Annotated in this window: 51 protein-coding genes (1 of these 51 only partly in view); 23 read left to right on the forward strand and 28 right to left on the reverse strand. The window is 64.3% G+C overall.

The genetic code is table 11. The features are described from left to right. From cyoE to KUW00_RS12255, 6 genes are all read right to left on the reverse strand, one after another. On the reverse strand, positions 1 to 67 hold the start of the coding sequence (gene cyoE, locus KUW00_RS12230; protein ID WP_231498497.1) for a heme o synthase. 833 nt of this gene lie to the left of the window's left edge; 67 of the gene's 900 nt are visible here — the first part of the coding sequence; it begins with the start codon at positions 65 to 67; its stop codon lies beyond the left edge, outside the window. 14 nt (positions 68 to 81) lie between these two features. After that, positions 82 to 408 carry a cytochrome o ubiquinol oxidase subunit IV gene (gene cyoD, locus KUW00_RS12235; protein ID WP_045991965.1) on the reverse strand — a complete coding sequence of 109 codons (327 nt, stop codon included), beginning with the start codon at positions 406 to 408 and terminating at the stop codon, positions 82 to 84. Position 409: 1 nt separating this feature from the next. Then, on the reverse strand, positions 410 to 1039 hold the full coding sequence (locus KUW00_RS12240) for a cytochrome o ubiquinol oxidase subunit III (protein WP_045991924.1): 630 nt from the start codon (positions 1037 to 1039) through the stop codon (positions 410 to 412). A 2-nt stretch (positions 1040 to 1041) separates the two neighbouring features. After that, a complete protein-coding gene (gene cyoB / locus KUW00_RS12245; RefSeq protein ID WP_045991923.1) occupies positions 1042 to 3024 on the reverse strand; it encodes a cytochrome o ubiquinol oxidase subunit I in 1983 nt (660 codons plus the stop codon). A 3-nt stretch (positions 3025 to 3027) separates the two neighbouring features. Beyond that, the gene (gene cyoA, locus KUW00_RS12250) at positions 3028 to 4005 is read right to left on the reverse strand and encodes a ubiquinol oxidase subunit II (protein ID WP_045991922.1); all 978 of its coding nucleotides are present in this window, start codon (positions 4003 to 4005) and stop codon (positions 3028 to 3030) included. A gap of 872 nt (positions 4006 to 4877) precedes the next feature. After that, positions 4878 to 5642, reverse strand: a complete 765-nt coding sequence (locus tag KUW00_RS12255) for a DeoR/GlpR family DNA-binding transcription regulator (protein WP_045991921.1) — start codon at positions 5640 to 5642, stop codon at positions 4878 to 4880. Positions 5643 to 6034: 392 nt separating this feature from the next. Here KUW00_RS12255 and KUW00_RS12260 point away from each other — a divergent pair, with 392 nt between their 5' ends. The 6 genes from KUW00_RS12260 to cdd all read left to right on the forward strand — a co-directional run bounded on the left by KUW00_RS12260 (position 6035) and on the right by cdd (position 11946). Then, entirely contained in the window at positions 6035 to 7300 is a 1266-nt protein-coding gene (locus KUW00_RS12260) for a NupC/NupG family nucleoside CNT transporter (RefSeq protein WP_045991920.1), read from the forward strand. A gap of 80 nt (positions 7301 to 7380) precedes the next feature. After that, on the forward strand, positions 7381 to 8169 hold the full coding sequence (gene deoC, locus KUW00_RS12265) for a deoxyribose-phosphate aldolase (protein ID WP_108131547.1): 789 nt from the start codon (positions 7381 to 7383) through the stop codon (positions 8167 to 8169). Then, entirely contained in the window at positions 8169 to 9509 is a 1341-nt protein-coding gene (deoA, locus tag KUW00_RS12270; RefSeq protein WP_108449686.1) for a thymidine phosphorylase, read from the forward strand. Before deoC ends, deoA begins: the two co-directional genes overlap by 1 nt. Then, on the forward strand, positions 9506 to 10762 hold the full coding sequence (locus KUW00_RS12275; protein WP_222569198.1) for a phosphopentomutase: 1257 nt from the start codon (positions 9506 to 9508) through the stop codon (positions 10760 to 10762). The genes deoA and KUW00_RS12275 overlap by 4 nt, the downstream gene beginning before the upstream one ends. Further along, on the forward strand, positions 10763 to 11509 hold the full coding sequence (gene deoD / locus KUW00_RS12280; RefSeq protein WP_045991916.1) for a purine-nucleoside phosphorylase: 747 nt from the start codon (positions 10763 to 10765) through the stop codon (positions 11507 to 11509). After that, the gene (gene cdd / locus KUW00_RS12285) at positions 11506 to 11946 is read left to right on the forward strand and encodes a cytidine deaminase (protein WP_222569199.1); all 441 of its coding nucleotides are present in this window, start codon (positions 11506 to 11508) and stop codon (positions 11944 to 11946) included. The genes deoD and cdd overlap by 4 nt, the downstream gene beginning before the upstream one ends. Before the next feature lie 110 nt (positions 11947 to 12056). Here the strand turns inward: cdd and KUW00_RS12290 are convergent, their stop codons facing one another. Then, on the reverse strand, positions 12057 to 12530 hold the full coding sequence (locus KUW00_RS12290; RefSeq protein WP_222569200.1) for an RES family NAD+ phosphorylase: 474 nt from the start codon (positions 12528 to 12530) through the stop codon (positions 12057 to 12059). Beyond that, complete coding sequence (locus tag KUW00_RS12295) at positions 12530 to 12976, reverse strand: antitoxin Xre/MbcA/ParS toxin-binding domain-containing protein (protein ID WP_045991913.1); 447 nt, start codon at positions 12974 to 12976, stop codon at positions 12530 to 12532. Before KUW00_RS12295 ends, KUW00_RS12290 begins: the two co-directional genes overlap by 1 nt. Before the next feature lie 392 nt (positions 12977 to 13368). On the opposite strand from KUW00_RS12295, the gene KUW00_RS12300 reads away from it, so the two are divergent. After that, on the forward strand, positions 13369 to 13773 hold the full coding sequence (locus KUW00_RS12300) for a VOC family protein (RefSeq protein ID WP_222569201.1): 405 nt from the start codon (positions 13369 to 13371) through the stop codon (positions 13771 to 13773). A 226-nt stretch (positions 13774 to 13999) separates the two neighbouring features. On the opposite strand, the gene KUW00_RS12305 is transcribed toward KUW00_RS12300, so the two are convergent. Both KUW00_RS12305 and KUW00_RS12310 read right to left on the reverse strand, forming a co-directional pair. After that, entirely contained in the window at positions 14000 to 14275 is a 276-nt protein-coding gene (locus KUW00_RS12305; RefSeq protein WP_052704282.1) for a glutaredoxin family protein, read from the reverse strand. Positions 14276 to 14534: 259 nt separating this feature from the next. Then, a complete protein-coding gene (locus KUW00_RS12310; RefSeq protein WP_213230335.1) occupies positions 14535 to 16880 on the reverse strand; it encodes a mechanosensitive ion channel family protein in 2346 nt (781 codons plus the stop codon). Positions 16881 to 16985: 105 nt separating this feature from the next. On the opposite strand from KUW00_RS12310, the gene KUW00_RS12315 reads away from it, so the two are divergent. Together KUW00_RS12315 and KUW00_RS12320 are read left to right on the forward strand one after the other, a co-directional pair. Further along, positions 16986 to 17981 (forward strand): amidoligase family protein, encoded by a 996-nt coding sequence (locus tag KUW00_RS12315; protein WP_108131539.1) that lies wholly within the window; start codon positions 16986 to 16988, stop codon positions 17979 to 17981. Then, positions 17974 to 18702, forward strand: a complete 729-nt coding sequence (locus KUW00_RS12320) for a gamma-glutamyl-gamma-aminobutyrate hydrolase family protein (RefSeq protein WP_045991909.1) — start codon at positions 17974 to 17976, stop codon at positions 18700 to 18702. The genes KUW00_RS12315 and KUW00_RS12320 overlap by 8 nt, the downstream gene beginning before the upstream one ends. 112 nt (positions 18703 to 18814) lie before the next feature. On the opposite strand, the gene KUW00_RS12325 is transcribed toward KUW00_RS12320, so the two are convergent. After that, positions 18815 to 19243 (reverse strand): OsmC family protein, encoded by a 429-nt coding sequence (locus tag KUW00_RS12325; RefSeq protein WP_045991908.1) that lies wholly within the window; start codon positions 19241 to 19243, stop codon positions 18815 to 18817. 249 nt (positions 19244 to 19492) lie between these two features. Here KUW00_RS12325 and KUW00_RS12330 point away from each other — a divergent pair, with 249 nt between their 5' ends. After that, positions 19493 to 20368, forward strand: a complete 876-nt coding sequence (locus KUW00_RS12330; RefSeq protein WP_108449693.1) for an aldo/keto reductase — start codon at positions 19493 to 19495, stop codon at positions 20366 to 20368. 40 nt (positions 20369 to 20408) lie between these two features. Here the strand turns inward: KUW00_RS12330 and KUW00_RS12335 are convergent, their stop codons facing one another. Both KUW00_RS12335 and nfi read right to left on the reverse strand, forming a co-directional pair. Continuing rightward, a complete protein-coding gene (locus KUW00_RS12335; protein WP_124802480.1) occupies positions 20409 to 20969 on the reverse strand; it encodes a DUF1415 domain-containing protein in 561 nt (186 codons plus the stop codon). A 33-nt stretch (positions 20970 to 21002) separates the two neighbouring features. After that, the gene (gene nfi / locus KUW00_RS12340) at positions 21003 to 21683 is read right to left on the reverse strand and encodes a deoxyribonuclease V (protein WP_045991905.1); all 681 of its coding nucleotides are present in this window, start codon (positions 21681 to 21683) and stop codon (positions 21003 to 21005) included. A 124-nt stretch (positions 21684 to 21807) separates the two neighbouring features. On the opposite strand from nfi, the gene KUW00_RS12345 reads away from it, so the two are divergent. The 4 genes from KUW00_RS12345 (at position 21808) to KUW00_RS12360 (ending at position 28713) form a co-directional block, all read left to right on the forward strand. Further along, positions 21808 to 23133, forward strand: a complete 1326-nt coding sequence (locus KUW00_RS12345; RefSeq protein WP_124802482.1) for an exonuclease SbcCD subunit D C-terminal domain-containing protein — start codon at positions 21808 to 21810, stop codon at positions 23131 to 23133. Then, positions 23130 to 26576: an AAA family ATPase gene (locus KUW00_RS12350; protein ID WP_222569202.1), complete on the forward strand. Its 3447-nt coding sequence runs from the start codon at positions 23130 to 23132 to the stop codon at positions 26574 to 26576. Before KUW00_RS12345 ends, KUW00_RS12350 begins: the two co-directional genes overlap by 4 nt. Before the next feature lie 155 nt (positions 26577 to 26731). Continuing rightward, positions 26732 to 27898 (forward strand): acetylornithine deacetylase, encoded by a 1167-nt coding sequence (gene argE, locus KUW00_RS12355; RefSeq protein ID WP_124802486.1) that lies wholly within the window; start codon positions 26732 to 26734, stop codon positions 27896 to 27898. A gap of 47 nt (positions 27899 to 27945) precedes the next feature. Beyond that, entirely contained in the window at positions 27946 to 28713 is a 768-nt protein-coding gene (locus KUW00_RS12360; RefSeq protein ID WP_124802488.1) for a glutamine amidotransferase, read from the forward strand. On the opposite strand, the gene KUW00_RS12365 is transcribed toward KUW00_RS12360, so the two are convergent. The 4 genes from KUW00_RS12365 to KUW00_RS12380 form a co-directional block, all read right to left on the reverse strand. Next, a complete protein-coding gene (locus KUW00_RS12365; RefSeq protein ID WP_124802490.1) occupies positions 28710 to 31208 on the reverse strand; it encodes a fimbria/pilus outer membrane usher protein in 2499 nt (832 codons plus the stop codon). The two genes, KUW00_RS12360 and KUW00_RS12365, sit on opposite strands and share 4 nt — an antisense overlap. 62 nt (positions 31209 to 31270) lie before the next feature. Further along, a complete protein-coding gene (locus KUW00_RS12370; RefSeq protein ID WP_124802492.1) occupies positions 31271 to 31996 on the reverse strand; it encodes a molecular chaperone in 726 nt (241 codons plus the stop codon). Positions 31997 to 32084: 88 nt separating this feature from the next. Further along, positions 32085 to 32582, reverse strand: a complete 498-nt coding sequence (locus tag KUW00_RS12375; protein ID WP_045991962.1) for a fimbrial protein — start codon at positions 32580 to 32582, stop codon at positions 32085 to 32087. A gap of 402 nt (positions 32583 to 32984) precedes the next feature. Beyond that, positions 32985 to 34721, reverse strand: a complete 1737-nt coding sequence (locus tag KUW00_RS12380) for a DEAD/DEAH box helicase (RefSeq protein ID WP_045991899.1) — start codon at positions 34719 to 34721, stop codon at positions 32985 to 32987. 433 nt (positions 34722 to 35154) lie between these two features. On the opposite strand from KUW00_RS12380, the gene KUW00_RS12385 reads away from it, so the two are divergent. Beyond that, entirely contained in the window at positions 35155 to 35607 is a 453-nt protein-coding gene (locus KUW00_RS12385; protein ID WP_045991898.1) for a YaiI/YqxD family protein, read from the forward strand. Positions 35608 to 35689: 82 nt separating this feature from the next. On the opposite strand, the gene KUW00_RS12390 is transcribed toward KUW00_RS12385, so the two are convergent. Then, complete coding sequence (locus KUW00_RS12390; protein WP_045991897.1) at positions 35690 to 36691, reverse strand: glutathione S-transferase family protein; 1002 nt, start codon at positions 36689 to 36691, stop codon at positions 35690 to 35692. Positions 36692 to 36815: 124 nt separating this feature from the next. Continuing rightward, positions 36816 to 37706: a LysR family transcriptional regulator gene (locus KUW00_RS12395; RefSeq protein WP_045991896.1), complete on the reverse strand. Its 891-nt coding sequence runs from the start codon at positions 37704 to 37706 to the stop codon at positions 36816 to 36818. Positions 37707 to 38146: 440 nt separating this feature from the next. Here KUW00_RS12395 and KUW00_RS12400 point away from each other — a divergent pair, with 440 nt between their 5' ends. Beyond that, positions 38147 to 39916: a peptidoglycan DD-metalloendopeptidase family protein gene (locus KUW00_RS12400; RefSeq protein ID WP_108449703.1), complete on the forward strand. Its 1770-nt coding sequence runs from the start codon at positions 38147 to 38149 to the stop codon at positions 39914 to 39916. A gap of 230 nt (positions 39917 to 40146) precedes the next feature. Here KUW00_RS12400 and KUW00_RS12405 read toward each other — a convergent pair whose 3' ends face one another. The 3 genes from KUW00_RS12405 to KUW00_RS12415 form a co-directional block, all read right to left on the reverse strand. Continuing rightward, entirely contained in the window at positions 40147 to 40809 is a 663-nt protein-coding gene (locus KUW00_RS12405) for an MOSC domain-containing protein (protein WP_162816517.1), read from the reverse strand. Between the two features lie 139 nt (positions 40810 to 40948). Then, positions 40949 to 41395 carry a VOC family protein gene (locus KUW00_RS12410; RefSeq protein WP_124802494.1) on the reverse strand — a complete coding sequence of 149 codons (447 nt, stop codon included), beginning with the start codon at positions 41393 to 41395 and terminating at the stop codon, positions 40949 to 40951. A 71-nt stretch (positions 41396 to 41466) separates the two neighbouring features. Then, positions 41467 to 42189: a GntR family transcriptional regulator gene (locus tag KUW00_RS12415; protein ID WP_108449706.1), complete on the reverse strand. Its 723-nt coding sequence runs from the start codon at positions 42187 to 42189 to the stop codon at positions 41467 to 41469. Between the two features lie 466 nt (positions 42190 to 42655). On the opposite strand from KUW00_RS12415, the gene KUW00_RS12420 reads away from it, so the two are divergent. From KUW00_RS12420 to KUW00_RS12445, 6 genes are all read left to right on the forward strand, one after another. After that, a complete protein-coding gene (locus tag KUW00_RS12420) occupies positions 42656 to 43948 on the forward strand; it encodes an NAD(P)/FAD-dependent oxidoreductase (RefSeq protein ID WP_108449707.1) in 1293 nt (430 codons plus the stop codon). A 178-nt stretch (positions 43949 to 44126) separates the two neighbouring features. Next, positions 44127 to 45503, forward strand: coding sequence for a Na+/H+ antiporter NhaC family protein (locus KUW00_RS12425; protein WP_045991891.1), 1377 nt, complete (start codon positions 44127 to 44129; stop codon positions 45501 to 45503). Next, positions 45503 to 46972: an NAD(P)/FAD-dependent oxidoreductase gene (locus tag KUW00_RS12430; RefSeq protein ID WP_222569203.1), complete on the forward strand. Its 1470-nt coding sequence runs from the start codon at positions 45503 to 45505 to the stop codon at positions 46970 to 46972. The genes KUW00_RS12425 and KUW00_RS12430 overlap by 1 nt, the downstream gene beginning before the upstream one ends. A gap of 69 nt (positions 46973 to 47041) precedes the next feature. Beyond that, positions 47042 to 48073: a histone deacetylase family protein gene (locus KUW00_RS12435; protein WP_108131523.1), complete on the forward strand. Its 1032-nt coding sequence runs from the start codon at positions 47042 to 47044 to the stop codon at positions 48071 to 48073. A gap of 294 nt (positions 48074 to 48367) precedes the next feature. Beyond that, positions 48368 to 49732, forward strand: a complete 1365-nt coding sequence (locus KUW00_RS12440; protein ID WP_045991889.1) for an APC family permease — start codon at positions 48368 to 48370, stop codon at positions 49730 to 49732. A gap of 248 nt (positions 49733 to 49980) precedes the next feature. Beyond that, positions 49981 to 51243, forward strand: a complete 1263-nt coding sequence (locus tag KUW00_RS12445; RefSeq protein ID WP_124802500.1) for a 3-carboxymuconate cyclase — start codon at positions 49981 to 49983, stop codon at positions 51241 to 51243. A 143-nt stretch (positions 51244 to 51386) separates the two neighbouring features. On the opposite strand, the gene rpiB is transcribed toward KUW00_RS12445, so the two are convergent. From rpiB to KUW00_RS12470, 5 genes are all read right to left on the reverse strand, one after another. After that, entirely contained in the window at positions 51387 to 51848 is a 462-nt protein-coding gene (gene rpiB, locus KUW00_RS12450; RefSeq protein ID WP_124802502.1) for a ribose 5-phosphate isomerase B, read from the reverse strand. A gap of 27 nt (positions 51849 to 51875) precedes the next feature. Beyond that, a complete protein-coding gene (locus KUW00_RS12455) occupies positions 51876 to 53150 on the reverse strand; it encodes a TRAP transporter large permease (protein WP_124802504.1) in 1275 nt (424 codons plus the stop codon). Next, on the reverse strand, positions 53150 to 53629 hold the full coding sequence (locus KUW00_RS12460; RefSeq protein WP_315901134.1) for a TRAP transporter small permease: 480 nt from the start codon (positions 53627 to 53629) through the stop codon (positions 53150 to 53152). Before KUW00_RS12460 ends, KUW00_RS12455 begins: the two co-directional genes overlap by 1 nt. A 68-nt stretch (positions 53630 to 53697) precedes the next feature. Continuing rightward, a complete protein-coding gene (locus KUW00_RS12465) occupies positions 53698 to 54699 on the reverse strand; it encodes a TRAP transporter substrate-binding protein (protein WP_124802508.1) in 1002 nt (333 codons plus the stop codon). Between the two features lie 110 nt (positions 54700 to 54809). Further along, entirely contained in the window at positions 54810 to 55568 is a 759-nt protein-coding gene (locus KUW00_RS12470; RefSeq protein ID WP_124802510.1) for a FadR/GntR family transcriptional regulator, read from the reverse strand. Between the two features lie 106 nt (positions 55569 to 55674). On the opposite strand from KUW00_RS12470, the gene KUW00_RS12475 reads away from it, so the two are divergent. Further along, positions 55675 to 55875 carry a hypothetical protein gene (locus KUW00_RS12475; RefSeq protein WP_124802512.1) on the forward strand — a complete coding sequence of 67 codons (201 nt, stop codon included), beginning with the start codon at positions 55675 to 55677 and terminating at the stop codon, positions 55873 to 55875. A 309-nt stretch (positions 55876 to 56184) separates the two neighbouring features. On the opposite strand, the gene KUW00_RS12480 is transcribed toward KUW00_RS12475, so the two are convergent. After that, entirely contained in the window at positions 56185 to 56802 is a 618-nt protein-coding gene (locus tag KUW00_RS12480; RefSeq protein WP_185696363.1) for a hypothetical protein, read from the reverse strand. Positions 56803 to 57013: the final 211 nt, after the last annotated feature.

The raw sequence follows: 57013 nt of genomic DNA on the forward strand, positions 1-57013 counted from the left end.
TCACGTTGCCGCCGATGATGCCCGGCTTGGTGATGGTGAGGTAGTCCCTGAGAGTGTCCCTGAACATCATGCGAGTCGGCGTCAGCCGATCATCATGTTGCGATGCAGGTGGTACATGATCCATAGGGAACCTCCGATGACCAGAACCAGGATCGCCACGGTGAAGACGAAGGACATGAAGTTCCAGCCTTCATCGGCCTTGGTGTTCATGTGCATGAACAGCACGAGCTGCACCAGCACCTGAGCCACCGCGGTACCGACGATCACGATCAACGTCGCGAAGGTGTCGAAGGCGCCGGTCATCACCGCCCCGAAGGGAATGACGGTCAGCACGATGGACAGGATCAGGCCGATCACATAGGACTTGACGCTGCCATGGCTGTGATGGTCGTTGGCGTGTCCGCTCATATCACAGGGCTCCCATCAGGTAGACGAAGGAGAAGACGCAGATCCAGACGATGTCCAGGAAGTGCCAGAACAGGCTCAGACACATGATGCGCGGACGCACCATATCGTCGAGACCACGCTGCTTCACCTGGATCATCATCACCAGGATCCAGATCAGACCGGCGGTCACGTGCAGACCGTGGGTACCGACCAGCAGGAAGAAGGCCGACAGGAAGCCTGAACGATCCGGACCAAAGCCCTCATGGATCAGGTGACGGAACTCATAGAGTTCCAGCGCCACGAAGGCCGCGCCCAGCAGGAAGGTGATCCCGAGCCACTTCATCACCTTGGATGCCTGATTGGCGTTCATGGCGAGCACCGCCATGCCGTAGGTGAAACTCGAGAACAGCAGCAGGAAGGTCCCGACCAGGATGAACGGGAGCTGGAAGATCTCGCCCGGGGTCGGACCATCGGCCGTGCCCCGAAGGAGCACGGCGTAGGTGGCGAACAGTGACCCGAAGATCACCAGGTCGCTCATCAGATAGACCCAGAAACCGAAGACCTTGGTGCCCGCGGCATCATGATGGTCGTGGTCGTGATCATGGTCATGCCCGTGGGCATGACCTTGCTGGTTGAGGGTGTCGGTTGCCATGGTTATGCCTGCATCTCCACACGGTTCTGGTGTTCGCGCTCGATACGCTCGACTTCCGCGGCCGGCACGTAGTAGTCGACGTCATCGTTGAAGATACGCGCGATGAAGGTGGCAAACATGCCCAGTGCGGTCACGATGGCAAGCCACCAGATATGCCACACCAGGGCGAAGCCGAAGACCGCGGAGATCAGACCGATCACCGGACCTTCCCAGGTGTACTTGGGCATGTGAATGTCCTTGTACGGTCCCTTGGACACGCCGGCCTTGCCGCCGTTGGCCTGCTTCTGGTTCCAGAAGTCGTCGATGTCCTTGATCTCGGGCAGATGCGCGAAGTTGTAGAACGGTGCGGGAGACGAGGTCGCCCACTCCAGGGTACGCGCATCCCAGGGATCGCCGGTGACGTCCTGGTTCTTCTTGCGATCACGGATACTGACGTAGAACTGGATCACGGTGCAGGCGATACCACACAGAATCAGCACGGCGCCGATCCAGGCGATGATCATCCACGGCTGCCAGGCGCCGTTGTCATAGGACTGCATGCGACGCACGGCACCGAAGAAGCTGAGAACGTACAGCGGCATGAAGGCCACGTAGAAGCCGGTCAGCCAGAACCAGAAGGAGCGCTTGCCCCACTTCTCGTCGAGGGTGAAGCCGAAGGCCTTCGGGAACCAGTAGGTCAGACCCGCCAGCATGCCGAACACCACGCCGCCGATGATGACGTTGTGGAAGTGGGCGATGACGAACAGGCTGTTGTGCAGCACGAAGTTGGCCGCCGGTACCGCCAGCATCACACCGGTCATGCCACCCAGGGTAAAGGTGATGATGAAGCCGATGGTCCACAGCACCGGAGAGGTGAACTCCAGACGACCGCGGTACATGGTGAACAGCCAGTTGAATACCTTCACCCCGGTGGGGATGGCGATGATCATCGTCATGATGCCGAAGAAGGCATTGACGTTGGCCCCGGCCCCCATGGTGAAGAAGTGGTGCAGCCAGACGATGAACGACAGGAAGGTGATGGCGATGGTCGCCCACACCATGGTGCCGTAGCCGAACAGCCGCTTGCGAGCGAAGGTCGCGATGACCTCGGAGAACACCCCGAATGCCGGCAGGATAAGGATGTACACCTCAGGATGGCCCCAGGCCCAGATGAGGTTGACGTACATCATCATGTTGCCGCCAAAATCGTTGGTGAAGAAGTGAGTCCCCAGGTAACGATCCAGCGTCAGCATCGCGATGGTCGCGGTCAGAATCGGGAAGGACGCGATGATCAGCACGTTGGCGCACAGCGACGTCCAGGTGAAGATGGGCATACGGAACAGGGTCATGCCCTTGGTGCGCATCTTCAGGATGGTGACGAAGAAGTTGATACCGGTCAGGGTCGTACCGATGCCAGATATCTGCAACGCCCATATCCAGTAATCCACCCCGACGCCGGGACTGTACTCTATCCCCGATAGTGGCGCGTAGGCCAGCCAGCCGGTCGCGGCGAACTCACCGACCACCAGCGAGACGTTGACCAGGATGACACCGGCAACGAACAGCCAGAAGCTCAAGTTGTTAAGGAAGGGGAAAGCCACGTCGCGCGCGCCGATCTGCAGCGGCACCACCAGGTTCATCAGACCGATGACCATGGGCATGGCGACAAAGAAGATCATGATCACACCGTGGGCGGTGAAGATCTGATCATAGTGGTCAGGCGGTAGATAGCCCTCGGCTCCGGCCGAGGCCATGGCCTGCTGGGTACGCATCATGATGGCGTCGGCGAAGCCACGGATCAGCATCACCAGCGCGACCAGGAAGTACATGATACCGAGCTTCTTGTGGTCGACGGAGGTGATCCACTCGCGCCACAGATAGCCCCACTTCTTGAAGTAGGTCAGGCCGCCGACCACGGCGATCCCGCCCAGGGCGATACCGATCGCCACCACCATGATGATGGGCTCCTGGATCGGAATCGAGTCTAACGTCAGTTTTCCAAACATGATTTACTCCGCTGCCTCTGCGCTCATGGACTCGCCGTGAGACTCGCTCTCGTCGCCATGGCCGCCTGCGCCGTGCCCGTTGACCACGCCGCCGTAGGTCTCGACGAACTCGGCATGCTTGCCGCCGGCCAGGAAGCTCTTGATGATGCGCTCATAGAGCGCCGGGGTGATCTCGGAGAAGTACTGGACCTCGTTGTCCTCGCTTGGCGTGGCGAGATCGTAGTACTCCTCGGGGAAGGTCAGCGTATCGGACGAGGAACGCACCTTCTCCACCCACTCTTCGAAGTCCTCGACGGAACCCACGTGGGCGTCGAAGGTCATCTCGGAGAAGCCTGCACCGCTGTAGTTGGTGGAGCGGCCCGGATAGACGCCCTGCTCTTCGGCGATCAGGTGAACGTCGTTATCCATGCCGGCCATGGCGTAGATCTGGCTACCCAGGCGCGGAATGAAGAAAGAGTTCATCACCGAACCGGAGCTCACCCGGAAGCGCACCGGAGTGTCCTCGGGGAAGGCCAGTTCGTTGACCGTGGCGATGCCCTGCTCCGGGTAGATGAACAGCCACTTCCAGTCCAGCGATACGGCCTGGATTTCCATGGGCTCGTTCTGTCCTTCCTTGGCCTCGAGACTGCGGTGCGGGTCGAGACTGTGGGAGGTGTACCAGGTCAACAGCGCCAGGAAGACGATGATGACGCAGGGAATGAACCAGACGATGGCCTCGATCTTGGTCGAATGGGCCCAGTCGGGTGAATAGGTGGCATCGGTGTTGCCACGGCGATAGCGCCAGGCAAACCACAGGGTGAGCACGATGACCGGCACCACCACGATCTGCATCAGACCGAAGGCGGTGAGGATCAAGGTACGCTGCTCACGGCCGATCTCCCCCTTGGGGTCGAGCAGCGCCGATTCGCAGCCCGCCAGCAACAGGGGCAGCGCCAGCATCAGCACAACGCTGAGCACGCGCAGGTACGACTTTCTTCTCATGTAGCAACCTCGTCAGGGCTTGGAGGCGGAATACCAGAGATTACGAGCTCAGGCTCGCGCGATGTGCAGGGGCCGCTGAGGTGGAACATTGCATGCACCTTTGGCAAAAGTTGCATGAAATGTGCCGAACCACGGACTAGACCCGCAAAATTTCGCATCCCCTACCCTGCCTCGGTACCACGACAAGACGTCGACACCTGAACAAAAGAAGTAGATGGAATGCGACCGGGGCGTATTGTCGACAGAGCGACCAGACTTGAGAAGCGACGATTTGCCGCAGGGGTGTCGCACCTTTCCTTGATCTGTCGCACCAAGACGTCGCAACAGTGCACAAATGGCCAATTGCCTGGGCCAGCAGAACCTGCCCTGCGACCCAACACCACACCCAGGAAGCACCACCAGGAACCGTGTCAGCGAGGCCGGACCCCACCCCCATGGGAAAGGCGATCTGATGGAAAAGAACGATATCCGTCGCCACGCTATCGTCTGACGTTATCGCCTGACGTTATTTCCCCCGACGCCATCGCCCCAACGCCAGGACGAAAGCGATGACGATGCCGAGAGGGCCAAACCGTGAAGTGTCAGACAAGGAAGGGACAGATAAGGGAGGATCGATAAGGAAGGGCCGGCTCACCAAGGGCCTGGTCATAAAAGAGCGAATCGGCGACGAGGGCCAGATCAGCAAGGGGGCCAAGGGAAGGCTCGAGCAGAAGGGACAGACCACAACGAGAGGCGCAACCGTGCGCCCAGGGGACCACTATCGAGAAAGGCCGTCAGAGACTGAAAGGCCAATGATCCGCAAGACAAGAAGTCACAAGACAAGAATCCACAAGCCAAGGATCCACGCTGGGCAAGAAACCGAAACCGGGGAATCAGGGATGAACCAGCCGAGACGCCACTTCCGGCGTACGTGACAGGCCTGCGGCACCCTCGCCGTGGGTGATGATGACATCGGCGTCGATCAGGGCGCCAAAGAAGGCGGGACGCAGCACGCCCCACTTGCTGTCGTCGAATACCAGGATCCGCTGGGCGGCGGTTTCGATGGCGGCCTGCTTGGGCGCCACTTCATGAAAGTGAAAGCAGCTCAGGCCCCGTGCGGCATGCACCCCGGCGGCGGAGAGAAAGGCGCGATTGATGCCGAGTCCCCGGACCTGGCGGGCGATGTCATCGCCGTCGAAGGACTGGGAGACGCCCTGATAGACGCCGCCCAGCAGGATCAGTCGGATGCCATCGAAATGGCTGACCGCATTGGCCACGTTAAGGGCGTAGGTCACCACCGTCAGGTCTCGTCGGCTGGCCAGTTCTGCGATCATCGGCACCAGGGTGGTGCCGCAATCGATAAACAGGGTATCGCCGTCTTCCACGTAGCCACTGGCGCGGCGACACAGACGCGCCTTGATATCGGCGCCGCGATCCTGTTGAGTTTCCAGGTCGTAGACTGGCGTGAAGTGGGGGTCGTCGCGGCGAACCAGATGCCCGCCCATCAGCATCAGAGGGCTGTCCTTGGTGGACACGTCGCGCCTCAGGGTCATCTCTGACACACCGCAGAGGATGGCGGCGTCCGCCAGCCTCAGGCTGCCGCCTCCGGCGAGCGCCTGCAAAAGGCGCTCCTGTCGCTGAATACTGCGCTGATTCATGGATTCTCCCCCGCGCCTCGACGGTCATGGCTTGCTGCCGTCGTTTTTCAATAAGCATGCCCTGAACTACCGGGTTCAGCCAGTGCCCGGGCAGGTAAGAAAACGCCACTGCACAAATGTTATTTTTCTCACATCAAGTGTTACTATACACTCATTGACGGATGGGCCCAGCCCGTGCCGGCCAATTCCGCTCGACAACAATCACTCGACACGAGCCGCCGCCATGCCCCATCACCTCTATAATTCCTGTTCTGATACCCCATTCGGCATAAGAGATTTCCGCCCCGTTCGAGGCAATTGCCCGCTATCAACGCGATGCGGGACGCCAGACCAGGCCCGAAGTGCGATGATCTATTCTTCAACGTTCATATTTTGATGAGGCGAAGGAACCTATGACACTCCTGATGAGCCTGGTCGGCATGGCCACCCTGATCGCCATCGCCGTCGCGTTCTCCTACAACCGCCGTGCCATTCGCCTGAGAACCGTGGGGGGCGCCTTCCTGATCCAGGCTGGTCTCGGGGCCTTCGTCCTTTACGTGCCCTTTGGCCAGAAGGTCCTGAAAACCGTATCGGACGCCGTCAGCCAGGTGGTGCTCTACGCCAACGACGGCATCGATTTCCTGTTCGGCGGCCTGGCCAACGCCGACAGCGTCGGCTTCGTGTTCGCGGTCAAGGTGCTGCCGGTCATCATCTTCTTCTCGTCGCTGACGGCGGTGCTCTACTACCTGGGCATCATGCAATGGGTCGTGCGCCTGCTCGGCGGCGCGCTGCAGAAGCTGCTCGGCACCTCGCGTACCGAGTCGCTGTCCGCCACCGCCAATATCTTCGTCGGCCAGACCGAGGCGCCGCTGGTCGTGCGGCCCTTTATCGCCCGCATGACCGCCTCCCAGCTATTTGCGGTGATGTGCGGTGGCCTTGCCTCGGTGGCGGGCTCGGTGCTTGCCGGCTACGCCGCACTCGGCATCCCCATGGAATACCTGGTGGCCGCCTCCTTCATGGCGGCCCCCGGCGGCCTGCTGTTCGCCAAGCTGATCATGCCGGAGACCGATCCCGAGGCGGACAAGGCCGACCGTGTCTCCGAGGTCATCGAGGACGAGGACAAGCCGGCCAACGTGCTTGACGCTGCCGCCGGTGGCGCCTCGTCCGGCCTCAAACTGGCGGCCAACGTGGGCGCCATGCTGCTGGCCTTCATCGGCTTGATCGCCCTGCTCAACGGTATCCTCGGTGGCGTCGGTGGTTGGGTCGGATTCGAGGATCTCAGCCTCGAGCTGATCCTGGGCTGGGTGTTCTCGCCGCTGGCCTTCCTGCTCGGCATTCCCTGGGAAGAGGCGACCCTGGCCGGGTCCTTCATCGGCCAGAAGCTGGTAGTCAACGAGTTCGTCGCCTTCATCAACCTGGCCCCCTATATCGACGGCGAGCAGCTCGTGGCCGCCACCGGCGAGGTGATGAGCGACCACACCGCCGCGGTGCTGTCCTTCGCGCTATGCGGCTTCGCCAACCTGTCCTCCATCGCCATCCTGCTCGGCGGGCTCGGCAGCATTGCCCCGAGCCGTCGTCACGACATCGCCCGCTATGGCCTCAAGGCGGTACTGGCCGGCACCCTGTCCAACCTGATGTCGGCCTGCATCGCCGGCTTCTTCATGACCCTGGGCGCCTGATCCCACGTCGCGGATCCAGCGCCCGCCCTCACATCTTCGGCCGCCCGAGGCGGCGGCCTGTCCCACTTCAGGAGCCTCCCATGTCCCCCCAGTCGACCAACCCCTCCGTGATCGCTCGCCAGGCACTGTCCTTGATGGATCTGACCAGCCTCAACGATGACGATACCGACCATGTCGTCGAGGCCCTGTGCCAGCGGGCCAAGACGCCGCTGGGCCACACTGCTGCGGTGTGCATCTATCCGCAGTTCGTGGTGCCTGCGCGGCGCGCCCTCACCGCCCACAACCTCAGCGGCCAGGTCAAGATCGCCACCGTGACCAACTTCCCCCACGGCGAAGACGATGTCATGGCAGCCGCCCGCGCTACCCGCGAAGCGGTGGCTTCCGGTGCCGACGAAGTGGACGTGGTCTTCCCCTACCGCGCCTTCATGAATGGCGATGATCAGATCGGCCAGGAACTGGTCGAGATGTGCAAGGCCGCCGCCAGCGGCCGCACCCTCAAGGTGATCCTGGAAACCGGCGAGTTGAAGGACGCCGAGTTGATCCGCCGGGCCAGCGAGCAGGCCATCGCCGGTGGTGCCGACTTCCTCAAGACCTCCACCGGCAAGGTCGCCGTCAACGCGACGCCCGAGGCCGCCCGAGTGATGCTGGAAGTCATCCGCGACGCGGACCGCCCGGTCGGCTTCAAGGCCGCCGGGGGCGTTCGCAGCGTCGAGGACGCCGCCGTCTATCTGGAGCTTGCCGCCGAGATCATGGGTGCCAACTGGGCCCGTCCCGAGACCTTCCGTTTCGGCGCCTCGGGCCTGCTCGACAACCTGCTGATGACCGCCGGTGTCGGTGTCGACGGCGGGGGCCAGTCCGGAGGCTACTGATGCTGTTGCAGGATATTCTTGCCGCCAAGCGTGACGGCCAGGCGCTGTCCAGCGAGGCCATCCGCCAATTCGTGATGGCCATCGCCGATGACAGCGCCGGTCAGGAGCAGATCGGCGCCTTCGCCATGGCCACCTATCTCAACGGCATGACGCTGGATGAGACGGTGGCGCTGACCGAGGCGACCCGGGACTCCGGCAGCGTGCTGGACTACCGACAGCTTGATCTGCCGGGGCCTATCCTCGACAAGCATTCCACCGGCGGCGTGGGCGACCCGGTATCGCTGATCCTCGGCCCCTGGCTCGCCGCCTGCGGAGCCCACGTGCCGATGATCTCCGGTCGTGGTCTGGGCCACACCGGCGGCACCCTGGACAAGCTCGAGGCCATCGCCGGCTATGACGTCACTCCTCGGCGCACCACCTTCGAGCGCCTGCTCAAGGACGTCGGTGTGGCCATCGTCGGACAGAGCGGCGATCTGGCGCCGGCGGACAAGCGCCTCTACGCGGTGCGCGACGTCACCGCCACCGTTGCCTCGTTGCCGCTGATCGTTGCCTCGATCCTCGGCAAGAAGCTCGCCGAAAACCTCGATGCCCTGGTCATGGACGTCAAGATCGGCAACGGCGCCTTCATGGCGAACGACGACGAGACCCGAACCCTGGCAGCCACCATCGCCGACGTCGCCCGACGTGCCGGCACCCCGACCACGGCGGTGCTCAGCGACATGAACCAGACCCTGGCCGAAAGCGCCGGCAACGCCATCGAGGTACGCGAGTGCCTGGCGATCATGCGCGGTGAGCAGCGCGATTCGCGGCTGTTGACGCTGACCCGCCGCCTGGCGGTGGAAGCGCTGCTGGCCGGCCGACTGGCGACGTCCAAAGAGGACGCCGAACGCCAGCTCGAGGCACGCCTGGCCAGCGGCGACGTGGCCGAGCGCTTCGAGCGCATGGTGGCAGGTCTTGGCGGACCGACCGACCTGCTGGAAAACGCAGGCGCCCTGCCCGCCCCGGCCCCGGTGATCCAGGACGTCCTGGCCGAGCATCCGGGACGGGTGGCACGCCAGGACGTCAAGGCGCTGGGCATGGCGGTGGTCGAGCTGGGCGGCGGGCGCCGCCGTGCCGGCGACGCCATCGACCATCGTGTCGGACTGGACGCCATCGCCGCCATCGGCCAGACGGTCGACCGTCACACCCCGCTGGCGCGCATTCACGCCGCCAGCCAGGCGGACGCTGACAGACTCGCGGCACGGGTACGCGAGGCCTTCACCTTCGGCGACGAGGGCACGCCCCCGCCACTGGTGCACGAGACCTTGTGCGATCCTTCGATAACGGGAGAGACACCATGAGCCGCGCGATCGTGCTGGTGATGGATTCCTTCGGCATCGGTGCTGCCCCCGACGCCGAGCGCTTCGGCGACGCCGGCGCCGATACCCTGGGCCATATCGCCGAGGCCTGTGCCCGCGGGCAGGCCGACGACCGTGGCCGCCGCGGCCCGCTGCAACTTCCCAACCTGGCCCGCCTGGGGCTCTATCACGCCCACCGCGAGGCCACCGGCGCCAGCGCCGCAGGCATCCAGCTGGGCGAGGTCGACGGCGCCTACGCCCACGCCATGGAGGTGTCCTCGGGCAAGGACACCCCGTCCGGGCACTGGGAAATCGCCGGGGTCCCGGTGCGCTTCGACTGGGGGTACTTCGAGGACAGGGAGCAGAGCTTTCCGCCGCTACTGCTCAAGGCATTGATCGAGGAGGCGGCGCTACCCGGTGTGCTGGGCAACTGCCACGCCTCAGGCACCGAGATCATCGCCCGTCTGGGTGAAGAACACTGCGCCAGCGGCAAGCCCATCGTCTACACCTCCGCCGACAGCGTCTTCCAGATCGCCGCCCATGAGGACAGCTTCGGCCTTGAGCGCCTGCTGTCATTGTGCGAGACCGCCCGGCGGCTGCTCGAGCCCTACAATATCGGTCGGGTGATCGCGCGCCCCTTCGTCGGTGACGACGCCGCGAGCTTCCAGCGCACCGGCAATCGTCGCGACTACAGCGTCGAGCCGCCCTCGCCCACGGTGCTGTCGAAGCTTCACGACGCCGGCGGCGAGGTCGTGGCCATCGGCAAGATCGCCGACATCTACGCCCACTGCGGCATCAGTCGTCTGATCAAGGCGTCGGGCCATGACGCTTTGATGGCGGCGACCCTGGCGGCCATGGATGAACCGGTGGCGAGCGACACCCAGCGCCTGATCATGACCAACTTCGTCGACTTCGACATGGTCTACGGCCATCGCCGCGACGTCTCCGGCTATGCGGCGGCGCTGGAAGCCTTCGACCGACAGTTGCCGGCGCTGCTCGAACGGCTGACCGACGACGATCTGCTGGTGATCACCGCCGACCACGGCTGCGACCCCACCTGGCAAGGCAGCAACCACACCCGCGAGTTCATCCCGGTACTGGCCAGCGGCGCCGGGCTTCCGGCGGGATCGCTGGGGCGTCGGCAGAGCTTCGCCGACATCGGCCAGAGCCTGGCGAGCTATTTCGGTCTTGCCCCCATGGCCGACGGTGAGAGCTTTATCGAGCGCAAACGAGCATTGGATAGACGAGGAGCTTAGATGGCTACCCCCCACATCAAGGCCGAACGTGGTGATTTCGCCGACACCGTGCTGATGCCCGGCGATCCCCTGCGCGCCAGATACATCGCCGAGACCTTTCTCGAGGATGCGCGCCTGGTCAACGAGGTGCGCAACATGTACGGCTACACCGGCCGCTACAAGGGACGCGAGATCTCTGTCATGGGCCACGGCATGGGCATCCCCTCGGTATCGATCTACGCCAAGGAACTGATCACCGAATTCGGCGCCAGACGGCTGATCCGCGTGGGTTCCTGCGGCGCCGTGCGCGACGACGTCAAGGTACGTGACCTGATCATCGGCCTCGGCGGCAGCACCGACTCGGGCGTCAACCGCTCGCGCTTTCGCGGCCTCGACTTCGCCGCCATCGCCGATTTCGACCTGACCCGCGCCGCCGTGGACGCTGCCGGCGCTCAGGGCACCCCGGTCAAGGTCGGCAACATCTTCTCTGCCGACCTGTTCTATCACCCGGACCCGGCGCTAATCGACTGCCTGCGCAAGTTCGACATCGTCGGCGTCGAGATGGAGGCCGCCGGGCTCTACGGCGTCGCCGCCGAATTCGGCGCCCGCGCCCTGACCATCTGCACGGTATCGGACCATATCGTCAACGGCGACAGCCTCTCCAGCGACGAGCGCGCCACCAGCTTCGACGAGATGATGACCATCGCCCTCGAGGCCGTGCTCGAGGACGACCGCCAGCAAACCAGCCGCCAGGAGACTACCCGATGAGCGATCCAAGGACGCCAGAGACCGTCGACGCCGATATCGTCAAGGCGCTGATCGAGGTACGCGGCCGCGCCTACGTGCCCTACTCCAGCCATCCTGTAGGCGCCCTGCTGATCAGTGACTCGGGAACCCGCTACGTCGGCGCCAACGTCGAGGTCGCCCACTACAAGGGGCTGTGCGCCGAGGCCTCGGCCATCGCCGCCATGGTCACCAGCGGCGAGACCCGGCTGAAGGAGGTCTACGTCATCGGTCCCGGCGAGCATCTGTGCACCCCCTGCGGTGACTGCCGTCAGCGCCTGCGCGAGTTCTCCTCCCCCGACACCCTGATCCGGGTGGTGGACGCGGACGGCCAACTGCTCAAGCGCTACACCATGGACGAGCTGCTGCCGGACTCCTTCGGGCCGGAAAACCTGGGCAAGGACTCCGCCTTCGCCAGCTAGGCGAGCGAATTCACTACCTCGGAGTTGTCCGCTCTGACGTTGCCGAATCGGCTCGATTTGCCTGGCAGACCTGCCGGAGCGCCAAACGAACTGACTCGGCAACCGGAGCCCTACTGGATGCCCTGAAACAATCTCGGATTGTAGATCCGTGCCCGGATGTCGATGAGCGAGACTTTATCTATGTCCGGGTGCAGCGGATTCACCATCGCCACCTGATCAATGCCCGCAGCAGCGGTACTTGGCACCAGCAGTATCAAGTTGCGGGCCGCCGACAGGAACGCTGTACCGAGTCGCCGCGTGTGTTCAGGAGGGGGAAACAGGTCCCAGCCATCAGGCAATTCATCGACTCCGACCTTCTCGACGGCGCTGCTTTGTACGTCATAGATGCCCAGGCGAAAATCCTTCGGGACCAAGCGCGGGTCTGGAATATAGTTACCCATTTCCAGCATGGCGACGGAGGCACTGGTACCGAAATACAGCACCGGATGGCCGGGGTCATTCCAGCGCGCCCCATCGTGATAGCTGGCACCGCGCCCGGACAGGTTGGCCAGAAAACGCTCAGGGGCGATACGGTACAGCCTCATCAACTGAAGTCGCCGTGACTGATCTTGCGCAGCACCTGTCGTACCAGTTCACGGCCAGCAAAGGTATCCAGGAGTTCGATCGGGCGCGAGCCGGCGAGTGCGGGTACCTCGGCGTGCAGCCATTGATGACCGACCGCTTCGTCAGCGAACACCTCACCTACCTCGACAAACAACTTCAGCGTGTCGAGCACTTCTTCGCTTTGCGCACGCCCCAGCGCCTTGCGCTTGTAGAAGCGATGCAGATTGCCGGAGTCCGTCTCCAGCAGTCGTACAAAGAGATCGCGGTCGGCCGACAGTGCATCGATCGCCTGTTTGAGCACGCTTCCCGGCAGCCCTTGCCTGACGGTTCTGATAAAAGCGGCTGAATCGGTGTACACCTCGCGGGGCAGGTCGATCTGCGCCATCACCCCGCCACCCGCTGCACGGTCCTTTTCGAGAAGCTCCATCGCGTTCTCCCGGCGCTCACTCGCTGGCACGGCGCCAGCAACATTCCCACCTGTACGCTTCAGCATACATCAGATCGAAGTTTTACCAACATCAATATGACCCAAACTCGGCAAGGGGGCACTTTCGCCGACTCGCCACCACACAGCGGAACGCGTCACCGCCAGCGGGCAGCACCGGCCCGAGCCAATTCGGCCTATGCTCAATACTGTTCAGCGCGACCCCGCCCGGCTCACCACAATCGCTCGAGACGTGACGTTCGCTTTGGCCGCGAGGCAGGACGAGGGTCACCCGCGCTGCATCACCCTGTGCAGGTCATCGGGGTGGCGGCCATCACGGCGCAAACTCCTGCGTCCAAGTACCCGCCTCAATTCAAACAACAAGGTAACGGTCCATGACCACAGACTTCTCTCCCGGCGAAAATATCGCCATGAAGATTCCGGCCCACGAGTACGAGGCGACCGTTGCCTTCTACCGCGAGATCCTGAAGTTCGAGGAATTGACGCCACCCGGTGTCCGGGAGACGCCGCGCTTTGCCTTCGGCGACAAGATACTGTGGCTGGATCGCGAGCCGCACTTGAGCCAGGCGGAGATCTGGCTTCAGATCTTGGCCAGCGACATCCAGGCCGCCTCGAGCTACCTCGAACAGCGTGGCTGTCAGCGCTGCGACGAGATCGAGCAGCTGCCGAAAGAATTCAACTCGTTCTGGATCACCAGCCCCTGCAATATCATCCACCTGGTGTCACCCGCCGATGACTCGCCCCCCGACGATGTGAGATTGGAAAACGGAGTCGATTGACTGCAGCTGCCGCAGCCAGCCGGACGCAAAAAAGGCCACCACTGGTGGCCACAAGGCTTGCTGGACTTGCCTGAGATCGGTTCCATCAGACGTGCTGTAGTGTCTTTCGCGTGGCGAGACTGGCGGTGACGCCACGCGATTCGAAGGCTCGTTTGTCCCAAGTGGTGGCCGCGCTTGCTTCAGGCCGCTTTGGGTTCATGAGCCCCACGACGTCAGACGCTTTGCTTCAGGCCACCTTTCCCTTGCTGAAGCGCTTCTTCAGGTAGGCGACGATGTCCATGGATTCGTACATCCAGGTCTCGCTGCCGTCTTCATTGGTGATCAGCAGGCACGGCACCTGAATCTTGCCGCCGCCTTCCTTCAGTGCCTTGCGGTGCGCCGGGTTGGCGCCCGCGTCGCGGATATCCACCTCGACGCCGAGCTTGTCGAGTTCACGGCGCACAAAGGCGCAGAACGGGCAGTGGGCGAAATGGTAAAGCGCGAGATCCTTGGCAACGGTCATGGTGACGACTCCCTCGTGGGTGATACCGCTCGTTGACGATGTGGTCGGTGACGTCACTCCCTTCAAGAGTCGACGACACCCGAAACAGTTGGTGCAGGCGACGGCGCGTTCCGGAGGTTCAACCTTGGCGCTGAGCCTTGGTACCAGACCTTGCCGCCGCCCGACTTGCTAACTTGGTGTCGACACTCACGAGTTCCTGACAGCCTTTCCCGACTTTTCTCACCTCAGTGCAATGTATGCGGGGTACAGCACAACGCCGTCAGGTCCCCGGATCGGGCGAGGCGCCGGTAGCACTGGTTTGATGATGGGGGTCTGCCACCCCGGCCTGGCCTCGGGCGCGCCCGCTGGCATCGCGCCCCTGGTGGTCGGCCTCGCCCTCGCTGGTGGTACCATCGAGACGCCCGCCGCCACGGCCTTCCATGCTGACGCTGAGGCGCGGCGCGCCCAGTTCGACGCCCATCTCCTCCATGCGCTGCTTGAGCAGCATGTTGAAGGCACGGGCCACGTCCCACTGCATTTCCGGCGAGGTGCGAAAGCGCATCCGCAGGATCGCGCAGCCATCCTCGAAACGATCGATACCCTGCATTTCCAGCGGTGACCAGATGTGGTGGCGCATGATCGGATCCTGGCGCAGATCCCGGGCGGTCTCCTGCATCAGGGTGGTGGCGTCGTCGATCTTCATGTCGAAGGGAATGCGGATCTTCATCAGCGCCACGCCGAACTGCCGCGACATGTTATGAATGGAGTCGATACGCGAGAAGGTCAGGATATGCACGATGCCGTCCAGGTCACGCAGGCGTACGGTCCTGAGCGTCAACCCTTCCACCGTGCCCATGTGGCCATTGATCTGAACGAAGTCGTCCACCGCCAGGGAGTCCTCGATCAGGATGAAGATGCCGGTGATCAGGTCCTGCACCAGGGTCTGGGCGCCGAAGCCGATGGCCAGACCGATCACCCCGGCACCGGCCAGCAGCGGCGTCACGTTGACCCCCAGATTGGCCAGGCCGACGATGGAGGCGATGATCACGATGGCTGCGAAGATCACGTTGCGAATCATCGGGGTGATGGTCTGGGCCCGCGCCTGGTTGACCCGACGCCCGCGCGAGCGCGCCGAGGAGGTCAGCGCCCGCTGGATGGCGGTATCGGCGAAGATCCACACCAGCCAGGCCAGCAATACGGTAAAGGCGATCGCCAGGATCGCCTGGCCGATGCGCACGCTGGCCACCCCTTCGCGGCCGATGCCCACCAGCGAGCCGCCCCACACCTGCAGCGACAGCTCGGCGAACACCAGCCAGGCAAGCACATGCCCCAGGGTATAGGCGAAACGTTCGAGCCGGCGGCGATACTCGCTGTGGTGGCGGTGGCGACCCCGGCTGTGGTCATGACGCTCGTTCTGGCGGCGCAGCAGCGCGGTGACCACCAGCGTCAGCACCAGCAGGGCGGCGTTGATGATCGAACGGGCCAGTGCGGTACCGACATCGCCTCCGGTGACGAAGATCGCCACCAGCGAGGCCCCCACCAGCAGCAACGCGGGAATATGCCACAGCCGACCGATCACCCGAGTGACCTCGGTGGGACTCGAGCAATCGCTGCGGATGGTGTAGGTGCGGTTGCGAATCAGATGCTTGATCGGCCGCTTGAAGCGAACGATGAAGCGGAAGGTCAGCACCGCGGCCAGGATATTGGCCAGCACCGAGGCTAGCGAGGACAGGTCGACCCCCAGCAGGTCCACCAGACGTTCGGTCTTGAAGGCGTCGCCGAGGGCGATCAGTGCGCCGATGACGAACAGCGGACGCAGAGCCCGCTGCTGCAGCAGCTTGACCGCGGTATAGCGATGCCCGCGGGTGAACACCGAGATGACGATCTCGACCACCACCGACAGGATGCGCCCGCACAGTGCGGCGTAGGCGATCACCGATACGACGGTGCGCCCGGCGCTGCCGGGCACCAGCTGTGACACCCCCAGCACCGCCAGAAAGGCCAGCGCCCAGGGCAGCATGCGGCGCAGAAAGTGAGCCGCCAGCAGCCACGCCTTGGGCTCTCTCGGCAGGTCCATCGGCCAGCCCCGGCGGGACCCGATCAAACGCCCCAGCGCCACCAGGATGATCACCATGCCACCCCAGATCGTCAGCAGGATGCTGAACTCCACGGCGAACTGGGCCAGCTCGCTATGGCTGGTGTCGGCGATCAGGCCATTGATATCGCGCCAGCCCTCCGCCAGCTTGGCGCGCCACTGGGCCATGGGCGAACCGGCCCCTTCGGCCTGCTCGCCAAGCTCGGTGAAGGTATCGGCAAGCGCCCCCAGCAGTCCCTGGGAACTGGTGCCGGTTTCCGCTGCGGCCTGGCCCGCGTCGCGCAGTGACCTGAGGCTATCGAGCAACTCCTGACGGCTCTGGTCGCTTTCCAGCGTCTGGATCAGGGTATCCAGGGATCGCTGCAGCTCTTCGGAGGAGGCTTCCTGTGGGGCCTGTTCACCGCCCCCGGCCAGGGCCTCCAGCGCCAGGCCCTGGGCCGACGCCTGAACGGGCAAAATACATGCCCCAATGAGAAAGAGAAGCACAAACCATTGAAATATGTGAACTATTTTACTTCTATGCAGCAACATTCGTGCTCCCTGCCGGTGAGGACTCGGCGCCGCCGCCGATGAAAAGTGACCGCCTATGGTAGTCTGCGAAGTAACGTCCCACTAATGCCTTATCAGGATGCCGCCATGAAAGCTCAAGCGCCACCCGAGCCCACCACCGCCGACGGAGACATCCGCAAGGTGGGAGTGGAAATCGAGTTCGCCGGCCTGGACCCCATGGCCACCGCAGAGATGGTCCAGTCCCTGTTCGACGGTCGTATCGAGGTCCAGAGCGCCCACCGGATGAAGGTCAGCGACACCCAGTGGGGCGACTTCAAGATCGAACTGGACTCTCAGTACGTCCACCCCGAATCACCCGAGGACGCGGCCAAGACACCCGGCGACGACTGGGATCGCATGCGCCGCGACCTCGACCGTCGCTCTCGCGAGCTGCTTGGCGACATGGTCACCGGACTGGTGCCGACGGAGATCGTCTGCCCCCCGGTCCCCTGGGATGAGCTCGACAAGCTCGACGCGCTGTTCGACGGACTGCGCGAGCACGGCGCCAAGGGCACCGAGGCCAGCCTGATGTACGGTTTCGGTCTGCATCTGAATCCGGAGCTCCCGAGTCTCGAGGCCGAGGACATCCTGCGCTATCTGCGCGCCTACCTGCTGTCCGCCGACTGGCTGCGCGAACAGATCCGGGTCGATATCACCCGGGAGGTGCTGCCCCACGCCAATCCCTTCCACAAACGCTACTGCCTCAAGCTGTTCGACGAGGACTATGCTCCCGATATCGACCAGTTGATCGATGACTATCTGGCCGACAACGACACTCGCAACCGCGATCTGGACATGCTGCCGTTGTTCGCCCACCTGAGGCCCGACCATCCCCACGAGCTGTTTCGCAAGGAACTTGTCCAGCCGCGACCCACCTTTCACTACCGTCTGCCCAACGCTCAGCTTTCCGAAGCCGACTGGGGCGCGGTGACCGAATGGAACCGCTGGCTCGAGGTAGAACGCCTGGCCTGCGCGCCCGAGACCTTGCATGAGCGTATGGCGGAGTATCGAGCCCGTCACCTCGACAGCTCGCTGTGGCAAAAGATAAAGCACAAGCTCAAGGGAGACTCCAAGGATGGCTGAACGCCCGGTGATCGGTATTTCCACCTCCGACCACAAGAGCCTGCTGGCCTGGTGCTTCGACTGGTTCGCGGTGTGGCGCCATGGAGGCAAACCGCTCAGGCTATCGCCGTCGCGGCCACGACCGGACCGGCTCGATGGCCTGATCGTCGGCGGAGGTGATGACATCCAGGCGCATCTGTACGGCGGCGAGATGCAGCTCGACGTGCGCGTCGATCCAGAACGTGACGAACTGGAACTCGAGCTGCTGGCCCGCGAGATCCCGCGCAATACACCGGTACTCGGTATCTGCCGCGGCTCGCAACTGATCAACGTCCACCTGGGTGGCACCCTGGACAGCGACATCTACACCACCCACGAAGGGCTCAAGCGCCGGCGCACCGTGCTGCCACGCAAGACCGTTGACATCGTCGAGGGTAGCCGACTACATCAGCTGCTGCGGGTCAGCTGGTGTCGCATCAACAGCCTTCATCACCAGGCGGTGGAACACACCGGTCGCGGTGTCGATATCGTGGCACGTGACCGGGACGGCCTGGTTCAGGGGATCGAGTCCCGTGAGCACGACTTCCTGCTGGGGGTTCAGTGGCACCCGGAATTCCTGATCTTCAATCGCCCCCAGCAACGACTCATCCGCGCTCTGGTCGACGCGGCGAGAAAGCCCCACGCCGAGCGCCAGGTGCCACCGGAACCCCGCGCCGAACGTCCCACGCAAAGCGCCTCCTGAGCACGAGCCTTCGAGGGTCAATGCAGCTGCGCGAAAAAGCCCGCCAATCGGCGGGCTTTTCCATGTGGCAACAACATCGTGGCAACGACGTCGCTGACGCGACCCGGCCGGATCAGGCCAGCTTGGCGTCCAGGCTGATCTCGGCGTTCAACAGCTTGGAGATCGGGCAGCCGGCCTTGGCCTTCTCGGCGGCCTCCTGGAACACCGACTCGTCGGCGCCGGGGATGCTGGCGCGAGTGGTCAGATGCACCTTGGTCACGGCGAAGCCACCGTCGACCTCATCGAGGGTCACCTCGGCGCTGGTGTCGATGCTGTCGGCTTCAAGGTCGGACTCGCCCAGAATCATCGACAGTGCCATGGAATAGCAGCTGGCGTGGGCCGCACCGATCAGCTCTTCCGGATTGGTCCCGGCCTGGCCTTCGAAGCGCTGCTTGAAGTCATAGGGAACATCGCTGAGCGCGTCGCTGTTGGTGGACACAACGCCCTTGCCCTGCTTGAGACTGCCCTTCCACTGCGCGGATGCGGTGTTGGTGATACTCATGACGACTCCTTCCAGTTGAGATACACGGGCTGGTAAACACACTACGGTGGCGCCTCTTCCTGAGGCGCTCGCCCCGCCACCTCCCATCGATGGGCGGTACCTGCGGGGCCAATCATCCCTGGCGGGACAACTGATGACTTCACCATGCATCTTGTACCGAGGTCTGTCCAGCCTCGTCTTGCGCGCCGACGGTCATGGCTGCGATAGTCGATCGCATCTCTGGAAAACTATTCCGCAAAGGTGTGCGACATGACGACTGCCAAGGTTCTGCTGGAAACCGGAAGCACCGCCGAGGCCCTGCCTGCCCTGGGCCAGGGCACCTGGTACATGGGTGAAGGGCGTGCGCCCCGGCGACAGGAAATCGCCGCCCTGCAACGTGGGCTGGAGCGAGGTCTGCGGCTGATCGACAGCGCCGAAATGTACGGCGACGGTGCCGCCGAACGCCTGGTCGGCGAGGCCATCCAGGGTCGCCGCGACCAGGCGTTTGTGGTCTCCAAGGTCTACCCCTGGAACGCCGGTCGCGACAGCGCCATCGCCGCCTGCGAAGCGAGTCTTGAGCGCCTGGGCACCGATTACCTGGATCTGTACCTGCTGCACTGGCCGGGGAGCATCCCACTGGACGAAACGCTGGAGGCCTTCGATCGCCTGGTCGCTGCCGGCAAGATTCGTCGCTTCGGTGTGTCGAACTTCGACGTGGACGATATGCAGACGCTGGCTCGCCTGCCCGGTGGCGGCGACTGCGCGGTCAACCAGGTCCTCTACCATCTGGCGTCGCGGGGAATCGAGATTGCCCTGAGGCCATGGCAACGCCGGCAACGGATGCCGCTGATGGCTTACTGTCCGCTGGCCCAGGCCGGCGCCGTCGGCGCAGATCCCCTGGCCGACCCGCAACTTGGTGAGCTCGCCGCGGACCTCGGCCTGACCCCGGCGCAACTGCTGCTGGCCTGGGCCATCCGACCGGTCGAGGGCCAGCACGAGGTCATCGCGATTCCCAAGGCCGCCTCCCCCGAGCACGTCGACGACAACGCCAGGGCGCTGGAGGTAACCCTGGACGAGGCAACACTTGCGCGACTCGACGCCCTGTATCCGGCGCCACAGCGTAAGGTGCCGCTGGATATCGTCTAGGTGGGTCCAACCTGATGAGAGAGCTGAGTGCGCCTTCGGCTCAGCGAAAGCGCGCTTTCAATTCCGCCAGCCGCTCGGCCAGACTGTCGCTGCCGATCTCCCTCAACCTTTCGATATTGCGCTCGGGGATAGCCTCGGGGTCGGGATAGTGGGCCAGCGCCCTTTCCAGACCCTCTTCACGCAGCAGATGCCAGACCGGCCAGGGAGAACGATTGGTGAAGTTGGCCGGATCATCATCATCCACGCCGTCGAAGACATAGTCAGGGTGGAAGCTCGCCAGCTGGAAGACGCCCTCGTAGCCACGGTCGGCGAGCAATGCCTCGGCCATGGCCAGGGCGTCGAGATAGTCGTCGAAGTCGGCAAGCCCTCGGGTGAACACCAGCAGACTGGTCTCCACCTCGGGTGTCGTCTCGAGGTGGTGGCAGGCCTCCAGCAGCGCCACCAGGGCGTCCTCGAGCCTGCGCCCGTCGACCTCGATATAGCGAATCGATCCGCGTGTGACCTCACGCCCGGCGAAGGGGCAGACGTTGAGGCCAACCACGAATTCCTCGACCCAGGCTGCGGTGGCCGCAACGCCGGGTGATACCTCTGTGTCGGACATGGCGAGTTCTCGGATGCTTGAGTGAAGGCCGGCTCAGCGCCGTGACGCCAGCCTGTCGGCCAGCCTTGTGGGTTCGGGCAACTTGTAGCGGCCGAGGCAGGCCACCGCCCAGGCCCTGGCCGAATCCACCGACAGCCGGTGGCCCGGCGACACGAACACCGGCTTGACGCCGGCGCGCGAGCGTAGCACGACCCCGATGCGCTCGTCGCCGTCCATCAGGTCGGTACTTTCCGCACGCCCCTCGGGGACCTCGCCATGGCGCCCGGTCAGGCGTTTCTTGGCCACGCCCAGGGTGGGCAGATCCAGCCACAGTCCAAGGTGCGCCGCCACCCCGAGGCGCCGGGGATGGGCGATGCCGTGGCCATCCACCATGACCAGATCCACGCGGCTGTCGAGTCGTTCGAAGGCCGCCAGGGCCGCCGGTATCTCACGAAAGGACAGGAGCCCCGGCACGTAGGGCATGCGCGTCGGCTGACGCGCCACCACCTGCTCGATCGGCGCAAGCCCCGGCCAGGACAGCACCACCACCGCGGCGCGGGTGGTGTCGCCTCCATCTTCGAAGCCGATATCCACTCCGGCAATGTGTTCCACTTCACCGAGGGCGTCCTCGCGTATCAGGCGTCCTGCCAGGGTACGCTGCAAGGCGATGGCCTCCTTCGGTGCCAGGTCCCAGTCGTGCAGCGCAGTCTCTCGTGTCCTGGGGTGCTGGGTCATGTCACCTCCCTGTTGATGACCTGCGGTGGCTGAAGACACCACCCGCTCGCGGTAGACTACGCGCCAGTCACGGGGATCAACAAGCTGCCGGCCGCAGGGCCTGGCGCTCCATCAGGGAGGACGGATGAGGATCATCCACACCGCAGACTGGCATCTGGGCCAGAGCTTTCACGGCCAGGAACGTCACGAGGAACATCGCGCCTTCCTCGACTGGCTGGTCGACATCCTCGCCGAACGCCAGGTGGACGCGCTGCTGGTCGCCGGCGACGTCTTCGATGTGGTCAATCCGTCGCTGCGCGCCCAGGAGCTGCTCTATGACTTTATCGTCAGGGTCCACCAGCGCTGCCCTGACCTGACCATTGCGCTGATCGCCGGCAATCACGACAGCGGCAGCCGCATCGAGCTGCCCGCCCCGCTGATGCAGCACCTGCGCACCCATGCCCTTGGCCGGGTGCGCTTCGTCGATGACGGCGCGCTGGACAGCGATCGCCTGCTGGTGCCCTTGAGCGATGCCCAGGGTGAGGTCCGCGCCTGGTGCCTGGCGCTGCCCTTCCTGCGTCCAGCGGAGATCACCGGTCGTGGCCGGCAGAGCAGACAAGCGGCGGGCGCAGCAGGAGGAGAGACGAACGCCGGCGACGACTATGTGGCCAGCGTCGAGCGGGTCCATCGCGAACTGATCGCGGCGGCCCGGGAAAAGCGCGAGCCTGGCCAGGCGCTGATCGCCATGAGCCACGCCCACCTGCGTGGCGCCACCGTCTCCGAGGCCAGCGAACGCCCTATCGTCATCGGCGGCGAGGAATCGCTGTCGGCCTCGCTGTTTCCCGACGACATCGACTACGTCGCCCTGGGGCACCTGCACCGCGCCCAGCGGGTCGGCGACGAACGCATACGCTACAGCGGCAGCCCGCTGCCGCTGGACTTCAGCGAGGTCGACTACCCCCATCAGGTGCTGATGGCGGACTTCGCCGATGGCGCCCTTGCCCATGTCGAGCCCATCAGCGTGCCGCGGGCGGTGGCCATGCGTCGCCTCGGCCCTGCCCCGCTGGAAGAGATCCTGGGCGCGATCGAGGCGCTGCCGGCCCGCGACGGGGCCGGCCCGGTCGAGCGCTGGGACTGGCTCGAGATCAACGTGCGCCTGGACGCCCCGATGCCGGAGTTGCGCTCGCGCATCGAGCAGGCGCTGGGCGACCGGGCGGTACGCCTGCTGCGACTGAAGCGCGAGCTGCCGGTCACTGAGTCACAGGCACCCGGACGTGGCGAGCGCCTCGAGGACATCGGACCCCGTGAGCTGTTTTCGCGCACCTGGAAAGAGCGCTGGGGCGAGGCGCCGGACGACAGCGTGATCGCCGACTTCGACTGGTTGTGCCAGCGCGTCCAGGACGCGGATGCCGAAGACCAGAGCGCGGATGGACAAGACCAGGGCGCCGCCGAAGGGAGCACGCAGCCATGAAGATTCTCGCCCTGCGCCTGTCCCAACTGGCCTCCCTGCCCGGTCCAGTCGAGCTGGACTTTACCGCGGCGCCACTGGCCGATGCCGGCCTGTTCGCCATCACCGGCCCCACCGGCGCCGGCAAGAGCACCCTGCTCGACGCCCTGTGTCTGGCGCTGTTCGGCAATACGCCCAGGCTTCGCCACGCCCCGGGGCGCGACTCCCATCTGGAGGACCTGGACGGCTCGCGGATCGCCACCGCCGACCCCCGCAGCCTGCTGAGGCGCGGCGCCGCCAGCGGCTACGCCGAGGTCGACTTCATCGGCCGCGACGCTCGCCGTTACCGCGCGCGATGGGCCGTGCGGCGCGCCCGGGACAAGGCCGACGGCAAGCTGCAGGCGGTGGAGCAATCGTTGACCGACCTGGACGACGAACGCCTGTTGACCGCCCAGAAGCGCGAATTCGCCGAGCTGATCCCCGAGCGCCTGGGGCTATCGTTCGAGCAGTTCACCCGCGCCGTGCTGCTGGCCCAGAGCGAGTTCGCGGCCTTTCTCAAGGCCGACGACAACGCCCGCTCGGACCTGCTCGAGAAGCTCACCAATACCCAGGAATACTCGCGCATCTCGGTCGAAAGCTACGCCCGGGCCAAGGAGGCCCGCGACGCGGTGGCCCGCCAGCAGGCGCTGCTCGCCGAGGACGCGCCCAGCGACGACACCGCACGCCAGGCCATGGAGCAGGAACTCGCCGAGGCCGAAGGCGAGCTGGACACCTGCCAGCGGCAGATGAAGGCGCTGGACGAAGAGGCCCAGTGGCTCGCCCAGGACGCCCAGTGGCGCCAGCGCTGCGAACAAGCCGACGCCAGCCTGGTCGAGGCAGAGGCCCGATGGGAGGCACTGAGCGAGCAGCGCCGTGAGTGCGAGATGCTCGAGCGCGTCGCACCCTGGCGCCCCCAGTTGCTGCGCCAGCGTAGCCTTTCTCGACAGTTGCCGGACCAGCGCCAGCAGCTCGAACAAGCCACGTCAGCCCTGGCCCAGGCACGCACCGCCCTGGAACAACAGCACCAGCAAACCAGCCGTCGCCGCCAGACCCTGGAGGACAGCGAGCAGGCGCTCGAGCAGGCCCGGCCCGCCATCGCCCAGGCCCGTGAAATTGCCAGCGAACTCAAGGGCCGCGAGCAACAGCATCGACAGCTGGAGGACGAACACCAGAAGCGCAAGCGCCAGCGCGAGGATCTCGACGGGCAGCAGCGAGCCCTGGCAGAGCGCCATCGCCGCCATCTGGAGCAGCGCGACGCCGCCACCCGCACCCTGTCACGCCATCTTGGCCAGCATCAGCAGGTCGCAACGGCCAGGGCCGAGGCCCAGCAGCACCTCGAGGACGCCGGCCATCGTCTGCTGGCGCTGTCCGAACTGGAGCAGCGCGACGCCGCCACCCGCACCCTGTCACGCCATCTTGGCCAGCATCAGCAGGTCGCAACGGCCAGGGCCGAGGCCCAGCAGCACCTCGAGGACGCCGGCCATCGTCTGCTGGCGCTGTCCGAACTGGAGCAGCGCTGGCGTCTGCTGCGCCAGCTCGATGAGCAACAGCGCCGGCTCGACGCCGAGCGCCGCCGCGACAGCGCACAGCGCGACGAACTGCTGGACCAAGGCAAGCAGGCGCGGGCGCGCCTGGACCACGCCTCGGCGGAGCACGAGCAGCTCACGCGCTTTATCCAGCGCGCCCGCGCCACCCGAAGCGACAGCGTCGCCGACATGCGCGCCACCCTGGAACCGGACACCGCCTGTCCGGTGTGCGGCAGTCACGAGCACCCCTGGCGAGACTCGCCCCCCGCCACCCCGGAGGCCACCCAGCTCGCCGCCCAGATCGCACTGGAGGATGATCAGCTTGCCGAGTCCGAAAGCCGACTCGGCGAGCTGCGCGAGCAGCGTGACGTCCTGTTCGGGCGCTTTCAGGCGCTGAAGGCCAGCGTCGAACAGGCCGAGACCAGCCTGCTCGCGCTTGAACCTCGAAGGAACGAGGCCCAGGCCGGTCTCGAAGAAGCCCAGGCCGGGCTCGACGACCCGGCGCTCGCCGAGCAGTGGCGCGCCCTCGACGCTGAGGCCCGCCAAGCCTGGCTCACCGAGCACAGCGAAAAGGCCCGCCAGCGCCAGCAACAGGCTCGCGAGCGCCTCCAGGCACTGGACGACGCCGAGCGCCAGCTTGCCCCGCTGGCAGAGGCCATCGAAGACGACGAGCGAGAGCGTCAGGCGCTTGCCTTGCGCGCTGCCAACTTCGACGAGGAACTCAAGCGACTCGACGATCAGCGTCCCGAACTGACCCGCAGCATCGACGAGCACAGACGACGTCTGGCCGAGGCGCTCGGCGATGACCGCTCGGCGGATGCCTGGCTCGAGCGTCTCGAAGCTCAGGTCCGCCAGGCACGTCAGGACCATGAGCAGGCCCGCCAGACCCATGACCAGGCCCAGCGTCAGGTGCTGAGCCTGACCCAGCGGATCGAGCACGAGGGCAAGGCGCTCTCGGTGCTGGAGGACGAAAAGACCCGCCTGGACGCCGAGCTGGAACGCTGGCGCAACGAGCACCCGGACATCACCGATGGCGACCTGGAGCGGCTGCTCGACCAGGCCGATGATGCGCTCAAGGCCCTGCGCGCCCGACTGGACAGCGCCCGCGAGGCCTGCCATACCGCCCGTACTAGTCGCGACGAGCGTCGCCAGGGCTGGCGCGCCTGGCGGGCCCGCCATCTGCCGGAGCAGGACCCGCAGACACTGCTCGACGAGGCCACCCAACGCCAGCTGGATGCACGCCAGGCCGACCTCGACGCCAGACGTGAGGCCAACCGGCCGCGGCTGGAGGCCGCCCAGCAACGCCGCGATGGCGCTCTGCACGCCGTGCGCGACGATGATCGACGCCGGCAGCGCCAACGTGACGGCCTCGAGGCCCTGGAAAGGGCCAGGGCCGAGCATCATCGCTGGGGCCGCATCGCCGAGTTGATCGGCGCCGCCGACGGCAAGACCTTTCGGCGCATCGCCCAGGCCTGGAACCTGGAGCGCCTGATCGACGAGGCCAATGTCCACCTGGCGGGCCTCAGCCGGCGCTACCGTCTGGTGAGAGGGGGCAGCCCGCTGGGGCTCCTGGTGATCGATCAGGACGTCGCCGACGAGCGTCGCTCGGTGCACTCGCTATCCGGCGGCGAGACCTTTCTGGTGTCACTGGCCATGGCGCTCGGGCTCGCCTCGCTGGCCTCGGGGGAGCTGGCCATCGAGTCGCTGTTCATCGACGAAGGCTTCGGCAGCCTCGACCCCCAGTCGCTGGCGCTGGCGATGGACGCCCTCGACGGTCTCCAGGCCCAGGGCCGACGGGTCGGGGTCATCTCCCACGTCCAGGAGATGCATGAGCGCATTCCGGTGCAGATCCAGGTGCACCCCGCCGGCAATGGCGAGAGTCGGGTCGCGCTGTCCGACTGAGTCCCATCCGCCCCGCACGTCGCTGCCGGGCGGACCAGTCTTGGGCGATCCGGGAGAGCAGCGTGCTCGGGCGGTAACCCGGGGCGATACGCTGGGGCGCGTCGCCTGGCCATGGTACATTGACGCTCCTTGTGACCTCAGTCGACGGAGCCTTCATGACCGCACACGACCTGCTCAAGACTCTGGTGGGCTTTGCCACCGTGTCTCGGGATTCCAACCTGGAATTGATCGCCTTCGTCGAAGAGTGGCTCGACCGCTACGGCGTCGATCACTGGCGGGTCGAGAGCGACGACGGTTCCAGGGCCAACCTGCTGGCGCGCATCGGCCCGGCGGTCAAGGGCGGTGTGGTGCTCTCGGGCCATACCGACGTGGTGCCGGTGGTGGGACAGCCATGGACCAGCGATCCCTTCACCCTGACCGCCGGCGAGGGCGACAATGCCGGGCGCCTGTACGGTCGCGGCACCTGTGACATGAAGGGCTTCATCGCCTGCGCCCTGGCCGAGGTACCGCGCTGGAGCGAACTGGAGCTTGAGGTGCCGATCTGGCTGGCGCTGTCCTACGACGAGGAAATCGGCTGCGTCGGCGCCCCGCGCATGATCGAGACGCTGATGGCCGAACACCCCCGCCCTGCCGCCGTGGTGGTCGGCGAGCCGACCCTGATGGAGCCGGTGGTGGCCCACAAGGGGGCCAGCAACTTCCGTACCACGGTGATCGGACGCGAAGCCCACTCGAGCCAGGTGTATCAAGGGGTCTCGGCGATCCACGTCGCCGCCCGCCTGGTCACCCGCATCGAGGACGTCATGGCGGAGCTCAAGGAAGAGGGTCGAGTCGACGAGGCCTTCAGCGTGATCCACTCGAGCCTGCACGTGGGCAAGATCGAGGGCGGCACGGCCATCAACATCATGGCCAGGCGCTGCAGCTTCGAATGGGAAATTCGCCACCTGCCCACCGATGACGCCAAGGAGCTGCTGGCCCGGGTCGAGGCCACCGCCCGCGAACTCGAAGCCCGCATGCGCCAGCGCGCCCCCGAGGCCTCGATCACCACAGAGGCGCTCAACACCACCGTGCCGGCCCTGGCCGATCGTGACAACAGCGAGGCGCTGGGCCTGTGCCGCGAACTGCTCGGCGACAGCCCCGACGGCGCCGCCGTGGCCTACGCCACCGAGGCCGGTCAGTTCCAGCTCGCCGGCCTGCCCACGGTGATCTGCGGCCCCGGCAGCATCAGCCAGGCCCACCAGCCCGACGAATACATCGAGCGCGAACAGCTCGACGCCGGCAGCCGCTTCATGGTCGCCCTCGGTGATCGCCTCACGCGCGGCTGAATCTACACCTGCAAGCGCCCCTGGATTCCCCTTTTCGAGCCAAGACCGTGACCCACACTGCTTCAAGCCCGGCGAGGCCTGTTGAGCCGCCTCGCCTTGCCATCTTCAAGACCGGTGACAGCTTCGCCGATGTCGTCGCCGAGCACGGCGACTTCGAGGACCTGTTCAGCGCACGTCTCGACGGCTTTCGTCGTCGTGGCGGCGTCATCGAGGTGATCGACGTTCGCCGCCAACCGCTGCCGGCAATCTCTGATCAGGACGGGGTGATGGTGACCGGGTCCCACGCCATGGTGTCCGACCGGGAAGCCTGGAGCGAAGCGCTCAAACCCTGGCTGAGGGAGGCGCTCGACTGTGGCCTGCCACTGTTTGGCGTGTGCTATGGCCACCAGCTGATGGCCGAAGCCTTCGGCGGCAGCGCCGGCTACCACCCCAGGGGGCGGGAATGCGGCACGCGTACCCTCACGCTGACCGAGGCCGGTCGCGGGGACCCGCTGTTCGGTGCGCTGCCCGATGCTTTCGCCGCCCAGCTGACCCACGCCCAGAGCGCCCTGTCACGCCCCGAGACCGCCACGGTCCTGGCGGCCAACGACCATGACCCCAACCAGGCCCTGCGCTATGGCCCAGCCCAGTACAGCGTGCAGTTCCACCCGGAATTCACCGTCCAGGTGACCGCGGCCTACCTGGCGCACCAGCGCGATATTCTTGTCGCTCAGGACGAGGACGTCGAGGCACTCGAGCGGTCTGTGGTCGAGACCCCCGAGGCCAGCAGCCTGCTGGACGCCTTCGCCCTAACCCTGTTCGATCGGCGAAGCTAGCCAGACGAGATATCTCCAGGCAAGCAGGTCGCCTGGCGCTGGGCGATACGCGGCGCTGCACCCTGGTGCGGCGTCGCCTCGCGTTGCGGCTCCAGTGTCAGGCGGCAGCGCTCCCGCGGGCTCGGCCCCCAGCGAAGCTGATAGCCGCGGTGTGCATCGATTCCCCTGACCACTGCCATGCGCCCCTGACCCAGCACCGCCAGCACGTCTCCATCGGCGTCGATCAACTGCGCGCCGAAAGGCGCCGGCGTGGTCACCCGCACCAGGGTCGGCGCCCCCACCAGGGTGTCGTAGGTCAGCCTGACGATAGCGCCTCGGCGAGGCGCTACCCGCCTGGCATTGCCCTTGAGCTCGACGCCATCGGTCATGCCGGAGGGATCCAGCGCCACCCGGTTGTAGCGGTAAGGTGTCAGTCCGCTGATCGCCCCCTTGCCTCGCCCGTCCAGCAACACCTGGTCATGTTGAGAAATCGCCGCGCCCTTGGCGCCCGGCGCCTCGATGACCGCCATGGTCTCGCCTTGATCCCGCGTCAGCACCAGGCCACCCGCATAGGCAATGGCGGTGCCATCGGCGCTGGCGCTGTAGCTGCGGTAGTCATCTCCGGCGCTGAGGTTGAGGCCAAGACGTACCCTGGAGGTGTCCATCCCCAGGTTGCCGCCATAGCTTGAATCGTGCGACCGGTCATCACGGCTGTGGTTGACGTAGACACCATAGTTCAGCGCGCCGCTGTCGCCGCTGAGGTTCAACTGGCCCGAGCGATGATCGCCCCGATGGGCCAGATTGGAGGTCAGTTGCAGGTGGCCTCCCAGCGGAACGCTGAGATTGAGGTAGAACTCGTTGGTGTAGTCGCCTTCGGTCTCGCTACGGCCTGCGGTGGCGCTCAGGGTGCCCCAGGAGAAGCCACGACTGACACCGACCTGATAGGTGGTCGCGTCCTCGCGATCCCAGTAGTCGGCGCTGATGCCAGAGGCAAACAGCCTGGTGCCGCCGGCCAGGGTCTGGGTCAGATTGACCTCGAGACGTTGGCGCTCGCGGTCCCGTGGTGAGGATGTCATGCCGTCATCGCGCAGCAGCGCAACGTCCGAAAGGCTCAGATAGTGCTGACTGGAAAAACGGTAGTTGACCACCGACAGCTCGGTGTCGGTGGGATCAAAACGGGTGTTGTAGCTCACACGAAAGCTCTCGCCACGCGGGCTCTCCGGCTCACCGCTCAGCGCCTCCAGGTGATTCGCCCGGGTCATGGTGGCATCCAGCGCGAAGGCGCCCAACAGGGTCGACACGGCGCCACCGGCAAGCCCCGCCATATAGTCCTCGGCCAGGATGGCGCCGGAGTATAGCGTCAGCCGATTGCTGACCCCGCGTCGGTATTCGGCCTGAACGAACCGGGGCAGGTCGACGAGGCCGTCATCCCGATACTCCCCCAGGGTCAGGTGGAAGCGGTGGGCGCCGGGTCGCAGCAACTGTGCCACCGAGGTATAGGGCAGCACGAAGGCGCGCTCGCTGCCGTCGGCCTCGGTAATGGTGACCTCAAGGTCGTCAGCCACATTGGTGGCGTAAAGGTCGTCGATGGCAAAGGGGCCGGGCGTCACGCTGGTCTCGTAGATGACGTCCTCCCCCTGACGGACCGTCACCCTGGCGTTGGTGCGAGCGGTGCCTCGCACTACCGGGGCGTAGCCCCGCCGGGAAGGAGGCAGCATGGCATCGTCGCTGGCGAGCTGGACGCCGGTGAAGGGTATCGACTCGAATCCCATCCCGGAGGTCTGATACTCGCCGATGACCAGGTCGGCCTGCCAGGGCGTCACGTCGTGGCGCAGGTAGGTGTTGGTGACATGATAGTGGGCGGTCTCGCCACTGGCGTCATCGAGACTGGCATTGTGACGAAGCTGCCAACCGCCGAGGTTCACCCCGGCGTTGATCCCGAGTCGATAGTCCTCACGGGACTCCTGCCCGTCGCGCTCGCCACGGAAGGCATTGCTGTTGTAGCGAACAAAGGCGCCATTGATGCCGTCCTGCCACGCCTCGGCCGGCACCTTTCCCCTGACGCGATGCCGCAGATAGGCCTGGGGCACGCTCAGTTCAAGTCGCATGTTCGCCGAGTCGGTCGAGCTATCGACGTAGGGATAGCGAGCGGCCAGATCGACGCACTCGCGGCCTGAGTCGCCTCCCCCTGCCGCGGGCTTCAGCGGCAGGCGCTTTATCGCATCAAGCGACAGACACAGACGCGTCCCTTCCGGGTCCTCACCGATCGTCACCGTCTCGCGACCGAACGCCTGGCCATTGACCAGAACGTCGAGTTCATAGCGACCAGGGGGGACCGTCATACCCTGCTCGAAGCGGGTCAGGTCCATGCCCTGGAGTGATCCTTTCAGCAGCTTGGCGTTGAAGGCGTACTCGACCCGGCGCTCGGACGCACCGCCGGTCACCCTGCTACCGTCGTCGGCCCGGGCGGACAGACCGGCGTCGGTGACGAGGGACAGCCCCAGCGCAATGAGCACAGACAGGCCTCCGTGCCGCCGCAAGCCTCGAACCTTGCCGGCTGCTGTGCCGGACAGACGTTTCACAGCTCGAATCGGCGCCGCTGCGTCACCCCGTAGTCATTGATCCAATCGAAGAAACCCTGGGAGGTTGCCAGCGGTTCGATGCCGAAACGGCGGGAGCTCTGGGCCGGGATCAGGCTGCCACGAGCCGTGACCTGGTGCTCTTCGTTGCCTAGCCCGACCCGACGAAGCGACACACTGTAGGGGCTCTCATTACGGGCCACCAGCGTCCAGCGGCCTGGCCCCCGCTCAAGCTCCCAGTGAAGCTGCTCGGCGGCCTGCTCGGGGGAAGCGGCAAGCCCGACGGGTCGATAGAACAGCTTGATGCGGGTGCGGTATGCCAGCTGCAGCACGTTTCGGTCCGGCGCCGCCTGGGTGGCGGGCACCTCCAGCACGTTCAACCAGTAGACAGACTCGCGATCGACAGGCGCCACCTCGCCCAGATAGGCGATCCGAATCGCCTGTCCTCCATGGGCATTGATGCGTGTCACCGGCGGTGTCGTCAGAAACGGCACCTCGACACTCTCCGGCGTGGAGTCCGGGTCGCCACGATCGATCCACACCTGCACCAGCGAGGGCGTATCGCCCGCATTGGTCAGCGCGACGCTCACATTCCTGGCATCGGCGGGGTAGATCACCCGGGTGCCCGAAACCACCACACTGGCATCGACACGACTGACAAGGCTGCAAAGCGCCACCAGCGCCAACAGCGCCACTCCCCTTCCCCACGACTCCCGTACACGCATGATCCCTATGCCTTTCTGTAGCCTTTATGAAGCCTTGCCAGACGCCCTACCTCCGCGCACTTCTGCCAGTGCGGGCGGACTGCGAGATCTATTGGTAGTTCAGGGTATACACCGCTGAGGTGCTGACGGTCCCCGCGACGGCGTCCGCGCCACTGGCGTAATAGCGCGCGGTGTAGCGAAGTTGAGTCGCCGTGGTGTCGTCGGCCAGATCCATCGCGGTGGCATCATTGGCGATCAGATTGATCACCTTGTTGGTATGGTCGAGCAGTTGTATCTCGACGTTCTTGGCGCCGCCGGTACCTGCGGTATTCACCAGATAGCCGGTGGCGGCATCGACATTGGTAGGCTCGAAGTACGGCTTCACATTGTCCACGGCAGCGGAGCAGTTCATGTCGATGGTGAAGGAGGTGTCACCCGCCGTCTCACCGCTCTTCAAATCGCTGACACTGACCGTGGGAAGCACCACAGTGCCATCCCCGGTTCCCGCATTGTTGACCTTTACCGTACAGGTCGTGGCAAGCACCTTCCCGGATATCGTGATGGTGCCGGTGGCGGCGTATCCATTGCCTGCCAGGGTAAAAAGCATGACGCCAAGCAGCTATCCCTTGCCTGTTTTCCGTTCCATGTCCCGTCGCTCTCCATTGCAATCATGCCTTCAGCCCGGCCGGGACAAGAGAGACCCTGTCACCGCACCTGGATGTTACACTTTGCAACATTATGTCGTGCTTCGACCATCAGGAGCGGCAGCATCGGGTCAGAGGTTGACGTAGGTCAGGCGGGGAGAAAGTCGACATGCAAGGGAATGGGATGAACATCGGGCCCGATCCCCGGGAGCCAACGCCCAGGAAGCCAGCGAAACATGCACACGCAAACGGGCCGGTGGATATCCACCGGCCCGTTCACGAAACTTGCCTTGTCGTGATCCGATGCGTCATCGGATCAACAGGGGCCTTGTACAAGCTGTCGGCTCAGGCCCCTGGCACCTCGATCAGGCGCGCGACTGGCGACGCACAGGCGCCTCGTCATCGCGACGACGACGGGGAGCACGCTCGCCGCTGCGCTCGCCACCACGCTCAGCGCGATCACCGCCACGGTCTTCGCTGATTTCCAGCGGACGACCGGCCACACGGGCACGTGCCATCTTGGCCAGGATGCTGGCCGGCAGACCATTGGGCAGCTCCACGGTGGAGAAGCCGTTACGGATGTCGATGCGGCCGATACGGGCGCCTTCGATACCACCTTCGTTGGCCAGGGCTCCGACCAGTTGGCCAGGCTTGACGCCATCCTTGTGGCCGACGGAGACGCGGTAGCGGGTCATGCCTTCGCTGGGTCCACGGCTCTCGCGGCGACGCTGCGGCTTGCCGTCACGCGGGGCGCGGTCATTGCGCTCCTTGCGCGGCGCCTGCAGGCGACCGATGGGTGCCTCGTCGGCGCGCGCCATGGCGGAGAAGGCACAGGCCAGCTCGATGGGATCGTAGCCTTCCTCGACCAGACGCTCGACCAGAGCACGCTGCTCTTCGGCACCCTTGGTGACGGAGGCGATCACGCGCTGATGGAAGACGTTGTCGCGGTGGGCACGAATGGCGGCCTCGTCGGGCAGCTCCATGACCGCCATCTTCTGGCCGGTGGCCTGCTCGAGCCAACCTACCTTGCGGCCTTCACGGAAGCCGGCGAAGGTGATCGCCACACCGTTGCGGCCGGCACGGCCGGTACGGCCGATGCGGTGGGTGTAAGCCTCGGCATCCTGGGGCAGATCATAGTTGATGACGTGGGTGATGCGCGGCACGTCGAGACCACGAGCGGCCACGTCGGTGGCGATCAGCACATCGACCTTGGCGCGCTTGAGGCGAGTGATGGTGCGCTCGCGCAGGCTCTGGTCCAGATCACCGGACAGGCTGGCGACATTGACGCCACGCGCAGACAGCTGCTCCATCAGAGTGGTACAGGCGGCACGGGTGCGCACGAACACGATGGCGGCGTCCACCGGCTCGACTTCAAGGATGCGCGACAGCGCTTCCAGCTTGGCGCCACCATCGACGCGCACCAGGCGCTGTTCGATGCTCTCGGCGGTGGTGGTACGCGCCTCGATGGCGACCTTGACCGGATCCACCAGGTAGCGATTGACGATGCGCTCGATCTCGGTGGGCAGGGTCGCCGAGAAGAACACACGCTGGGCGTTCTCGGGGGTATCGGCGACAACACGCTTGACGTCGTCGATGAAGCCCATGCGCAGCATCTCGTCGGCTTCGTCCAGCACCAGAGCGTTGAGGCCGGAAAGCTTGAGGCTGCCACGATCCAGGTGATCGATGACGCGGCCGGGGGTACCGACCACTACCTGGGCGCCACGACGCAGCGCGCTGAGCTGCTCACGGTATTCCTGGCCGCCGCACAGGGTGGCGACTTCCAGACCCTTGAGGTTCTGGCCGTACTTGCTGAAGGAGACGGCTACCTGCTGAGCCAGCTCGCGGGTCGGCGCCAGCACCAGCACCTGGGGCTCACGCCGATCGAGTTCAATACGAGACAAGATGGGGAGCGCGAAGGCAGCGGTCTTGCCGGTGCCGGTCTGGGCCTGGCCCAGCATGTCGCGGCCTTCCAGCAGGGCTGGAATGGTCTGCGCCTGAATGGGCGAGGGAGTCTCGTAGCCCAGGGTCTCGATGGCGGAGAGAACGGCAGGCAGCAGGGCCAGATCACCAAAAGACGGTGAAGCGACAGTCGTCGAGGTCATGAATCACACCTTGGTAGGCCGGGGTTACCGGCAAAATAACGTGGTTGGCGTCCCTGACGCGCCCGTATTCGGGGCGAACAGAAATACGTCGCTCTACTCGTGGTAGAGCAAGGTCAACAAGTCTGTTGTCAACATTCGGAGTCGGGGACGCCGGTCGCACCTGGCATCGGCTCACGCAACTGCGTGGAGCCATCGTGGCGACCGTTTGCACCGCGGGCGTCGGGATCGACGTCGGGTGCTCCATCTTCACAATTCGAACGCGTCTTGCGCGTTGCAGCATCTGTTTGAACTCTCGAGGCCGCTTGGGCGTCGGAGGTCGCTGCGTCATGATGGTGGGGTCAACACATGCGAGGAGGGCGCATGCTACCATCGACTCGTGGCTCTGACCAGCCCTTTTATGATCGAGCCCCCTTTTTCTGCACCGGAGACACCAATGCCCCAACTATGGGTCGACGCCGACGCCTGCCCCAGAGTCGCTCGCGACATCATCGTCCGCGCCGCCGAACGCACCACCACCCAGACCTGGTTCGTCGCCAACCACCAGATCCCGTTGCCCAGTTCGAAGTGGGTCAAGGCCATGGCGGTGAGCCACGGCTTCGACGCCGCCGACAACGAGATCGTCAGCCGCATCGCACCCGGTGACCTGCTGGTCACCGCCGATCTACCGCTGGCACTGGAGGCGCTGGACAAGGGGGCCATGGTAATGACCAACAGAGGCGAGACCCTGGATCGCAACAACATCAAGGCACGCGTGCAGATGCGCGACTTCATGGAGACGCTGCGTGCCAGCGGCGAGCACACCGGCGGCCCCAAGGGCTACTCGGACAGTGATCGACGGGAGTTTGCCAACGCCCTCGATCGCTGGCTGGCCAGGCACGCACGCTGATCGAGCCGCCCGGACCGGCTCACGAGCCGGTCCCCTCCCCCACCCACGGCTCACCAGCGGATCCTCTCCGCCAGCGTCTGACTCAGCCCTGGTAGACGCCTTCTGAGGCCAGACGCTCTCTGTCGTGGTCCCGATCCAGTCTCAGCACAGGCCCCAACGGCACGATGGCGTTGGGATTGATGGTGTCGTGGCTCATATAGTAGTGGCGCTGGATATGATCCAGGTCCACGGTCTCGGCGACACCCGGCCACTGGTAGAGCTCGCGCAGGTAGTGCGACAGATTGGGATAGTCCTCGATGCGATAGAGGTTGCACTTGAAGTGGCCATGGTAGACGGCATCGAAACGCACCAGGGTGGTGAACAGACGAATATCGGCCTCGGTCAGCCAGGCTCCGGCCAGATAGCGATGATTGGCAAGCCTCGCCTCGAGCCTGTCGAGACAGGCGAACAGCGCCGAGACGTGACGTTCGTAAACCGCCTGATCGGAGGCAAAGCCCGCCTTGTAGACACCATTGTTGATGTTGTCGTAGACGTCGGCGTTGATCTCGTCGATGGTCTGGCGCAGGAACTCGGGATAGAAGTCGAGACGATTGCCGGTCAGCTCGTCGAAGGCCGAGTTGAACATTCTGACCAGTTCGGCCGACTCGTTGTTGACGATGCGCTTGCGCTGCTTGTCCCACAGCGCCGGGACGGTCACCCGACCGGTGTAGTGAGGGTCGGTCAGGGTGTAGAGCTCATGATGAAAGCTCACGCCGTTGATCGAGTCACCACTGGAGCCTTCGGCCTCGTTGTAGCTCCAGCCCTTGTCGCCCATCAGCGGACTGGTGTGGGAGACGTCGATCAGCGCGTCAAGCCCCTTGAGTCGGCGCATGATCAAGGTGCGATGGGCCCAGGGACAGGCCAGACACACGTACAGGTGAAAACGTCCCGCCTCGGCCTTGATGCCTGGCTGGCCATCGGGGCCCGGCGCGCCATCGGCGCTGACCCAGTCTCGCAACTGGGCGGACTCTCGCACGAACTCGCCGCCGGTACTCTCGGTGTCGTACCACTGGTCGTGCCAGACCCCATCGATTAACAGTCCCATACGGTCTCTCCCGTGAAGCGCCTTGGAGAGCCCAGCATACGGTGGAAAGAATCGACTACAAGCGCACATTTTGCCGCCAACCTTTCGATTCTTTCGAACCCATTGCCTCCGATGTGCCCAGACCTCAGCAACTGCAGTCCCGGACAGCCTGACGCAGATGCTCCGCCATGGCCCTGGTGGCGGGTCCCGCCCGGTCGGCGTCGCGATGATACAGCTGGATGGGCACCTCACGCGTACCGCCGGCCTGCAGCGGCAATGGCTTGAGCCGGCCACTGGCCAGTTGGTCGCGAATGCGGGTCTTGGGCAACCAGGCAAACCCCAGCCCGTGCTCGAGCATCTCTACCGAGGTGGCGATATGGCTGACGGTCCAGCGCTGCTCGGCCTTGAGCCAGCCCGAATCGCGCGACGCCCTTTGCGACGAGTCCCTCACCACGACCTGGCGATGGTGCTCCAGATCCCTGAGGTCCAGCGGCCTGCTCATGGCATGTAGAGGGTGGTCCGGGTGAGCGACCGCGATAAAAGGCACGCTGACCAGGGGTTCGCCCAGGTAGCCTGACGTGGTCACCCCTGACACCACCAGGTCGGCTCGGCCATCCTCGAGCATTTCCACACCACCATTGAGTACCGACTCGTGCAATTGCAGCCTGACTTGCGGAAGAGCGCTGGAGAAAGCTTCCATCGCCTTGGCCAGTACGTTCGAGGGAAAGATCTGGTCGATGCTCAGCACCACCTCGGCCTCCAGGCCTTCCCGCAGTCGAGCGGCGATATCCACGAGCGCGTCGGAGCTCTCCAGCAACTGGCGGGCACGGCGCAGCAGCAAGGCCCCTTCCTCGGTAAGCCGAACCTGCCGCCCCACCGGTTCCAGCACCTTGACCCCCAACTGCTCCTCCAGCTTGTGCACTGCATGGTTGAGGGTCGAAGGGCTCTTGTGAACGGCTTCGGCGGCCCTGGCAAAGCCACCGTGATCGACCACGGCGGCCAGCATCTGCCACTGTGCGAGCGTGACACGCGACATGCTTGAATCCTTTTGACGATATCCATTGAGCATGCCAGCCGACGGCGCCAATGACACGACTTGGCATCGATGAAAGTCGCATCGATGAAAATCACGATACGCCCCTCCCGCGCGAGGCCTTGTACGGCGCCTGGCCAGTCATTGGACTTATATCAACAAAATGAGACTTATCGTCCTTCAGGGGGAGTAGAAAGCACTACGACTTACCGGGGGGTTGCATTTGTTCAACGCTAAGGGTCCAATGAACAACAGTTAATAAACAGCGTTCGAACAGGGTTTTGTCACAGCTTCATCCATTCCTGGCGCCCCCGGTCACATAAACCACCGGGCGATGCGCCATCCGCTGTATGGCCATACAGTCTAGGCATACCATACTTCATGGGGTATGGTGCAATAGCCTATATATTTACCTTCATCAATTTTTCTATGGCCCTTTTACCATGATGCGAATCCTCCATTCGCTGCCCCGCACGCACAAGCTGCTGCTGTTACCCGTTGCCACCATGGTCACCGTGCTGGGCGCCCACAAGATTGTCACCACCTACGAAGACGTTCAGCGAGGCAATGAATCGCTGGAGTCAGTTCTGGTTCCGCTAGGAGAGTCTGCCTCGCCGGAACTGCCATCGCTGAACTTCGAGCGAACCCAGGTCGCCGAAGCCATCGACCTGGCGCTGGATGCCACCAGCCAGCACATCCCGATTTCCCAGCTCAAGGCCAGCGAAATCGTCGACATCGACTTCGTCGACGAGGCCCACGCCGACGTCAAGTTCGAGAACGCCATGCGTTCATCGTCGGGACTACCTCCTCTTACCTTACAATCCTCTCGCACGCTTCCTGGCGCCGCTGATTCATCCACCGCGGCGCCAGTTGCGTTGGACGGCAATCCGCAGCCGCCCGCCTTCAAGCTCGACGAAGGCTCCCTGCATATCGCCGTGGTGCTCGGCACCGTGGCCAGTGGGCTGCTGGAGCAGCAGTCACTGGACGTCGCCAGCGACGCCACTTCCTATGAGGATGTCAGCGAAGACGAGCTCGAACTGTTCGATGAAGGCCCGATCGTGCTCGAGGAAGAGATTGCGGCCAACGAGCCGTTCGTCCCGACCTGGCAGACCTATCGCGTCCAGCAGGGCGACACCTTCGCCGAAATGGCCGAAAAGACCCTGGGGCTGGGCTACAGCGAGGTCATGGCGCTGCTCGAGGACCTGCCCGACCAGAACGTGCTGACCCGCTGGCGCGTCGGTAACACCTTCGAGTATCAGCTTGGCGAGGACGGTCGACTGCTGGCGCTGCGCATCATGAAGAACGTGCGCGACGGCTACCTGATCGAACGCCAGGATTCAGGCTTTGACGTGGCGACCATCGAGCGTGCCGGCGAAGCCTCACAACGCCTTTACGCCGGCACCGTGAGCGGCAGCTTCGCTCGCTCCGCCGAGGCCGCAGGCCTGAGCCGTGCCGAAGTCTCGGAGATGGCACGGGTGCTCGAGAAGAAGCTCGACTTTCGCCGCGACACCCGTCGCGGAGACAGCTTCCGGGTACTGGTCGAGTCCGACATCATCGACGGCCAGCGCCTGGACCCCCGCGTGCTGGCGGTGTCCTACGACGGCGAGCGCATGGACCTGACGCTGGTGCGCAATCCCGAGGACAACAACTTCTACACCCCCGAAGGCCAGAGCCTCGACCCGGCCTTCAACCGCTACCCGTTCTCCGGCAGCTACCGCATCAGCTCCAACTTCAACCTCAACCGCCGCCATCCGATCACCGGCCGCGTCAGCCCGCACAAGGGCACGGACTTCGCCGTGCCGATCGGCACCGGCATCGAGACCCCGGCCAATGGTCGCGTGGAAAAGGTCGGCAACCACCCGGCGGCGGGTCGCTATATCGTGATTCGTCACGACAATGGCTACAAGACACGCTACCTGCACCTGTCGCGCCCGCTGGTCAGCACCGGACAGCGCGTGACCATGGGCGAACGGATCGCCCTGTCGGGTAACACCGGTCGCAGCACCGGACCTCACCTGCACTACGAGGTCATGGTCAACAACAATCAGGTCAATGCGATGCGCGTGGCCCTTCCGGAAAACCAGAGCCTGTCCGGTCAGGCGCTGGCCTCCTTCCAGCAGGAAACCGGCCCCACCCTGGCCGCGCTTCAGACCGCCAAGCCCGGCTCCGAAGTGGCGCTGGCCAACGACCTGGCCGCCGACAGCGACATCTGATGCTCCGCTGCGGTTGATCACGACAAGGCCCTGCAACAAGGCCCTGCAACAAGGCCCTGCTGCGACACAGCAGGGCCTTGTCGTTTCAGCCCAGGAGACTGGGGCAGAGGAGACAGAGCCAGAGGAGACAGGGGCACACGAGAGACAGGTGTAGAGAAGACAGGCTCAGTCGGTTCGGTGCCAGGCGCAGCAGCACCCTACAGCGCGTGGTATTCACCCGCCTGCCGTCCTCAGGCGCGCCCGCGCCAATAGTCCATGCGCCGGACCAACTGGTCCTTCCAGTGTTGCGCCAGGGCTTCGACACCGTGCAATTCGGCCATGGTATCCAGGGGCGCCCTGCGGTCTTCCAGCACCCGCCAGCAGGCCTCCACGCTCCACCTTTCATCACCGCGCTCGACCACCTCGATGACAGGCCCCGGCGCAATCCATCCTTCCTCCAGCACGCGGTAGAGCCAGCCCATCCGGGCCTCCTGCATAAAGGCCCGCGCCAGCCCCGGCTGGCCGGTACGGGCATCGACCTTGGCGCAGGGTTGCCTGGGCTGGGTCACCTGCACCAGCGCTTCGCCGATGCGATAGACGTCACCGATACGCACCTCGCGCTCATCGGCCCCTTGGCTCGCAATATTCTCACCCAGCACGCCGGCCTCCAGCACCACACCGGCGTCGGGATAGCGCTCGCTCCAGCGGGGATAGTGATCGGCGCAGTAGTGACACAGGGCGCGGTCCACCCCACCGTGGTCGACCTGATTGGCCTGGCTGTCATTGGAAAGCCCCAGTCGGGACAGCCATTGAGGCTCAGCGGCAGCGACCTTGTAGATACCACTCTTCTCACCGAAGCCCGGCAGCATCTGCGGCTCGCTGATATAGGGCCCCCTGACATCTGAAAATTCCATCCTTGCCCCCATCCTCCTTCTCTTGTCGCTATTCGCCGCCCATGCTTGAGCGCTTGTCGTGCTCCTTGCCCCCGCTTGCGAATGCCGCCTGGGAATCCTCCGGCTCCGCTGGACGCCCTGCATCAAGACGCACCGGTATTCAGCCGCCACGTGCGCCTTCATACATGACCATCCAGGCGACGCCGAAGCGATCCTTCACCAGGGCAAAGCGCTCGGCCCAGAAGGTTTCCGACAGGGGCAACATGATCTCTCCACCTTCAGCAAGCCCGGAACAAAGCCGTTCGGCTTCTTCGCGCGTGTCCACTGACAGCGCCAGAGAAAAGCCCTGAGGCGCCTCCCCAGAGGCGTCCGACCCCATCAGCACATGACCCGCCACCTCGATCTGCATATGCATGATGTGCTCTGGTGACGGTGTGCCCGCTTCCCCGCATCCAGCATCAGGTGCATCGGCGGGCATGTCCCTGTAGCGATGAAGCTCGCTCACTCGGCCGTTCATCAGCTCGGCATAGAACGCCAGGGCCTCTTCACACTGGCCGTCGAAAAACAGGTAAGGGTAGATTTGCATGAGCTTTTCCTGATGACTCAACGACGTTCTTTCGATGCTCGGGTCGGCGGTCCGAAGGACTGGCGCCGGACGTCATCAAGATAGCCCAGAAATCACTTCGACGAGGCGTAGTAGTCGTCCAGCAGCCGCATTCCCTGCTCGATGTCGGCGGTCACCGCGCGACAGAAGGCGTCCCTGTCCCCCCGGCGCAGCGCCTGGGTAATCTCACGATGGTGATCGTCGGCGATGGCGGAGCCGCCCCAACGCGTGCAGATAAAGCCCATGCTGGGACCGTATTGCTGCCATAGCTGCTCGACCAGCGGCAGCAATACCGTCGAGCCGCTCAGCCGGTAGATCAGAAAGTGAAAGGCGTGGTTGCCACGCATATAGCTCTTGAGATCAGCAGCTTCGATGGCACGATTGATGCCATCGTCCAACGCCTCCAGGGCGTCGATGTGCTGGTGCTCGATCGCGGTAAAGGCTTGCCGGGCCAACTCGGTTTCCAGCCGCCTGCGGGCGAACAGCACCTCGGTGAAGCGCTCCCGGCTCAAGTGCGGCACGATGATCTTGCGGCTGTCGACAAACTGCAGAGCCCCCTCGCTCACCAGCCAGCGCAGCGCCTCCCGAGCAGGCATGGCGCTGGTGTCATAGCAGGCGGCGATGCCGCGGATCGAAAGCACCTCGCCCGGACTGAAGGCCCCTTCGCACAGACGACGCCTCAGGTCCCGGTGAATTCGGGTCGAGGCGGTATCCGGCAGGTAGGGCGGAGGCGATGGTTCCGTGCCGATCGGCGCGACCATGGCGTCATCGCTATTGTCAGTATGAACGTCGGTCATTGCGCTTCCTTGTCACTCCTCTGTCCATTCCTCTCAGCCATTCCGCTCTTTATTCCCTTCTCCATTCCGCTCTCCATTCCTTTCTGCCATTCCGCTCTCTATTCCCTTCTCCATTCCCCTCGCCATTCCCCTCGCCATTCCTTTCTCCACTTCACTCCTCACGCCAACCCACTATAACTTTTCTATCACTCCCCTTTTGCTTCTTTTGCCGGCCGCCCGTCGACCGCTCGTCTGTCACCATCGGCGGAAAACCCGACAGGCCGCTGGCCTGCCACCATCACGGCTATATCTACCTGCGTCTGGCGTCAAGACTAGCCCATCTCGATGACGATAGCCCACGCCGAGACGCCGCAGCCTGGGCCGCCCAGGGTCGAATTCGCATCTTGTGCGCATCTGCAAGCCCTGCTAGTGTGATCACAACATGTGATCACACCAATAACAAGCTGCCATCGTTTCGGGAGTCGTCATGAGCGAACCGCGCTGCGCGTCCTACTACGCCGCGACCATCCACGAAGAAGCCGAATACCCCAGGCTCGAGGGCGAGCATCGGGTCGACGTTGCGGTGATCGGAGGCGGCTTCACCGGCGTCAACACCGCGCTGGAACTCGCCGAGCGTGGCTACCGGGTAGCGCTGGTCGAGGCCAACCGGATCGGCTGGGGGGCCAGCGGTCGCAATGGCGGTCAGGTCACCGGCAGCCTGTCGGGGCAGGATGCCATGCTCAAGCAGCTCTCCGGCCCGCTAGGGCGAGAGGCAGCCGAGAACTTCGTCTGGGATCTTCGCTGGCGAGGCCACCACATTCTGCGTCAGCGTGTCGACAAGTACGCCATCGCCTGTGACCTGAAGTTCGGCCACCTGCACGCCGCCTACCGACCGAGCCACATGGCCGAGCTTAAGCGCGACGTCGAAGCGGCCCAGGGCCACGAGATCGCCCGGCACCTGAGTTTGCTGGACGCCGATCAGACGCGCGAACTGGTGGGCACCGAGCTCTACCATGGCGCGGTGCGCAACGACTACAACATGCACCTGCACCCGCTGAACCTGTGTCTTGGCGAGGCCCGCGCCCTTGAGGACCTGGGCGGCTTGCTGTTCGAGGACACCCGGGTCACCGAGATTCGCCACGGCGCTACCCCCTGTGTCGTCACCGAGCGTGGCCAGATCCACGCCGACAGCGTGGTGCTGGCCGGCAACGCCTATCACCGGCTGGAGCGCAAGGCGCTCAAGGGCAAGCTGTTCCCCGCCTCTCTCGGCATCGTCACCACCGCCCCGCTGAGCCGGGAGCAGCAGGCCGCGATCAATCCCCAGGACCTGGCGGTCTACGACACCCGCTTCGTGCTCGACTACTACCGCCTGACCGCCGACGGTCGCCTGCTGTTCGGTGGCGGCGCCAACTATTCCGGCCAGGACTCAGCGGATATCGGCGCCGAACTGCGCCCCCGGCTCGAACACACCTTCCCGCAGCTCAAGGGCATCGCGCTCGACTACCAGTGGCAGGGCAAGGCGGGCATCGTGATCAACCGCATCCCTCAGCTCGGCAAGCTGTCACCCAACGTCTTCTACGCCCAGGGCTACTCGGGCCACGGCATCGCCACCTCGCATATCGTTGGCAACATCATGGCCAGGGCGGTCAGCGGTCAGCTGGAGGAGTTCGACCTGTTCGCCGACATGCGCCACTGGCGCATCCCGGTCAGCGAGCGCCTCGGCAACGGCCTGTTGGCCGCGGGCATGTGGTACTACCAGTTGCGCGAAAAACTGCGCTGAGCGTCCGCCGCCGACTCGCCGTCGGCAGCTCGATATCGACCGGACCTTTCACCATCAACGACGCCAACGACAACATCAACGACAACCAATAGCTGTCACGCCACGCTCCTGATCGACGCGACCCACGGCCATCGCCAGGTCGCTTCACCAACAACAATGATCGTCCAGGAGGACATCCATGGAAGCGTTTTTCCCCGCAGGCGGCTGGCTGGTGCTGCTGCCCACCGCCGTTGTACTGCTGCTGGCACTGTGGAGCCGTCGCGCGCTCGAGCCGCTGGTGGCCGGCGCCTTCGTCGGCACCCTGTTGATCGAGCCGACCAGCGCCCTGTCCACCCTTTCCGAGAGCCTGCTCAACGTCCTGACCGACGAGGACGTGGCCTGGGTGATCGCGGTATGCGGGCTGATGGGCTCGATCATTGCGCTGCTGCTGAAATCCGGCGCCTCGCGTTCCTTCGCCGAAAGCCTGTTGCGCTACATCACCAGCAAGCCCCGGGCGCTGCTCGGCTGCTGGTTCATGGGCATCGTGCTGTTCGTCGACGACTACCTCAACTCCCTGGCGGTCGGCACCTCGATGCGTCAGGTGACGGACCGCTTCAAGACGTCGCGAGAGATGCTGGCCTACGTCATCGACTCCACCGCCGCACCGATCAGCGTACTGATCCCGATCTCGACCTGGGCGGTGTTCTTCGGCGCGCTGATCGAAAAGAACGGCCTGGCCGCCGACGGCCAGGGAGTCTGGACCTATATCCAGGCCATCCCCTTCATGTTCTATCCGTGGATCGCGGTGGCCATGGTGCCGCTGGTCGCCTACGGCAAGATTCCGCTGTTCGGCCCGATGAAGCGCGCCGAGCAGCGCGCCCAGCTCGAGGGTCGCTGCGTGCCGCCCGGCGCCGAGCACATCGATGAAGAGATCGCCCACCTGGCGGCCAAGGACCAGACACGCAGCAGCGTCTGGATGTTCCTGCTGCCGATGATGTCGCTGGCCTTCTTCACCTGGTACTTCGATCTCGATTTCCTGATGGGCATCTTCGTGACCCTGGCCGGCATGATCGTGGCCTTCATCGGCCTGAAGAAGCTGACCCCCGGCGAGACCTTCGACAACATTCTGGAGGGCTTCAAGTCGATGCTGGATGCCCTGGCGGTGCTGGTGGCGGCCTTCATGTTCAATGACGTCAACACCACCCTGGGACTCAACGAGTACATCATCACCACGGTCGAACCGCTGATCAACGCCCAGATCCTGCCCTTCATCATCTTTGCGCTGATGGGCTTCGTCTCCTTCGCCACCGGTTCCAACTGGGGCGTGTTCGTGATCATCCTGCCCATCGTCACCACCCTGGGCCACAATCTGGGCGCCGACATGACGCTGGTGATCGGTGCCACCCTCTCGGCCAGCACCTTCGGCAGCCACGCCTGCTTCTATTCGGACGCCACGGTGCTGACGGCCCAAGCCAGCGGCTGCACGCCCTTCCAGCACGCCTTTACCCAACTGCCCTACGCGGCCCTGGCCGGCTTGCTGGCCGCCGCCCTCTATCTGGTACTGGGATTCATGTGATGACGAAAGCACCGTCCAACGACGCCATCTTCTGGTCACACCGAGACAACGGGCGAGTCCCACTCGCCCCCCTCTCCATTGATAAACAGGCCATCGGTGAACAGACCGGGGATAAACAGGCTATCGATGAACAGACCGGGGATGAACAGGCAGACGTGGTCATTGTCGGCGGTGGCTTCACCGGCCTGTGGACCGCCTATCACCTCAAGCGCCTGGCCCCGGAGAAAGACATCCGGGTGCTCGAGGCCAGGCGCTTCGGCCACGGAGCCTCCGGGCGAAACGGAGGCTGGGTGGTGGGCAACCTGGCGGGCCTCGAGCGGCACCTGAAGGGCCTGTCCCTGGCCCGGCGCCAGGCGCTGTGCGAGCTTTTGTCCGCCAATGTCGACGAGATCGGCGCGACCCTCTCGCAGGAAGCCATCGACGCCGACTTCCACAAGGGCGGGGCACTCTACGCGGCGGCCCGCTACCCGGCCCAGGAGGCGCTCCAGCGGGACTACCTCGCACACCTGCTGGAACTCGGCCATCGCCAGCATGACTGCCGCTGGCTGTCCGCCGACGAACTCAGCGACCGGGCCCGCTTCCGCCGCCCCTTCGGTGGCATCTTTCATCGTCAGGTCGCCACGCTGCACCCCGGCAAGCTGATCGATGGGCTGGTCGCGCGACTCGCGGCCATGCAGGTCAGGCTTTACGAACAAAGCCCGGCGACGAGCATCGACGCCGGCAAGGTGACCACGCCCCAGGGCAGCATCCGCGCACCGATGATCGTGATGGCCACCGAAGGCTACAACACCCTGCCCCAGCTGCGTCCCCACCTGGTCCCGGTCTCCAGCCTGGTGATCGCCACCGAGCCCTTGAGTCAGAGCCAGTGGGACGCTATCGGCCTGGCACAGCGACCGACCTTCGCCGACGCCAGCCGGTTGATCAACTACGGCCATCGCAGCCGCGACGGTCGCCTGATCTTCGGCGCCAGGGGTCGCTACCGCTTCAACGCCCGTCCGCGTCACCAGGCCTCCATCACCCAGGGCGACATCCAGATGCGCAAGGCGCTGCTCCAGGATCTGTTTCCCGACCTCGGCGAGGTCGATATCAGCCACGGCTGGGGCGGCACCCTGGGCCTCTCGCGCAGCTTTCGCCCCCACGCCCTCGTCGATCGGCGAGCCGGCATCGCCACCGCCGGCGGCTATGCCGGCGAAGGCGTCGCCGCCAGCCACCTGATGGCGCGCACCCTGGCAGAGATGCTCTGTGGACAGGACACACCGCTGACACGGGCCCCCTGGGCCTTCGATGGCTGTGCACTGGACCAGGTGGTTCGTCGCTGGGAGCCCGAACCCCTGCGCTGGCTGGGCGCCCAGACCATCACCCTGAGCTACGCCACCGAGGAGGCCCTGGCGTCGCGTGAGCGCCACCTGCCGCTGATCGGCCCGGCGCTGAGCCGACTCAACGACCGTTTTGCCGCCGTGATCGAGTAGACAGCGACAGCCGCGATGCAGGCCGCACACTCGTCACCTTGCCCCGGAACTGCCAAAGGAGACACCGCCATGTTGATCGTTCATAGCGACGCCACCCGCGACCGTCGCACTCTCACCGAGCTGTTTGCCGGCCAACTGGTCGCGCCCTTCGAGTGTCCCGAGCGGGTGGACTACATCATCGAACGCGCCAGGACCGAGTCCATCGGCGAGATCCGCGGCCCCGACGAGCATGGACTGGAGCCGGTGCTGGCCATCCATGACGCGGACTACATCGACTTTCTGCGGGTTGCCTGGCGCGACTGGCAGGCGGCCGGTTACGAAGGCGAAGCGATTCCCAATATCTGGCCGACACGGCGGATGCCCGGCGGCCCCATACCCCGCCATATCGAGGGCCGCCTTGGCTACTACGCCCTGGCCGGAGAAACCTCGCTGAACGCAGACACCTTCGAGGCGGCCCTGCTCAGCAAGGACATCGCCCTGACCGCCGTGGACCAGGTGCTCGACAGCGGCGCGCCAGCCTTCGCCCTGTGCCGACCGCCCGGCCATCACGCCGCGCGGGACCAGTACGGCGGTTACTGCTTCATCAACAATGTGGCGGTATCCGCCCAGCGGGCACTGGACCGGGGCCACCAGCGGGTCGCCATCCTCGACATCGACTTCCACCACGGCAACGGCACCCAGGACATCTTCTACGAGCGCAGCGACGTGCTCACTCTCTCGCTGCACGGCGACCCCATGGACGAGTTCCCCTACTTTCTCGGCTTCGCCAACGAGACCGGACGAGGTGAGGGCGAGGGCTACAACGTCAACTACCCCCTGCCCAGCGGCACCGACTACGCCCGTTGGGCGCAGGCGCTGGATGACGCCATCGCGCGCGTCAGGGACTTCGCCCCGGACATGCTGATCATCGCCCTCGGGGTCGACACCTTCGAGAACGATCCGATCAGCTCCTTCACCCTGCAAAGCGACGACTACCTGGACATCGGCGCCCGCCTCAAGCGCATCGGTCTGCCCACACTATTCGTGATGGAAGGCGGCTACGCGGTGGAAGAAATCGGGGTCAATGCGATCAACGTGCTCAAGGGCTTCGACAACGCCTGAGCCCCGGCACACGGCACAAGACACAAGGCACAAGGCACAAGGCACGACCGATTCGACGAAAACGCTCGACGCCCCGTACGACATCAGTAGGTCGCTTGTCCCGGACGGGCGTCAGCGCCACGCGAGCACCGCCGGTTTCCCATACTGGTTTGCCACGGGGACCGTGCACGGCTCGGCGAAACGTCTCCCCCGACGCAGCCACCAGACCGCATCGACGACGGCAACCTGAAACGGGCGGTAGACCACGCCCTGAGCCGCGCTCAGAACAACAACAGCAACAACAGGAACCGACCCATGACACAACAACGACGTTCCAGCCTCCCCGAGGCCCCCGACGGCCAGGACAGCGGCCTCAAGCGCATCCTGGGCCTGCCCGCCCTGGTGTTCTTCGGCCTCGCCTACATGGTGCCCCTGACCGTATTCACCACCTACGGCGTGGTCACCGAAACCACCGGCGGCCATGTGCCCATGGCCTACGTCATCACCCTGGCGGCGATGTTCTTCACCGCCTACAGCTACGGCAAGATGGTCGAGCACTACCCTACCGCCGGCTCCGCCTACACCTACACACGCCGCGCCTTCGGTGGCCGTGTGGGCTTCATGGTGGGCTGGGCGCTGCTGCTCGACTACATCTTCCTGCCGATGATCAACTACCTGGTGATCGGGATCTACATGAAGGAGGTCTTCCCCGCCATCGATCAGGGCGTCTGGGTGGTAGGAGCCATCGTCGCCGTGACCGCACTGAACATCCTGGGCATCAAGCTGGTGGCCAAGATGAATCTGATCATCATCGGCTTTCAGTTCGTCTTTCTGGCCACTTTCATCGCCATCTCGCTGAAGGTCATCGCCGGTGGCGAAGCCCCCTCGCTGCTGGCGCCCTTCCACAGCGAAGGGCTCCAGTGGACCACCATCGTCGGTGGTGCCGCCATCCTGTGCCTGTCGTTTCTTGGCTTTGACGCCGTCTCTACCCTGTGCGAGGAAACTCGCGAGCCCAAGCGTGACATCCCCCGCGCCATCATGCTGTGCACCCTGATCGGCGGCGGCCTGTTCATTCTGGCCTCCTGGGTCGGGCATCTGGTGTTTCCCGACTATCACAACTTCGGCAGCGCCGACTCGGCCGCGGTGGACGTGATGCGCCGCGCCGGCGGGGGCTTTTTGGTCGCCTTCTTCACCGCTGCATATGTAGCAGGCTGCTTCGCCTCGGCCATGGCCGCCCAGGCCAGCGTCTCCCGGATCCTGTTCGCCATGGGCCGCGACCAGGTCCTGCCCAAGGTCTTCGGCAAGCTCAGCCAGCGCTACGGCACCCCGCTGGGGTCGACGTTGATCGTCGGCGCCATCTCGCTGATGGCGCTGGTCATCAGCCTGGAGCTGGCCGCCACCATGATCAGCTTCGGTGCTCTGGTCGCCTTCTCCTTCGTCAACCTTTCTGTGATCAAGCACTACCTGGTGGATGAGCACCTGATGCAACCCAAGAACCTGCTGCGCTACGGCGTCATGCCAAGCGTCGGCTTCCTGTTGACTATCTGGCTGTGGTCGAGTCTGTCGCTCAACACCTTCCAGGTGGGACTCACCTGGGTCGCCGTCGGCTTTGCCTACCTGCTCTATCTGACCCGCCTGTTCAAGGTCGAAGTACCGGACCTGGAGCTCAAGGAAAACTGAGCGCTGACCGCGGCGCCTCCGATCAGAGCGTCGCGGTTTACAGCCCCTGCCCACAGCGCCGACATCCCGGGATGTCGGCGCTCTTCTTTGGCGCACCACAAACCTTGCAAGATCGCGCATCGAGGCATCGCATCGACCTTTTTTCCGGCCGTGTTGTGGCAAGGCACAGCCATGAAGAGCACCGCTGCAGGACTGCCCTAAGGTAAGAGACAGCTATCGAGAGTCCCTTCCCATGGAGAGCCCCGCCCATGACGCTACGCCTGCCCACCCTGATGCTGCTGACACTTGCCCCGCTGTCCACCTGCCTGGCGGCAGAAACGATCTACGTGGTCACCAACAAGACCGAAGGCAACTCGGTCGCCGCCTTCCATGCCGACGATGACGGCACGCTTTCCCTAGCCTCCGAGTATCCCACCGGGGGCCTTGGTACCGGTGATCTGGAGATTCCGGCTCTGGAGAAGAACCCTGACCACCCGCTGGCCAACGGCGATGACCCCCTGATCTCCGCCAACGCCATCGCGGCCTCCGCGGACGGCGGCTGGATGGTGGCGGTCAACCCAGGCGACGGTACCCTCAGCCTGATGAACCGCGCCCCCGACGGCAGCCTTCAGGCCGTCAACAGCGTGACGGCCTCGGACCGTTTCCCGATTTCTGTCGCCATCCACGGCCACCTCGTCGCCTCCGCCAGCGTGGGTGACAGCAACCAGGCCGGCTCCATCGCGCTGTATCGCCACACCCCCGAAGGACTGATCGCGATCCAGGGCAGCCGGCGCGACCTGGGCGCCCGCCCCTCGACCATCGCCTTCTCGCGTTCCGGAGCCTTCGTCATCGTCAACGAGCTGGTGACCGGCAAGATTCACAGCTTTGCGGTCAGTGACGATGGTCTGTCCGCCGATCCGATCGCCAGCGTGGACAGCCCGCGTGCGCCGGCCGAACGCTTCCACGCCATACCGGTGGGCTTCGCCATCGGCCAGGGGGACCAGGGCGAGACCCTGCTGATGTCGGAGGCACGCTTCCTGACGCCGGAGTTCGGCCTGCGTGAGGAGGCCGACAAGGTACCCCAGAGCCCGCTCTACAGCTGGCAGACCAGCTCGGTCTCGAGCTATGTGCTGGATGATCATGGCGGACTCACCCTGAAGACCGCCGACGCCCTGACCGGCGCTGCCATGGAAGGAGGAGAGATCGCCAACTGCTGGGTCGCGCTGAACGCCGACGGCGACACTCTCTACACCGCCAACGCCCTGTCGAGTTCCATCAGCCGCTACAGCGTCAAACCGAACGGCAGCATCGCCCTCGAGGATGCTACCGCCTACAAGGACGACGGCGAATTGCTGTTCTTCTCGGACATGGCGCTGAGCCCCGACGGCGACACCCTCTATCAGCTGGTCGGCAACACCGGCCAGGTGATGGCCTTCGATGTCGCCGAGGATGGTGGTCTATCCCTGCGCACCAGTGCAGGCGGACTGCCGGAGCTCGGCAGCTACGGCCTGGTGGTGCTGGAAGACGGCTGATGTAGCCGCCGGCATCGGTGCACCCGTGGTCATATTTTCGAGGATCGTATTTTGGCTGTCTCCATGAGGGCGGTTGCTGGTATTCCGGTTCGGCCATCACATCACCCTGAATCGGCCACGCCGCTCTCGACCTGACCCTCGGTCTAGCCCTCGACCGGCCCCTGTCCACCTTCCATGGCGTGGAGTTTCTCCACCCGCCGGCGGTACTCTTCATCACTGGAGAACTCCGCCTCCAGAAAAGCCTTGATCAGATCATTGGCAAGCCAGGGGCCCACGATCTGTGCGCCGATACACAGCACATTGACGTCGTCATGCTCGACACACTGGTGCGCCGAGTGCACGTCATGGCCCACGGCGGCACGAATTCCCCTGACCTTGTTGGCGGCGATGGCCGCGCCCACTCCGGTTCCACAGACCATCAGTCCACGCTCGACCTCTCCGGAGGTGACACGAGAGGTCACCTCTCTGGCGATATCGGGGAAGTCGACCGGCTGGTCATCGTAGGAGCCCACATCCTGCACCTCATGACCGAGGGATTCGACAAAGGCCACGACGGAGGCCTTCAGCGGAAAGCCCGCATGATCTGAACCAATGACGAGTTTCATGACAACTCCATTGCTGGCAAGGGAAAGTTAGCGCATCAGACCCGGCAGCCACAGCACCAGATCGGAGGCAAAGGTGATGATCGCAAGGGTCAGGAACAGCGGGACGTAGAACGGAATCAACGCCTTCAACAACTGCCGCAAGCTGACCTGAGCAATCGATGAGATCAAGTAAAGCGACAGCCCCATGGGTGGCGTCAGCAGCCCGATCATCAGGTTGAAGATGGCGACAATCCCCAGATGTACGGGATCGACACCCGCCAGCACCATCGGAGGGGCAATCACCGGCACCACCAGCAGGGTCGCGGTAGTGGAATCCAGAAACATGCCCACCACGAAGAAGATCAGGTTGGCAATCAACAGCAGTACCAACGGATCTGTGGATATCTGCAAAATAAAGGCCGCAAAGCTCTGGGGTATCTGCTCCACCGCCAGGATCCAGCCAAACAGCGAAGCCGCAGCAACGATGATCAGGATCGCGCTGGTACTGCGCAGCGTCGCCTGCAGCGCGGACCACAGATGGGCCCAGGTAAGCTCCTTGTAGATCATGCCACTGATCAGCACCACATAGGCTGCGGTCACCGCCGCCGCCTCGGTGGGGGTAAACAGTCCCAGCATCATGCCGGCGATCATCAGCACTGGTGCCAGTAGCGCCGGCAGTGCAGGCAGCAGCGACGTGACGACCTCCCTGGCCGTCGGCCAGCGAGCAGAGCGTGGCATGTCGGAGCGCAGTGCCAGCACTGCGGCGGTAATCATCAGCAGTGCGACACAGATCAGTGCCGGCACGATACCCGCAATCAGCAACTGAATGATCGAGACGCTGGTCACCGAGCCGTAGACGATCAGCGGAATGCTCGGCGGAAAGATCGGCCCGACCACCGCAGAGGATGCGGTCACCGCCGCGGCAAAGGGTGCCTTGAAGCCGCGCTTGCGCATGGCTTCGATCTCGATCTTGCCAAGCCCACCCACGTCGGCCAGCGCCGCCCCGGACATTCCCGAGAAGATCAGGCTGGAAAAGATGTTGACCTGGGCCAAGCCTCCCGGGGCTCGCCCCACCAGGGTGTCGGCGAAGCGAAAGATGCGGTCGGTGACACCGGAGAGGTTCATCAGGTTGCCGACAAAGATGAAGATTGGCACCGCCACCAGCGGAAAACTGTCCAGCGCGTAGGTGACACGCTGCCCCAGCAGCCCCAGCGGAAAGCCCTCCACCACCACATAGGCGATAGCCGGCAACAGGATGGCGTAGACCACCGGAAAGCCCAGCAGAAACAGCACCAGAAAGGCAACGATCAAGGCCAGTCCCATCAGGAAACCTCCGGCGGATCGTCATGAGATGCAGTCGCGGACTGGCCACGCAGCCGTATCACATGCTGCAGTGCCGCCACCGCGAAGCCGATAGCGGTAGATCCCAGGAAGATCCAGAACGGAATCTTGAGGGTCGGGGTGGCATTGTTGAGGTTATCGGCGATGGTCGTGATGGTAGCGAACGCCACCACACCGCTGGCCACCGCCGACGCCACGAAAATGGTGGTATCGAGCAGACGACGAGGCCGGCCGGTCAGCATATCGCGGAGTTCACTCATGCCGATATTCTCACCATGGCCTACTACCAGCGGATAGCTGGCGAAGACCAGACACACCAGCAGAAAGCGCGTCAGTTCCTCGGCCCCGACCAGCGGTGACAGGAAGAGATCACGCATTACCACCTGCGACAGTGGCACTACCACGATGCCGACCAGCAGCAGCGCACAAAGCCCCTGCCAGAAACGCGTCAAGCCGGACACGGCGTTCTCCTTGTTTCCTCTCGATGGACGGGGCGTCGCCCCGCCCATCGCTGACGATGCTTGCCGGTTCAATCGACCTTGGCGATCTGCTCGACATAGCTGTCAAAGGAGGGAAAGTCGGCACTGATCTGCGCACTGACCTGCTCACGGAAGGCGTCGAGATCGAGACCGTCGTCGGCGGTGATCACCGTCATGCCACGGCCTCTGAGCTCTTCCACCAGGGCATCTTCGGACGATTGAGCCCACTCGAGCGACTCATCGGCCTTGTCGTCGAGGACCTCGGTGATTGCAGAACGCTGGTCATCGGACAGTCCCTGCCAGACATCCTCGTTGATGAAGACGGCCAGCACCGAGTGCATATGTCCGGTCAGGGCCACATGGGACTGCACTTCATCGAGCTTGTTGGCGGCGATCATGGTCAGCGGGTTTTCCTGCCCGACCACCAGACCGGTCATCAGCGCGGTCGGCAATTCCGACACCGCTACCGGCGTCGGGTTGGCGCCAAACCCCTTGACCATGGAGATCCACAGATCCAGCGGAACCGCCCGGAAGGGCTTGTCCTTGAGGTCGGCCGGCGACTTGACTTCGAAGTTGGACGACACATGCCGTGCACCGCGATAGATGCGCCCGACGATGCGCACCCCACCGTCCTCGATCAACCGTTCGTTGATCTCCTTGACCGCGGGTGTCTCGGGATCGGTGGCGGCCAGGGCGTGGGCCGCATCGCGATAGATATAGGGGGCGTTGAACACCGCCGCCTCGGGAACGATACGCGCAAGGGACGCGAAGTCATGATGTCCCATACCGATGGAGCCCATGCGCACACCATCCACCATTTCGGCAACGCCACCTAACTGACTGGCCGGATAAACCTGGATCTCCAACTCGCCATTGGAGGCCTCGGCGATGGCCTCTGCCGCCTCGCTGGCATAACGTGTCTGCAGATCGCCTTCAGCCCCGACATGGGCATAGCGAATCGTTTCGGCAGAAGCGCTTGCAGCCGAAAGGCTGATCGCGAGGCTCAGGGCCACCCCCTGAGTGGCAAGGGTCGCAGCGGTCTTGAAATTCATCAGGCTCACCTCTCGTAGCGTTGTATTGTCGTTGTCGTACTTCGGTATCGATGGTGCGTCGTCACCTTCCTGGCAACAGACTGACGCGGCGCCATGACGATGGCTGGCGCTCAACGTCGGCCAAGGCCTGCTTCGGCTTCCTGGGTATAGGCGGCGATGATGCTCTTGCGGCGCAGTTCGTCGCCGATGGAAAAATGCTCGCGCAGGCGCTGGTTGGCCTTGTCACCGTCGCCTTCGACGATGGCCAGGAACACCTGTCGGTGAGAATCGATATGCGCCTCGATCACCTCGTCCGAACCAAGGGTGATCTGTCGACGCTGGACGTGGCTCTTGAGCAACAGCGCGGAAATCGCGTGGTACAAGGTCATCAGCGACTGACAATGGCTGGCCTCGACGATGGCAAGATGAAACTGGTAGTCGGCGCGCCCGCCCTGCTCGGGATCCTCAAGCGTGGCCATCAACTGCTTGAAGCAGGTCTCTATGCGGGCGATGTCGTTATCGGTAGCGCGATCACAGGCCAGTCGCACCGCCTGACACTCGATGGCTATCCGGGCCTGCATGACGTCGTCGAGGGCGTTTTTCTCCTGAGCCAGGTAAAAGGCGAAGAAATCCGACAACACCTTGAAGTCGGCCTTGGCCACATAGGCGCCCTTGCCGTGACGGATGTCGAGGACCCCGAGCATCTCCAGCGAGCGCATCACCTCACGCAACAGCGGTCGGCCTACCTTGAGCTCCAGAGCCAATTCACGCTCGCTGGGCAAACGATCGCCAGGCCGCCACTCGCCATTGAGGACGCGTTCACGAAAGACCTCGAACACTCTTTGATAGCCGTTGACCGACTCGCCCTCACGGATCGCGCTGTCCAACATTGGTCATCCTCCCATCCAGCTGGTCTTACCTCTTAAGAGCCCTCAAGACCACTTCTCGACCATTTCACCTGACGCACATCAACAGCGACTCTCGCCGGTCACGACAATGCTGATCGCCGCCCTTCTTATTGCCAGTTTCCGCGAAATCCGACGCTTTCTCGTCAATGCCTTGAACCATAGTCGTCAGGTCTGGGCTGCAAAAGGCGACTTTGGTGCCAGCCATGTGGTCTTACCACTTTCAACCTCCAGCGCCTTCCTGAAGCGGCAACGCGCCTTCCGCCAACGATTCAGGGGCGCACAAGCCTGACGCAGGCACATTGCACAAAAAGGCCCCGCCTAAGCGGGGCCTCAATATCTGGCGCTTGGTCGACGCACCCAGGCAAGGCAACCATCTAGCCAATACAGACGACCGACACGCCTATCTGCGAACCAGCGACTGAAGCCTGGACGTGCCGCTGCAGTACCGTCACCACCTAGGCGCTGTCCGAAAAGTCGACGAGCGAAGGTTAGACAAGGCAAAAATCGGTGAAAAAGCGCAGTTTACGGGGTGTAAATGAGCATTTTGATCCGATTTTTAACGCCGTACTACCGAGCGCAGGCACTTTTCAGACAAGCCCTAGCGAAAGTGCGGATTCAGCCTGCCAATTTCGTAGAGATCGTGAAGGTAGACGTCCAGCTTGTAGACCAGGTGGGTGGCGACGATCAGCAGCGCGATCAACGAAAGCAGGACGGCGGGATCGTTGGCCCAGGCGAACGCCGGTGAGCCCAGTTGATAGCCGATGGTATAGACGCTGAGCCCACCCAGCCCCAGTACCGACAGGCACAGCGCGATGATCACGATGATCAGGGTGCCACGCAGGTCCCGGCTCGGCGGGCGGGTCGTCCAGCTGGCCAGATGGCGGACCATGATGCGCCCATTGGTGACGATCTGGCGACGCCGGCGTAGCAGCATGGCGGCATTGACCGGCTCGTCGTCCCGAGAAAAGGCCGCCAGCGCTACCCTGGGGTCGACGCGGCCATCGAAGCGCTCGTTCACCGCCCGGGCAAAGGCCTCGCGATCACCGGTATTCCTGGCCTGCTCGGCCAGCCGAGACAGCTCCTCAAGCGCCTCGGCGTCCATTCCGGGACGCTTCTCGAAGTCGGCAAAGTGCTGCTCGTAGTAGATGTAGTAGACCTGATAGATCGACAACAGCACGGCCGCGTAGATCATCACGTAGAGGACGATATCTGACATGCGTTTCTCCCTGTCCCTGGCGGTAGGCCGTCGGGACACACGATCCCGAAGCGGCACAAAGATCCCCATTATCTGAATCTTTTATTATGGCCGGTAGCGGGTGTTTTGCCGCACCCCGGTCATCCGCCCCGTTACCTAAGCAAGAGCCCCCGTCGGGTATCCGACGAGGGCTCTTGCTGCAACGGCGTTGTTTCAGGGCAGGAGCCGGATG

The sequence above is a fragment of the Halomonas sp. DP5N14-9 genome (genome assembly GCF_019802175.1).
GTDB lineage: Bacteria > Pseudomonadota > Gammaproteobacteria > Pseudomonadales > Halomonadaceae > Halomonas > Halomonas litopenaei.

Bases quoted from the DNA above. Each gene is read 5' to 3' on its own strand.
- cyoD (WP_045991965.1), bottom strand. From the start codon at position 408: ATGAGCGGACACGCCAACGACCATCACAGCCATGGCAGCGTCAAGTCC.
- KUW00_RS12240 (WP_045991924.1), bottom strand. From the start codon at position 1,039: ATGGCAACCGACACCCTCAACCAGCAAGGTCATGCCCACGGGCATGAC.
- cyoB (WP_045991923.1), bottom strand. From the start codon at position 3,024: ATGTTTGGAAAACTGACGTTAGACTCGATTCCGATCCAGGAGCCCATC.
- cyoA (WP_045991922.1), bottom strand. From the start codon at position 4,005: ATGAGAAGAAAGTCGTACCTGCGCGTGCTCAGCGTTGTGCTGATGCTG.
- KUW00_RS12255 (WP_045991921.1), bottom strand. From the start codon at position 5,642: ATGAATCAGCGCAGTATTCAGCGACAGGAGCGCCTTTTGCAGGCGCTC.
- KUW00_RS12260 (WP_045991920.1), top strand. From the start codon at position 6,035: ATGACACTCCTGATGAGCCTGGTCGGCATGGCCACCCTGATCGCCATC.
- deoC (WP_108131547.1), top strand. From the start codon at position 7,381: ATGTCCCCCCAGTCGACCAACCCCTCCGTGATCGCTCGCCAGGCACTG.
- deoA (WP_108449686.1), top strand. From the start codon at position 8,169: ATGCTGTTGCAGGATATTCTTGCCGCCAAGCGTGACGGCCAGGCGCTG.
- KUW00_RS12275 (WP_222569198.1), top strand. From the start codon at position 9,506: ATGAGCCGCGCGATCGTGCTGGTGATGGATTCCTTCGGCATCGGTGCT.
- deoD (WP_045991916.1), top strand. From the start codon at position 10,763: ATGGCTACCCCCCACATCAAGGCCGAACGTGGTGATTTCGCCGACACC.
- cdd (WP_222569199.1), top strand. From the start codon at position 11,506: ATGAGCGATCCAAGGACGCCAGAGACCGTCGACGCCGATATCGTCAAG.
- KUW00_RS12290 (WP_222569200.1), bottom strand. From the start codon at position 12,530: ATGAGGCTGTACCGTATCGCCCCTGAGCGTTTTCTGGCCAACCTGTCC.
- KUW00_RS12295 (WP_045991913.1), bottom strand. From the start codon at position 12,976: ATGGAGCTTCTCGAAAAGGACCGTGCAGCGGGTGGCGGGGTGATGGCG.
- KUW00_RS12300 (WP_222569201.1), top strand. From the start codon at position 13,369: ATGACCACAGACTTCTCTCCCGGCGAAAATATCGCCATGAAGATTCCG.
- KUW00_RS12305 (WP_052704282.1), bottom strand. From the start codon at position 14,275: ATGACCGTTGCCAAGGATCTCGCGCTTTACCATTTCGCCCACTGCCCG.
- KUW00_RS12310 (WP_213230335.1), bottom strand. From the start codon at position 16,880: ATGTTGCTGCATAGAAGTAAAATAGTTCACATATTTCAATGGTTTGTG.
- KUW00_RS12315 (WP_108131539.1), top strand. From the start codon at position 16,986: ATGAAAGCTCAAGCGCCACCCGAGCCCACCACCGCCGACGGAGACATC.
- KUW00_RS12320 (WP_045991909.1), top strand. From the start codon at position 17,974: ATGGCTGAACGCCCGGTGATCGGTATTTCCACCTCCGACCACAAGAGC.
- KUW00_RS12325 (WP_045991908.1), bottom strand. From the start codon at position 19,243: ATGAGTATCACCAACACCGCATCCGCGCAGTGGAAGGGCAGTCTCAAG.
- KUW00_RS12330 (WP_108449693.1), top strand. From the start codon at position 19,493: ATGACGACTGCCAAGGTTCTGCTGGAAACCGGAAGCACCGCCGAGGCC.
- KUW00_RS12335 (WP_124802480.1), bottom strand. From the start codon at position 20,969: ATGTCCGACACAGAGGTATCACCCGGCGTTGCGGCCACCGCAGCCTGG.
- nfi (WP_045991905.1), bottom strand. From the start codon at position 21,683: ATGACCCAGCACCCCAGGACACGAGAGACTGCGCTGCACGACTGGGAC.
- KUW00_RS12345 (WP_124802482.1), top strand. From the start codon at position 21,808: ATGAGGATCATCCACACCGCAGACTGGCATCTGGGCCAGAGCTTTCAC.
- KUW00_RS12350 (WP_222569202.1), top strand. From the start codon at position 23,130: ATGAAGATTCTCGCCCTGCGCCTGTCCCAACTGGCCTCCCTGCCCGGT.
- argE (WP_124802486.1), top strand. From the start codon at position 26,732: ATGACCGCACACGACCTGCTCAAGACTCTGGTGGGCTTTGCCACCGTG.
- KUW00_RS12370 (WP_124802492.1), bottom strand. From the start codon at position 31,996: ATGCGTGTACGGGAGTCGTGGGGAAGGGGAGTGGCGCTGTTGGCGCTG.
- KUW00_RS12375 (WP_045991962.1), bottom strand. From the start codon at position 32,582: ATGCTTTTTACCCTGGCAGGCAATGGATACGCCGCCACCGGCACCATC.
- KUW00_RS12380 (WP_045991899.1), bottom strand. From the start codon at position 34,721: ATGACCTCGACGACTGTCGCTTCACCGTCTTTTGGTGATCTGGCCCTG.
- KUW00_RS12385 (WP_045991898.1), top strand. From the start codon at position 35,155: ATGCCCCAACTATGGGTCGACGCCGACGCCTGCCCCAGAGTCGCTCGC.
- KUW00_RS12390 (WP_045991897.1), bottom strand. From the start codon at position 36,691: ATGGGACTGTTAATCGATGGGGTCTGGCACGACCAGTGGTACGACACC.
- KUW00_RS12395 (WP_045991896.1), bottom strand. From the start codon at position 37,706: ATGTCGCGTGTCACGCTCGCACAGTGGCAGATGCTGGCCGCCGTGGTC.
- KUW00_RS12400 (WP_108449703.1), top strand. From the start codon at position 38,147: ATGATGCGAATCCTCCATTCGCTGCCCCGCACGCACAAGCTGCTGCTG.
- KUW00_RS12405 (WP_162816517.1), bottom strand. From the start codon at position 40,809: ATGGAATTTTCAGATGTCAGGGGGCCCTATATCAGCGAGCCGCAGATG.
- KUW00_RS12415 (WP_108449706.1), bottom strand. From the start codon at position 42,189: ATGACCGACGTTCATACTGACAATAGCGATGACGCCATGGTCGCGCCG.
- KUW00_RS12420 (WP_108449707.1), top strand. From the start codon at position 42,656: ATGAGCGAACCGCGCTGCGCGTCCTACTACGCCGCGACCATCCACGAA.
- KUW00_RS12425 (WP_045991891.1), top strand. From the start codon at position 44,127: ATGGAAGCGTTTTTCCCCGCAGGCGGCTGGCTGGTGCTGCTGCCCACC.
- KUW00_RS12430 (WP_222569203.1), top strand. From the start codon at position 45,503: ATGACGAAAGCACCGTCCAACGACGCCATCTTCTGGTCACACCGAGAC.
- KUW00_RS12435 (WP_108131523.1), top strand. From the start codon at position 47,042: ATGTTGATCGTTCATAGCGACGCCACCCGCGACCGTCGCACTCTCACC.
- KUW00_RS12440 (WP_045991889.1), top strand. From the start codon at position 48,368: ATGACACAACAACGACGTTCCAGCCTCCCCGAGGCCCCCGACGGCCAG.
- KUW00_RS12445 (WP_124802500.1), top strand. From the start codon at position 49,981: ATGACGCTACGCCTGCCCACCCTGATGCTGCTGACACTTGCCCCGCTG.
- rpiB (WP_124802502.1), bottom strand. From the start codon at position 51,848: ATGAAACTCGTCATTGGTTCAGATCATGCGGGCTTTCCGCTGAAGGCC.
- KUW00_RS12455 (WP_124802504.1), bottom strand. From the start codon at position 53,150: ATGGGACTGGCCTTGATCGTTGCCTTTCTGGTGCTGTTTCTGCTGGGC.
- KUW00_RS12465 (WP_124802508.1), bottom strand. From the start codon at position 54,699: ATGAATTTCAAGACCGCTGCGACCCTTGCCACTCAGGGGGTGGCCCTG.
- KUW00_RS12470 (WP_124802510.1), bottom strand. From the start codon at position 55,568: ATGTTGGACAGCGCGATCCGTGAGGGCGAGTCGGTCAACGGCTATCAA.
- KUW00_RS12475 (WP_124802512.1), top strand. From the start codon at position 55,675: ATGCTGATCGCCGCCCTTCTTATTGCCAGTTTCCGCGAAATCCGACGC.
- KUW00_RS12480 (WP_185696363.1), bottom strand. From the start codon at position 56,802: ATGTCAGATATCGTCCTCTACGTGATGATCTACGCGGCCGTGCTGTTG.